Annotated in this window: 56 protein-coding genes (1 of these 56 only partly in view); 32 read left to right on the top strand and 24 right to left on the bottom strand. The window is 69.3% G+C overall.

From position 1 onward, the window contains the following. Positions 1-71: 71 nt before the first annotated feature. From BM013_RS23445 to BM013_RS41830, 11 genes are all read left to right on the top strand, one after another. Positions 72-332 carry a helix-turn-helix domain-containing protein gene (locus BM013_RS23445; RefSeq protein ID WP_093130057.1) on the top strand — a complete coding sequence of 87 codons (261 nt, stop codon included), beginning with the start codon at positions 72-74 and terminating at the stop codon, positions 330-332. Between the two features lie 285 nt (positions 333-617). Then, on the top strand, positions 618-1,481 hold the full coding sequence (locus BM013_RS23440) for an STAS domain-containing protein (RefSeq protein WP_093130056.1): 864 nt from the start codon (positions 618-620) through the stop codon (positions 1,479-1,481). Positions 1,482-1,491: 10 nt separating this feature from the next. Further along, the gene (locus BM013_RS23435; RefSeq protein ID WP_093130055.1) at positions 1,492-1,866 is read left to right on the top strand and encodes an STAS domain-containing protein; all 375 of its coding nucleotides are present in this window, start codon (positions 1,492-1,494) and stop codon (positions 1,864-1,866) included. Next, positions 1,856-2,260, top strand: a complete 405-nt coding sequence (locus BM013_RS23430; protein WP_093130054.1) for an anti-sigma regulatory factor — start codon at positions 1,856-1,858, stop codon at positions 2,258-2,260. The genes BM013_RS23435 and BM013_RS23430 overlap by 11 nt, the downstream gene beginning before the upstream one ends. Next, entirely contained in the window at positions 2,251-3,276 is a 1,026-nt protein-coding gene (locus tag BM013_RS23425; RefSeq protein ID WP_093130053.1) for an ATP-binding protein, read from the top strand. Before BM013_RS23430 ends, BM013_RS23425 begins: the two co-directional genes overlap by 10 nt. 3 nt (positions 3,277-3,279) lie before the next feature. Continuing rightward, entirely contained in the window at positions 3,280-4,170 is an 891-nt protein-coding gene (locus BM013_RS23420; RefSeq protein WP_256221623.1) for a sensor histidine kinase, read from the top strand. A gap of 2 nt (positions 4,171-4,172) precedes the next feature. Further along, a complete protein-coding gene (locus tag BM013_RS23415; protein ID WP_371270355.1) occupies positions 4,173-6,161 on the top strand; it encodes a hybrid sensor histidine kinase/response regulator in 1,989 nt (662 codons plus the stop codon). 124 nt (positions 6,162-6,285) lie between these two features. Beyond that, positions 6,286-6,735 (top strand): peptide-methionine (R)-S-oxide reductase MsrB, encoded by a 450-nt coding sequence (gene msrB, locus BM013_RS23410; protein ID WP_093130051.1) that lies wholly within the window; start codon positions 6,286-6,288, stop codon positions 6,733-6,735. Next, complete coding sequence (gene msrA / locus BM013_RS23405; RefSeq protein WP_093130050.1) at positions 6,732-7,244, top strand: peptide-methionine (S)-S-oxide reductase MsrA; 513 nt, start codon at positions 6,732-6,734, stop codon at positions 7,242-7,244. The genes msrB and msrA overlap by 4 nt, the downstream gene beginning before the upstream one ends. 61 nt (positions 7,245-7,305) lie before the next feature. Next, complete coding sequence (locus BM013_RS41835) at positions 7,306-7,506, top strand: nitronate monooxygenase (protein WP_256221622.1); 201 nt, start codon at positions 7,306-7,308, stop codon at positions 7,504-7,506. Positions 7,507-7,517: 11 nt separating this feature from the next. Further along, positions 7,518-7,688, top strand: coding sequence for a hypothetical protein (locus tag BM013_RS41830; RefSeq protein WP_256221621.1), 171 nt, complete (start codon positions 7,518-7,520; stop codon positions 7,686-7,688). A gap of 16 nt (positions 7,689-7,704) precedes the next feature. On the opposite strand, the gene BM013_RS23395 is transcribed toward BM013_RS41830, so the two are convergent. After that, on the bottom strand, positions 7,705-12,132 hold the full coding sequence (locus BM013_RS23395) for a DEAD/DEAH box helicase (RefSeq protein ID WP_371280680.1): 4,428 nt from the start codon (positions 12,130-12,132) through the stop codon (positions 7,705-7,707). Positions 12,133-12,337: 205 nt separating this feature from the next. Between BM013_RS23395 and BM013_RS23390 the strand changes: the two genes are divergently transcribed. From BM013_RS23390 to BM013_RS23350, 9 genes are all read left to right on the top strand, one after another. Next, entirely contained in the window at positions 12,338-12,658 is a 321-nt protein-coding gene (locus tag BM013_RS23390; protein ID WP_093217255.1) for a hypothetical protein, read from the top strand. Positions 12,659-12,684: 26 nt separating this feature from the next. Further along, entirely contained in the window at positions 12,685-13,155 is a 471-nt protein-coding gene (locus tag BM013_RS23385) for a hypothetical protein (protein ID WP_093130047.1), read from the top strand. Between the two features lie 4 nt (positions 13,156-13,159). Beyond that, positions 13,160-13,894 (top strand): extensin-like domain-containing protein, encoded by a 735-nt coding sequence (locus BM013_RS23380; protein ID WP_256221619.1) that lies wholly within the window; start codon positions 13,160-13,162, stop codon positions 13,892-13,894. Between the two features lie 166 nt (positions 13,895-14,060). Continuing rightward, entirely contained in the window at positions 14,061-14,399 is a 339-nt protein-coding gene (locus tag BM013_RS23375) for a four-helix bundle copper-binding protein (protein WP_093130046.1), read from the top strand. A gap of 18 nt (positions 14,400-14,417) precedes the next feature. Further along, on the top strand, positions 14,418-14,768 hold the full coding sequence (locus tag BM013_RS23370) for a hypothetical protein (RefSeq protein WP_093130045.1): 351 nt from the start codon (positions 14,418-14,420) through the stop codon (positions 14,766-14,768). A gap of 102 nt (positions 14,769-14,870) precedes the next feature. Beyond that, complete coding sequence (locus BM013_RS23365) at positions 14,871-15,815, top strand: non-homologous end joining protein Ku (protein ID WP_093130044.1); 945 nt, start codon at positions 14,871-14,873, stop codon at positions 15,813-15,815. A 334-nt stretch (positions 15,816-16,149) separates the two neighbouring features. Further along, positions 16,150-16,449: a hypothetical protein gene (locus BM013_RS23360; protein ID WP_093130043.1), complete on the top strand. Its 300-nt coding sequence runs from the start codon at positions 16,150-16,152 to the stop codon at positions 16,447-16,449. A gap of 16 nt (positions 16,450-16,465) precedes the next feature. Further along, positions 16,466-17,143, top strand: coding sequence for a phosphoribosyltransferase (locus tag BM013_RS23355; RefSeq protein WP_093130042.1), 678 nt, complete (start codon positions 16,466-16,468; stop codon positions 17,141-17,143). 100 nt (positions 17,144-17,243) lie between these two features. Next, the gene (locus BM013_RS23350) at positions 17,244-18,032 is read left to right on the top strand and encodes a YdcF family protein (RefSeq protein WP_093130041.1); all 789 of its coding nucleotides are present in this window, start codon (positions 17,244-17,246) and stop codon (positions 18,030-18,032) included. On the opposite strand, the gene BM013_RS23345 is transcribed toward BM013_RS23350, so the two are convergent. Beyond that, positions 18,033-18,425: a hypothetical protein gene (locus tag BM013_RS23345; RefSeq protein ID WP_093130040.1), complete on the bottom strand. Its 393-nt coding sequence runs from the start codon at positions 18,423-18,425 to the stop codon at positions 18,033-18,035. It abuts the gene before it with no gap. Positions 18,426-18,746: 321 nt separating this feature from the next. Further along, positions 18,747-19,646, bottom strand: coding sequence for a LysR family transcriptional regulator (locus BM013_RS23340; RefSeq protein WP_093130039.1), 900 nt, complete (start codon positions 19,644-19,646; stop codon positions 18,747-18,749). A gap of 146 nt (positions 19,647-19,792) precedes the next feature. Between BM013_RS23340 and BM013_RS23335 the strand changes: the two genes are divergently transcribed. Together BM013_RS23335 and BM013_RS23330 are read left to right on the top strand one after the other, a co-directional pair. Further along, positions 19,793-20,404: a glutathione S-transferase family protein gene (locus BM013_RS23335; protein WP_093130038.1), complete on the top strand. Its 612-nt coding sequence runs from the start codon at positions 19,793-19,795 to the stop codon at positions 20,402-20,404. Between the two features lie 39 nt (positions 20,405-20,443). Further along, positions 20,444-22,516 carry a 2Fe-2S iron-sulfur cluster-binding protein gene (locus BM013_RS23330; protein WP_093130037.1) on the top strand — a complete coding sequence of 691 codons (2,073 nt, stop codon included), beginning with the start codon at positions 20,444-20,446 and terminating at the stop codon, positions 22,514-22,516. A 45-nt stretch (positions 22,517-22,561) separates the two neighbouring features. Here the strand turns inward: BM013_RS23330 and BM013_RS23325 are convergent, their stop codons facing one another. Then, positions 22,562-23,719, bottom strand: coding sequence for a CaiB/BaiF CoA transferase family protein (locus BM013_RS23325; protein ID WP_093130036.1), 1,158 nt, complete (start codon positions 23,717-23,719; stop codon positions 22,562-22,564). Continuing rightward, the gene (locus tag BM013_RS23320) at positions 23,716-24,942 is read right to left on the bottom strand and encodes a pyridoxal-phosphate-dependent aminotransferase family protein (protein ID WP_177225544.1); all 1,227 of its coding nucleotides are present in this window, start codon (positions 24,940-24,942) and stop codon (positions 23,716-23,718) included. The genes BM013_RS23325 and BM013_RS23320 overlap by 4 nt, the downstream gene beginning before the upstream one ends. Before the next feature lie 271 nt (positions 24,943-25,213). On the opposite strand from BM013_RS23320, the gene BM013_RS23315 reads away from it, so the two are divergent. From BM013_RS23315 to BM013_RS23275, 9 genes are read left to right on the top strand one after another with little or no spacing between them, the layout of a single operon-like run. Next, on the top strand, positions 25,214-26,656 hold the full coding sequence (locus tag BM013_RS23315; protein ID WP_093130034.1) for an amidase: 1,443 nt from the start codon (positions 25,214-25,216) through the stop codon (positions 26,654-26,656). A 47-nt stretch (positions 26,657-26,703) separates the two neighbouring features. After that, complete coding sequence (locus BM013_RS23310) at positions 26,704-28,296, top strand: ABC transporter substrate-binding protein (protein WP_093130033.1); 1,593 nt, start codon at positions 26,704-26,706, stop codon at positions 28,294-28,296. Between the two features lies 1 nt (position 28,297). Then, a complete protein-coding gene (locus BM013_RS23305; protein ID WP_177206584.1) occupies positions 28,298-29,239 on the top strand; it encodes an ABC transporter permease in 942 nt (313 codons plus the stop codon). Positions 29,240-29,251: 12 nt separating this feature from the next. After that, on the top strand, positions 29,252-30,151 hold the full coding sequence (locus BM013_RS23300) for an ABC transporter permease (RefSeq protein WP_093130032.1): 900 nt from the start codon (positions 29,252-29,254) through the stop codon (positions 30,149-30,151). Then, positions 30,151-31,824: a dipeptide ABC transporter ATP-binding protein gene (locus BM013_RS23295; protein ID WP_093130031.1), complete on the top strand. Its 1,674-nt coding sequence runs from the start codon at positions 30,151-30,153 to the stop codon at positions 31,822-31,824. The genes BM013_RS23300 and BM013_RS23295 overlap by 1 nt, the downstream gene beginning before the upstream one ends. Continuing rightward, complete coding sequence (locus BM013_RS23290; RefSeq protein ID WP_093130030.1) at positions 31,821-32,747, top strand: 2-hydroxyacid dehydrogenase; 927 nt, start codon at positions 31,821-31,823, stop codon at positions 32,745-32,747. The genes BM013_RS23295 and BM013_RS23290 overlap by 4 nt, the downstream gene beginning before the upstream one ends. A gap of 38 nt (positions 32,748-32,785) precedes the next feature. Then, positions 32,786-33,781, top strand: a complete 996-nt coding sequence (locus BM013_RS23285) for an alpha/beta hydrolase fold domain-containing protein (protein WP_093130029.1) — start codon at positions 32,786-32,788, stop codon at positions 33,779-33,781. Between the two features lie 9 nt (positions 33,782-33,790). Then, positions 33,791-34,471: an FMN-binding negative transcriptional regulator gene (locus BM013_RS23280; protein WP_093130028.1), complete on the top strand. Its 681-nt coding sequence runs from the start codon at positions 33,791-33,793 to the stop codon at positions 34,469-34,471. Continuing rightward, the gene (locus BM013_RS23275) at positions 34,468-35,241 is read left to right on the top strand and encodes a class II aldolase/adducin family protein (protein ID WP_093130027.1); all 774 of its coding nucleotides are present in this window, start codon (positions 34,468-34,470) and stop codon (positions 35,239-35,241) included. The genes BM013_RS23280 and BM013_RS23275 overlap by 4 nt, the downstream gene beginning before the upstream one ends. A gap of 28 nt (positions 35,242-35,269) precedes the next feature. Here BM013_RS23275 and BM013_RS23270 read toward each other — a convergent pair whose 3' ends face one another. The 9 genes from BM013_RS23270 to BM013_RS23230 form a co-directional block, all read right to left on the bottom strand. After that, positions 35,270-36,046 (bottom strand): IclR family transcriptional regulator, encoded by a 777-nt coding sequence (locus BM013_RS23270; RefSeq protein ID WP_093130323.1) that lies wholly within the window; start codon positions 36,044-36,046, stop codon positions 35,270-35,272. A 155-nt stretch (positions 36,047-36,201) separates the two neighbouring features. After that, on the bottom strand, positions 36,202-37,053 hold the full coding sequence (locus BM013_RS23265) for an alpha/beta fold hydrolase (RefSeq protein ID WP_177206585.1): 852 nt from the start codon (positions 37,051-37,053) through the stop codon (positions 36,202-36,204). 47 nt (positions 37,054-37,100) lie between these two features. After that, positions 37,101-39,053 carry a TRAP transporter large permease gene (locus tag BM013_RS23260; RefSeq protein WP_093130025.1) on the bottom strand — a complete coding sequence of 651 codons (1,953 nt, stop codon included), beginning with the start codon at positions 39,051-39,053 and terminating at the stop codon, positions 37,101-37,103. Next, complete coding sequence (locus BM013_RS23255) at positions 39,050-40,063, bottom strand: TRAP transporter substrate-binding protein (RefSeq protein ID WP_093130024.1); 1,014 nt, start codon at positions 40,061-40,063, stop codon at positions 39,050-39,052. The genes BM013_RS23260 and BM013_RS23255 overlap by 4 nt, the downstream gene beginning before the upstream one ends. Before the next feature lie 60 nt (positions 40,064-40,123). Next, the gene (locus BM013_RS23250; protein ID WP_093130023.1) at positions 40,124-41,713 is read right to left on the bottom strand and encodes an acyl-CoA synthetase; all 1,590 of its coding nucleotides are present in this window, start codon (positions 41,711-41,713) and stop codon (positions 40,124-40,126) included. Continuing rightward, positions 41,710-42,879, bottom strand: coding sequence for an acetyl-CoA acetyltransferase (locus BM013_RS23245; RefSeq protein WP_093130022.1), 1,170 nt, complete (start codon positions 42,877-42,879; stop codon positions 41,710-41,712). The genes BM013_RS23250 and BM013_RS23245 overlap by 4 nt, the downstream gene beginning before the upstream one ends. A gap of 12 nt (positions 42,880-42,891) precedes the next feature. Continuing rightward, the gene (locus BM013_RS23240) at positions 42,892-43,749 is read right to left on the bottom strand and encodes an SDR family NAD(P)-dependent oxidoreductase (RefSeq protein ID WP_093130021.1); all 858 of its coding nucleotides are present in this window, start codon (positions 43,747-43,749) and stop codon (positions 42,892-42,894) included. 21 nt (positions 43,750-43,770) lie between these two features. After that, positions 43,771-44,169, bottom strand: coding sequence for a PPC domain-containing DNA-binding protein (locus tag BM013_RS23235; protein WP_093130020.1), 399 nt, complete (start codon positions 44,167-44,169; stop codon positions 43,771-43,773). Next, positions 44,162-44,716 carry a PCC domain-containing protein gene (locus BM013_RS23230; protein ID WP_093130019.1) on the bottom strand — a complete coding sequence of 185 codons (555 nt, stop codon included), beginning with the start codon at positions 44,714-44,716 and terminating at the stop codon, positions 44,162-44,164. Before BM013_RS23230 ends, BM013_RS23235 begins: the two co-directional genes overlap by 8 nt. A gap of 117 nt (positions 44,717-44,833) precedes the next feature. Between BM013_RS23230 and BM013_RS23225 the strand changes: the two genes are divergently transcribed. Next, entirely contained in the window at positions 44,834-45,754 is a 921-nt protein-coding gene (locus BM013_RS23225) for a LysR family transcriptional regulator (RefSeq protein WP_093130018.1), read from the top strand. Between the two features lie 18 nt (positions 45,755-45,772). Here the strand turns inward: BM013_RS23225 and BM013_RS23220 are convergent, their stop codons facing one another. The 10 genes from BM013_RS23220 to BM013_RS23175 form a co-directional block, all read right to left on the bottom strand. Further along, positions 45,773-46,414, bottom strand: coding sequence for a glutathione S-transferase family protein (locus tag BM013_RS23220; RefSeq protein ID WP_093130017.1), 642 nt, complete (start codon positions 46,412-46,414; stop codon positions 45,773-45,775). 126 nt (positions 46,415-46,540) lie between these two features. After that, entirely contained in the window at positions 46,541-47,290 is a 750-nt protein-coding gene (locus BM013_RS23215) for a class II aldolase/adducin family protein (RefSeq protein ID WP_093130016.1), read from the bottom strand. 18 nt (positions 47,291-47,308) lie between these two features. Further along, on the bottom strand, positions 47,309-47,968 hold the full coding sequence (locus tag BM013_RS23210; RefSeq protein WP_093130015.1) for an FMN-binding negative transcriptional regulator: 660 nt from the start codon (positions 47,966-47,968) through the stop codon (positions 47,309-47,311). A gap of 11 nt (positions 47,969-47,979) precedes the next feature. Continuing rightward, positions 47,980-48,966, bottom strand: a complete 987-nt coding sequence (locus tag BM013_RS23205) for an alpha/beta hydrolase fold domain-containing protein (protein ID WP_093130014.1) — start codon at positions 48,964-48,966, stop codon at positions 47,980-47,982. 58 nt (positions 48,967-49,024) lie between these two features. After that, positions 49,025-49,951 carry a 2-hydroxyacid dehydrogenase gene (locus BM013_RS23200; RefSeq protein WP_093130013.1) on the bottom strand — a complete coding sequence of 309 codons (927 nt, stop codon included), beginning with the start codon at positions 49,949-49,951 and terminating at the stop codon, positions 49,025-49,027. Then, the gene (locus BM013_RS23195) at positions 49,948-51,153 is read right to left on the bottom strand and encodes a serine hydrolase domain-containing protein (RefSeq protein WP_093130012.1); all 1,206 of its coding nucleotides are present in this window, start codon (positions 51,151-51,153) and stop codon (positions 49,948-49,950) included. The genes BM013_RS23200 and BM013_RS23195 overlap by 4 nt, the downstream gene beginning before the upstream one ends. Then, entirely contained in the window at positions 51,150-52,814 is a 1,665-nt protein-coding gene (locus BM013_RS23190) for an ABC transporter ATP-binding protein (RefSeq protein ID WP_093130322.1), read from the bottom strand. Before BM013_RS23190 ends, BM013_RS23195 begins: the two co-directional genes overlap by 4 nt. Positions 52,815-52,819: 5 nt before the next feature. After that, positions 52,820-53,650 (bottom strand): ABC transporter permease, encoded by an 831-nt coding sequence (locus tag BM013_RS23185; protein WP_093130011.1) that lies wholly within the window; start codon positions 53,648-53,650, stop codon positions 52,820-52,822. Between the two features lie 17 nt (positions 53,651-53,667). Next, positions 53,668-54,675, bottom strand: a complete 1,008-nt coding sequence (locus BM013_RS23180) for an ABC transporter permease (RefSeq protein ID WP_093130010.1) — start codon at positions 54,673-54,675, stop codon at positions 53,668-53,670. Between the two features lie 7 nt (positions 54,676-54,682). Then, a protein-coding gene (locus BM013_RS23175) for an ABC transporter substrate-binding protein (protein ID WP_093130009.1) crosses the window boundary here: on the bottom strand, positions 54,683-55,760 show its 3' portion. 512 nt of this gene lie beyond the right edge of the window; 1,078 of the gene's 1,590 nt are visible here — the last part of the coding sequence; its start codon lies off the right edge, out of view — the gene reads right to left on this strand; the stop codon is at positions 54,683-54,685.

The following is a 55,760-nucleotide window of genomic DNA, read 5'->3' as shown; positions in this document are numbered from 1 at the left end:
AGGCAGCGCTCAGGATCCTTGAGCGACGCGGGAGTGTAACAGACTGGCCGCATCTGGGCGAGAATTCCCGGATGGCTCAAGGCAAACGAATCTCCGTAGACATTGGCGACGACGCCATTCGCGCAATCAAGGACATGGGCGCCGCTGCGAAGCAGGCGCGCCTTGCCGCCGGCGAGGGCCAGGCCGCGGCCGCGGTGCGCCTGGGCGTCCACGTCCAGACGGTCGGGCGGATCGAGGCGGGCGAGCCCGGCGTGGCGATCGGCCATGTGATCGGCATGCTGGCGCTGTACGGCGTCACCACGGAATTGCGCCGAGCCGGCCCGGCGGCCTGAGGGGCCAGGCCGGGGCGCAGCCCGAGCGTCCCGCCGCGTTGGCTCTGCTGTGCATGCAGTGTCAAAAGACATTGCGCCCGCCCACCACCGCGGGCTATGAAGAGTCCGCCTGTGGGAGACGGCCTACGTCAAGACGCGCCGTCCGGCATTTGCGGCGGGCCTTTTGCGAGGGCTGGCGCAGATACGATCCTCAACGTGAAACGCCACGTCAGAGCAAGCCGCATTCGCTCGTTCACGCAGCCTCGTCGTTTCACATGAACGACTCCAGAACTACAGAGGAATCCAATGAACAACGAATACCAGGCTTTGCTGGCCACCCTGCGCGACGACGAGAGCACCGTGGTGGAAGGCTGGCTCGATGAAGCCCGCATCAGCGAACCGGGCGTGCGCCGCAGCGCGCAGGCCGAGGCCACCGACATCCTGCGCCTGTTGCGCGAGGCCCTGCAGGCCGACGGCGACCCGGCGCGCTTCGAGGCGCCCGTGTGGACGCCGCTGCGCGACATGCTCGCCAACCTCTCGCGCACCCGCGCCGCCAAGGGCCAGTCGGCCGGCGAGACGAGCCTGTTCGTCCTGTCGCTCAAGAAGCCGCTGTTCGAGGCCCTGCAGCGCCGCATGGCCGCCGACCCGGTTGCGATGAGCAGCGCGCTGTGGGCGCTGTCGACCACGGCCGACAAGCTCGCGCAGCACACGGTCGGCACCTTCCAGCTGGCGCGCGAGGAAATCATCCGCCGGCAGCAGGAAGAGCTGCTCGAACTCTCCACGCCCGTCGTCAAGCTGTGGGACGGCGTGCTGGCGGTGCCGATGATCGGCGTGCTCGACAGCAGCCGCACGCAGATGGTCATGGAAGCCCTGCTGCAGAAGATCGTCGAAACAGGCTCCGAGCTCGCCATCATCGACATCACCGGCGTGCCCACGGTCGACACGCTGGTGGCGCAGCACCTGCTGAAGACGGTCACGGCCATCCGGCTCATGGGCGCGGACTGCATCATCAGCGGCATCCGCCCGCAGATCGCGCAGACCATCGTGCACCTGGGCATCGACCTGCAGGGCGTGCAGACCAAGGCCACGCTGGCCGACGCGCTGTCGCTGGCGCTGAAGCAGACCGGCTGGCGCGTGTCGCGTTCGTCTGGCGTGTCGGCCGACGTCTGATCGGCGCGCCATGGACCGCATTCCCATTCTTCGCATGGGCGAAACCCTGCTGGTGACCATCCAGGTCGACATGCAGGACCAGACCGCCCTCACGCTGCAGGACGACCTGGCCAACCGCATCGCCGCGACGGGCGCCTCGGGCGTGATGATCGACATCTCGGCGCTGGAGATCGTCGACTCCTTCGTCGGGCGCATGCTCACCAGCATCTCGGGCATTGCACGCATCCTCTCCGCCACCACGGTGGTGGTGGGCATGCAGCCGGCCGTGGCCATCACGCTGGTCGAGCTCGGCCTGTCGCTCGACGGGGTGAAAACCGCCCTGAACGTCGAGCGCGGCATGGAGCTTCTCCGGCGCGCCCGGCTGGAGAACGCCCTTGGCCGCTGAACCCACCGGCACCCTGCCGCTGCTCAACGAGCAGAACATCGTCGCGAGCCGGCAGATGGTGCGCATGCTGTGCCAGGACCTGAAGCTCTCGCTGGTCGACCAGACCAAGATGATCACGGCCGCCAGCGAGCTGTCGCGCAACACGCTGATCCACGGCCGCGGCGGGCGCATGCACTGGGAGTTCGCCGAGCGCAACGGGCGGCGCGGCCTCGTCCTGCACTTCGAGGACGAAGGCCCCGGCATCGCGGACATCGCGCTGGCGCTCACCGACGGCTGGACCAGCGGCAACGGCATGGGCCTGGGCCTGCCGGGCAGCAAGCGCCTGGTGAACGACTTCGAGCTCTCGTCGACGCCGGGCAAGGGCACTCGCGTGAGCATCACCAAGTGGAAGTAGCCACCGTCAGGGGTTGGACCCACAAGGCCTTTGCGATCGACGACCCCAGCCGCGTGGGCGAGGCGCGCCGCCATGCGGCGCATGCCGTGGCGGACATGGGCTGGAGCGACGTCGACGCGGGCCGCCTGGCGCTGGTGGTGACCGAGCTGGGCACCAACCTGCAACGCCATGCGCAGGGCGGGCGCCTGCTGATCGCGGCGCGCCCGCAGCAAGGCGAGGTCGAGGTGATCGGCATCGACGACGGCCCCGGCATCCCGGACCTCGCGCTCGCCATGCAGGACGGCCACTCCTCCGGCAGCACGCCCGGCACCGGCCTGGGCGCGGTGAGCCGCCTGGCCGACGATTTCGACATCCACTCGTCCATGCCCGGCGGCACGGTCAGCGTGGCGCGGGTGCGGGCCAAAAGGCCCGCGAACGAAGTGCCACCGGCCGCGGCCGTGCAGATCGGTGCGATCTGCCTGCCGGCGCCCCACGAATCGGTGAGCGGCGACGGCTGGGCCTTCGCCGTGCACGGCGAGCAGGTGTCCGTGCTGCTGGCCGACGGCCTGGGCCACGGCCCGGAGGCCGCCAAGGCCTCGCAGGCCGCCATCGACGCGTTCGCGCTGGCGCCGCAGGGCGACCTGCGCGAAACGGTGCAGCGCCTGCACCGCGAGCTGCAGACCACGCGCGGCGCGGCCGTGTGCGCGTTGCGCGTCGACCTGGCCGCCTCGGCCGTCAGCTACACCGGCGCGGGCAACATCGTGGGCCGCGTGCTGTCCGGCGTGTTCGACAAGTCGCTCGTCACCCAGCACGGCACCGCGGGCATCCAGATCCGCAAGCCCGAAATTACCTCGCTCGACCTGCCGGAACACGCGCTGGTGATCCTGCACAGCGACGGCATCGAGACCCGATGGACGGTGGAGCGCATCCGACCGTTGCTGCAGCGGGATCCCACGCTGGTGGCGGCGGTGCTTTTGCGCGACCATACGCGCCACCGCGACGACGCGACCGTCGTGGTGATCCGCCGAAAGGAATAGCCGATGAACAGTCCCGTCGCCATGACCGACCATGAAGCCGCGCAGGCCGCGCTCGCTCAGAGCCAGCGCGAAGTGGAAGAACTGCGCGAGGAACTCGAGGAAACCAACCGCGGCGTGGTCGCGCTGTACGCCGAGCTCGACGCGCAGGCCGAGCAGCTCAAGAAGGCCACCGAGCTCAAGAGCCGCTTCCTGGCCTACATGAGCCATGAATTCCGCACGCCCATCAGCGCCATCCGCAGCATTGCGCGGCTGCTGAGCGACCGCATGGACGGGCCGCTCACGCCCGAGCAGGAAAAGCAGGTCGGCTTCATCGACACCACCGCGGCCGAGCTGGCCGACATGGTCGACGACCTGCTGGACCTGGCCAAGATCGAGGCGGGCCGGGTCGACATCTCGCCGGCCTGGTTCGAGATGGTCGACCTGTTCTCCGCGCTGCGCGGCATGTTCCGCCCCGTGCTGCACAACCCGGCCACCGCGCTGATCTTCGAGGAGCCCGAGGGGCTGCCGAAGCTCTACACCGACGACCGCAAGCTGTCGCAGATATTGCGCAACTTCATCTCCAACGCGCTCAAGTTCACGCCGCACGGCGAGGTGCGCGTGACCGCAATGCGCGTCGGCGAAGACGAGGTGAAATTCTCGGTGGCCGACACCGGCATCGGCATCGCACCCGAACACCACGCCGCGGTGTTCGACGACTTTTCGCAAGTCGATTCGCCGGTGCAGAAGCGCCTGCGCGGCACCGGGCTGGGCCTGTCGCTGAGCCGGCAACTGGCCGCGCTGCTCGGCGGCCACGTGGAAGTGGCGAGCGAACTGGGCAAGGGGTCGGTGTTCTCCGTGACCTTGCCCGTGCTGCTGCCGCGCGCGGAAACTGCCCAGCCGCTGCGGGCGGAATGACCATGCCACCCGAACCGCTGTTCAACACGACGATCGACCGCTCGCGCCACACGGTGCTGGTGGTGGACGACAACCCCACCACGCGCTACGCCACGGCGCGCGTCATTCGCGCGGCCGGCTTCGAAACCCTCGAGGCCAGCACCGGCGGCGAGGCGCTGGTGCTGGCCTCGCGCCACATCTCGGCGGTGGTGCTCGACGTGCACCTGCCCGACTTCAGCGGCTTCGAGGTGTGCCGCGAGCTGCGCATCAAGCCGATGACTGCCACGCTGCCGGTGGTGCACCTGTCGGCCACCTTCGTGCGCAACGAGGACAAGGTGGCCGGCCTGAACGCCGGTGCCGACGCCTACCTGGTGCACCCGGTCGAGCCGCCGGTGCTGATCGCCACGCTGCAGGCGCTGATCCGCGCGCGCATGGCCGAGGAAAAGCAGCGCAACAGCGAGGCGCGCTTTCGCGCCATCTACGACCACGCGCCCACCGGCATTGCGCTCATCGACGCCGAAGGCCGCTTCGCCGACGTGAACCCGGCCATGGTCGCGATGCTGGGGCAGTCGCGCGACGCGCTCATCGGCCAGCCGGTGAGCGCCTTCGCGCCCGACGAATGGACCCCCTTCGTCAAGGACCACACCGCCGGCACGCAGCCGCCGACCTCGAGCTGGAAGGGCGAGTTCCCGCTGCTGCGGCAGGACGGCTCGTGGATACGGCTCGAATGGACCATGTCGGCGCACATCGAGCCCGGCCTGCGCGTGGGCATTGCGCTGGACGTGTCCGAGCGCTTCGAGCTCGAGGCGCGCCGGCGCGAGGTGCTCGAGCGCGAGCAGGCGGCACGCGCCTCGGCCGAGCGCCTGAGCCGCACCAAGGACGACTTCGTCGCCGTGCTCTCGCACGAGCTGCGCAACCCGCTCAACGCCATCGGCGGCTGGGTGCATGTGCTCAAGGTGGGCAACCGCACGCCCGAGCAGATGGAAAAGGGCCTGAACGCCATCGACCGCAGCGTGAAGGCGCAGACCCGGCTGATCGCCGACATCCTGGACGTGTCGCGCATCAGTTCGGGCAAGCTGCGCCTGCACCGCGAATGGATCGAGCCGCGCGGGCTGGTGGGCGCCGCCATCGACGCGCTGGCCGCACCCGCGGCGGCCAAGCGGCTCGACATCGTGTTCGACCAGCGCAAGGCCGACCCGCCCGCCTGGCTCGACGCCACGCGCTTCCAGCAGATCGTGTGGAACCTGCTGTCGAACGCCATCAAGTTCTCGAGCGAAGCCGGCCGCATCGGCGTCGAACTGCAGCGCGAGGGCGACCTGCTGGAGCTCACGGTGCAGGACTTCGGGCGCGGCATCAGCCACGACTTCCTGGAGCACCTGTTCGACCGCTTCTCGCAGAGCGATTCGCCCGACAACCGCTTCCACGGCGGCCTGGGGCTGGGCCTGTCGATCGTCAAGAACCTGGCCGAGCTGCATGGCGGCAGCGTGTCGGCGTACAGCGAAGGCGAGGGCCGCGGCGCCACGCTGCGCGTGGTGCTCGGCGTGGTGCCCTCGGCCGACGCGCCGCTCGTTCTGCTCGAGGCGGACGATGCGCGCCCCGCCGCGTCGACCGACCGCGTGCTCGCGGGCCTCGACGTGCTGGTGGTCGAGGACAACGCCGACGCCAGCGAGATCATGGCGGTGGTGCTGTCCGACGCCGGCGCCACGGTGCGCCTGGGCACCGACTGCGACGGTGCGCTGCAGCTGTTCGAGCAGAAGTGGCCCGACGTGCTCATCAGCGACATCGGCCTGCCGGGGCGCGACGGCTACGACCTGATCCGCGAGGTGCGGCAACGCGAAAGCGCGCTGGGCAAGCCGCGGCTGTTCTGCGTGGCGCACACCGCCTTCACGCGACCGCAGGACCACGCCAAGGCGACCGAAGCCGGCTTCGACGCCCACCTGGGCAAGCCGCTGCAGCCGCACGCCTTGCTGGCGCTGATCAGCGGCCGCCCCGCGACGCGGCTGGAGGGCTGAGGGCGCCGCCGGCCGGCCGGCCGCGCGGACAATGGCCGATAGACCCTGCGGGCTTGTCTTTTTGCCGAAGATCCCTACCTTGTTGACTCCGCCGCCACCGGCATCCCTTCCTGGAGAACATTGCATGCCCGACTACCGCAAGACGCCAGAAGCCATTGCTGCACTGTCGCGAGAACAGTTCCTCGTGACGCAGGAGGGCGCCACCGAGCGCCCCGGAACCGGCCAGTACCTCGAGAACGAGGAGCCCGGCATCTACGTGGACATCGTCTCCGGCGAGCCGCTGTTCGCGTCGTCCGACAAGTTCGAGTCGGGCTGCGGCTGGCCGAGCTTCACCAAGCCCATCGAGCCCGCGCACGTCAGCGAGCTGCGCGACACCACGCACGGCATGGTCCGCACCGAGGTGCGCTCGACGCACGGCGACAGCCACCTGGGCCACGTGTTTCCCGACGGCCCTTCGGACCGGGGCGGCCTGCGCTACTGCATCAACTCGGCGTCGCTGCGCTTCATTCATCGCGACGACATGGCCGCACAAGGCTACGGCGCTTACATCGACCAAGTGGAGGACATCAAGTGAACCAAGAAACCGCAATCCTGGCCGGCGGCTGCTTCTGGGGCATGCAGGACCTGATCCGCAAGTACGACGGCGTGATCGCCACGCGCGTGGGCTACTCGGGCGGCGACGTGCCCAACGCCACCTACCGCAACCACGGCACGCACGCCGAAGCCATCGAGATCGTGTTCGACCCCGCGAAGATCAGCTACCGCAAGCTGCTCGAGTTCTTCTTCCAGATCCACGACCCGAGCACGCGCAACCGCCAGGGCAACGACGTGGGGCTGAGCTACCGCTCGGCCATCTTCTACGCGAGCGACGAGCAGAAGCGCGTGGCCGAAGACACCATCGCCGACGTGGATGCCTCGGGCATCTGGCCCGGCAAGGCCGTCACCGAGCTCGCGCCGGCGGGGCCTTTCTGGCAAGCCGAGCCGGAGCACCAGGACTACCTGGAGCGCATTCCGAACGGCTACACCTGCCACTTCATCCGGCCCGACTGGAAGTTGCCCGTTCGCGCGGGTTCGGCGCAGTAAGCCGGGGCCTGGCCGCTTCGGCCGCGGCATCCAGTCGGCGCTGGACCGGGGGGCGGCCTGCGTGCAGCCGGGCACGGCCTTCATCCTCTGCCCCGACTCGTCGGCCAAGGCGGCCTGCCGCGCGAACCTGAAGAGCGAGCGTGCCGCGGTCACCGCGGTCACCGCGGTCATCGCGCTCACGGCCGTGCGCTCGGGGCGACCGGCGCGAGGCATTGTCAACCGCCTCATTGCGCACGGCGAGGCCGAGGGAAGTCCGCCGTAGGCCGACTACCGGTGGCGTACGACGCCACCAGGCAGCTGAACGCGCTGGCGGCGAAGAAGGGCGTCGACGACTTTGCGGTGCATTGGGCCGGGCAGGCCGCGCCGCTGGCGCGCGAGATGCCGGCGGCCCGCCTGATGGAAACCTTGCTGCGGGAGTGGCGCGAAGTTCGCGAGCGCTGCTGAAGGCGCGGCTTCGGCCTCAAGAGGCCTGCTGCACGGCCAGGTCGAACAGCCGCAGCGGCGCCTCCAGCGAAAGCGCGCGCGTGGCGGCCTGCGTCTGCGCCGCGTCGAGCGGCGCGAGCATCGCGATGTCTCCCGCCACGCTGGTCGCGATCGGCATGCCGTCGCGGTACAGCACGCGCGAGCCCGCCACGCGCGGCACCTTGGGGCCGTGCACGATGGTGCCGAGCAGGTTGGCCGGGTCGCTGGCCGACAGCGCGACCAGTGCGCCGTCGCCCGGCTGCCTGCGCACTTGCCGCATCGACGTCACGGCCTCCGGCAGCGCGAACTGTTCGCCCGACACACCGGCGATGAAGCGGCCGCCGCGAATCTCGCCGCGCGCCTCCAGCCGCCGGCACACGCGCACCAGGTCGCGCCACGGCGGCAGCCAAGCGGCCTCGCGTTCGAGCAGGCGCCAGCAGATCACGCCGTAGCGGCGCAGCAGCACGTGGACCACCTGCTCGGCTGCGTCGGGCCCGCCCGTTCCTCTTGTCGAGGACGCTTGCGCTTGCGTGGGTGCCGGTGGCCGCACCAGCGTCCAGCGCCCCGCGTCCTCGATGCCGAACAGCGGCGTGCGCCGCCGGCGGCGCGTGTCGGCCGACGCGCGCTTCGAGGCCGGCACCAGCAGCGCGCGCAGGCCGGCATAGCTGTCGCAGCGGGCCCGTCCCTTCGCGACGAGTTCGGTCAGCGCCTCTTCGATCTCGACCGGCAGCAGCCGCGTGCCGTGCGCGATCTCGTCGAAGAAGCAGGCGCCGTGCTGTGTCAGGTGAGCTGCCACGCGGGTGGCGCGCGAGCCCAGGTTGTCATCGTCGACGGGTGCCGGCGCGAGGGTGGTCCACAGCGCGGCGCTGCGGCGCGGCAGCAGCACGACCGGCGTGGCGCGCAACGACAGGCTGCCCGCGCCCTTGCGGCCTTCCGTGGCGCTCGGCCGCAGCCGGGTCCACAGCACGCGCCCGGCGGTGCACAGGTCGTCGAGCCAGGCGCCGGCGTAGTCGGTCACGCGCGCAGGCAACAGCTCGGCCTCCCACAGCGGCGCGGGTGCCTCGTAGCCTTCGAGCTGCGACAGGATGCCCGCCAGCGCCTCCGGGCCGCTCACGCGCGCGGCCGCGCCGATGTGCTGCCACTCGAACAGGAAGCGCACGAAGTCGCGCGGCTCGACCGGCTCGATCTCGTGGCGCAGCCGCTTGAGCGTGTAGCGGTGGATGCGCGCCAGCAAGTGGCGCTCGCACCATTCGAGCTCCGCGGTGCCGGGCGTGAAGCGGCCCTGCAGCACGTTGCCTTCGGTCTGCAGCGCGAGCAATGCGCCTTCGACCGTGGTCGATGGCAGCATCAGCGGCGCGGCCAGTTGCGCCACCGTGACCGGGCCGAGACCGCCGAGCCGAGAGCGCAGCAGTTCGCGCAACGCGGTGTCGCGGTCGGGCGGCTGCTCGGCATCGGCGGGCGCCACGATGGCGGGGTGCATCGGCGCGTCGGGCGCGATGGCCTGCAGCAGCGGCAGGCGCTCGGCCGCGACCCACAGGCCGCGCGCATCACGTGCACTTTGGCCCTGGCCTTCGAGCGACAGCCGCGTCGCACGGCCGGCCTTGGCCAGCGCCGTGAGCCACTTCTTCCAGTCCGCCTGCAGCGCCACCTCGCCGTCGCCCAGGGCGCCGAGCATGCCCAGCGCCTCGTGCATTTCGTCGGCGCTGCGCGGTTGCGGCCAGGCTTCTTCGCGCACGCTGGCGATGGCGTCCGCATCGAGCTGGCCGACGTCGTCGGCGCTCTCGGGGTCGGTGTAGCGGCGGTTCTGCACGGCCTGCGTGCGGCGCTCCTCCAGCGGCGCGTCGTCCAGGAACGCGTAGGGGCGCGCGTTGAGCACCTCCATCGCAAGCGGCGAGGGCGCGGGCAGGTCGCGCGCGATCACCGTCACCTCGCCGGCCTCCATGCGGCGCAGCAGCGCGAGCCAGCCGTCGGCGTCCATCGCGTCGTGCAGGCAGTCGTCCAGCGTCTGCGCGACCAGCGGGTGTTCGGGCACCTCGCGCTCGCCGACGATGTTCTCCGCGCACGCCACCTGGTCGGGGAACACCGCCGCGAGCAGGTCTTCGGAGCGCATGCGCTGCAGCTGCGGCGCCACCTTGCGCCCGCCGCTGAAGCGCGGCAGCGCCAGCGCGGTGGTGGCGTTCCAGCGCCAGCGCACGCCGAACAGCGGCGCGTCGAGCAGCGCCTGCACCAGCACATGCAGCGCCGAGGCCGAATGCAGGTAGCGCGCCACCTCGTCGAGCGCGAAGCTGTGGCTGGTGGACAGCGACAGCACGATCGCGTCTTCGGTGGCCGCGGCCTGCAGCTCGAAGTTGAAGGTGCGGCAAAAGCGCTTGCGCAGCGCCAGGCCCCACGCGCGGTTGAGCCGGCTGCCGAAGGGCGAGTGAATCACCAGCTGCATGCCGCCGGAGGCGTCGAAGAAGCGCTCCATGACCAGCGTGCGCTGCGTCGGCAGCGCGCCGAGCACGGCGCGTGCATGCGCCAGGTGCTCGACGATCTGGCGCGCGGCGTCGTCGCCGAGGCCCAGCGTGTCCGTCAGCAGCTTCATCGCGGCGTCGCGGCCGCCGGCCTCCAGCGCCTGCGCCACTTCTTCGCGCAGCCGCGACACGCCGTGCGAGAGCTCGTCGCTGCGCCCCGGCGCCTCGCCGAGCCAGAACGGAATGTTGGGCGCGGCGCCGTGCGCGTCTTCCACCCGCACGCGGCCCGGCTCGATCTTCAGGATGCGGTAGCTGGTGTTGCCGAGCTGGAACACATCGCCCGCCAGGCTCTCCACCGCGAAGTCTTCGTTGACCGTGCCGATCTTGTCGGCCTGCGGCTCCAGCACCACGGTGTAGTCGCCGGTCTCGGGAATGGTGCCGCCGGAGGTCAGCGCCGTCATGCGCGCGCCCTTGCGTTCGCGCAGCAGGTGGTTCACGGCGTCGCGGTGCACGTAGCCGGCGCGCTGGCCTTGCCGCGTGGCGAAGCCTTCGGCCACCATGCGCACCACCTCCATGTAGCGCGCGTGCGTGAGCTGCGCATAGGGCCAGGCGCGGCGCACCAGCGCGAACAGCTCGTCTTCGTGCCACTCGCGGCAGGCCGTCTCGGCCACGATCTGCTGCGCCAGCACGTCCAGCGGCGCGGGCAGCACGCGCAGCGCGTCGAGCTCGCCGCGGCGGATGCAGTCGAGCAGGGCGGCGCACTCGACCAGCTCGTCGCGCGACTGCGCAAAGAGCCGCGCCTTCGGCACGCCGCCCACGGCGTGGCCCGAGCGCCCGGCGCGTTGCAGGAAGGTGGCAATGGCGCGCGGCGAGCCGAGCTGGCACACCAGGTCGACGTCGCCGATGTCCAGGCCCAACTCCAGCGAGGCCGTGGCCACCAGCACCTTCAGCTCGCCGCGCTTCAGGCGCTGCTCGGCGTCGAGCCGGGTCTCTTTCGACAGGCTGCCGTGGTGCGCGGCCACGGCCTCCTTGCCGAGGATGTCGCCCAGGTGCCGCGCCGCGCGCTCGGCCATGCGGCGCGTGTTGACGAACACCAGCGTGGTCTTGTGCAGCCACACCAGCTCGGCCACGCGCGCGTACACCTGCGTCCACTGGTCGTTGGACATCACGGCCTCGAGCGGCGTCGGCGGCAGTTCGAGCGCCAGGTCGCGCTGCTTGGCGTAGCCGATGTCGACAATGGCGCACTCGGCCGTGCCGTCGGGCCGCAGTGCGCCGGCGCCCACCAGGAAGCGTGCGACCTCGTCGATGGGCTTCTGCGTGGCCGACAGGCCGATGCGCACCGGCCGCACGCCCGAGTGCGCCATGCACAGCGCCTGCAGCCGCTCCAGCGACAGCGCCAGGTGGCTGCCGCGCTTGCTGGCGGCAATGGCGTGGATCTCGTCGACGATCACGCTGCGCACGCTCGAGAGCAGCTTGCGCCCCGACGCAGAGCCCAGCAGCACGTAGAGCGACTCCGGCGTGGTCACCAGGATGTGCGGCGGGCGCCGCAGGCTCTGCTGGCGGTCGCGCTGCGGCGTGTCGCCCGTGCGCACGGCGGTGCGCACGTCGACGTCGGGCATGTCCAGGGCCGCCAGCTCGGCGCGGATGCCGGCCAGCGGGGCGTCCAGGTTCAGCCGGATGTCGTTGGACAGCGCCTTCAGCGGCGACACATAGACAACGACGGTTTCATCCGGTAACCCGCCGGGTTCGAGGCCGCGGCGGTACAGGTCGTCCAGCGCGGCCAGGAAGGCGGTGAGCGTCTTGCCGGACCCGGTGGGCGCGGCCACCAGCGTGTCGCGGCCACGGCGGATCGCCGGCCAGGCTTCGGCCTGGGCGGAGGTGGGGCCCGGGAAGGTTCGGCTGAACCAGCGGGCCACGGCGGGGTGGAAGAGGCTGAGGGTCACGGGAGGTGTCGCTGGCGTCTGCGGTGCCACGCCCGGAAAGCTGGAAAGGCGTGGCGGCCAGCGTCCATCAGATCGGGGTTGGACGGGCAATGTCAAGTCTCGAGGGCGCGTGGCGCGGCCCGAAGTTGCCTTCGCCTACACAAGATGGCTGCGCCCCCCGACAGTGCGCGAGGCGCGGGTTTCCGCAAATGGAAGCTTCGCAACTTGTTGCTCCCATTTTTTTTGGAAGACCCTGATGGCAGACGAAGCAAAGACACCCTCTCAACTCGCCGATGCAGCGCGAGGCATTGCCTCCGATGCGCAGGACGTGGCCGCCGACGCCGTCGACACGGGCAAGGCCTACGCGGAGAACGCCGTCAACCAGGCCGGCAAGAAGATCATCAGCTTCGAGGAGCGCGCCGCGCAGTGGCATGCGTCCTGCACGAAGCGGATCTCGGCCGATCCGGTGAAGTCGGTGCTGCTGGCCGCGGCGGGCGGCGCCTTGCTGGCTGGCCTGCTGCTGGCATTCGATCGCTCCGACCGGCCCGACTGGCTCTACCGCGGCTGGCACCGCTGAACCCCCGCCATGCGAAAGACCAGGCAATGACGGACCTGCTCAGCCCGAAGGAAAAACTCGCGCTGTCCCGCGCCGCGCTGCTGGCCGCCATGGGCTACCGGACCATCGAGAGCGAGACCGGCCCGCAGGTGGTGCGCCTTGCAAGGGAGCGAGGCCGCAACGCGGTCGGGTCGGGCGCCGGCGTGGAGGAACGGGTCGAGCGAAGCGTGCTGGGGCGCTGGTGGCGCCGAAGCCACCTGAGCACCATCGCCGAACTGGGCACGCCGTTCCTGCAGGACTACGCCTCCAGACATCCGAAAAAGCTCATGGCGTATGCGGCGGGCACGGGCTCGCTGATCGTGCTGGTGAAGCCGTGGCGCCTGCTGTCGGTCGGCATGGTTGTCGGCTTGCTCGTGCGCAGCACGAACCTGGCCGGTGTGCTGACCGACTTTCTGGTCCCGCAACTGGGCGACACCGAGGGCCCGAGGGACGACTTTCTGGACCGGCCGCCCGGATAGGGTGTTGAACCGCCCGCTCGGCCTTGCGCTGTGCCTTGCCGCCGCCATGGCTGCGGCGGCCTGGGCCGTGTTCACCGATGCCGTCGAGATTCCGGACCGATGGAATCCGTGGGCGCCGCTTGACGTGCAGGCGCCGCCCGACTGGTTGACCGGCCACAAGCTGGCACGGGCTCGCCGGGAGCCCGCGCGTTGCCTGGCCGCGCTCGCGCAGACGGGCATGCGGTACGACCTGCTGCCCGACCGCACCACGGGCACGGGCTGCGGCCTCGAGAACGCCGTGAGGTTGCGGTCTGCCGGCGTTCGCCTGAGCCCGGCGGCGCCGTCGCTGAGTTGCCCGATGGCGCTGTCGTTCTTCATGTGGGAACGGCATGCGCTGCAGCCGGCCGCCGGCCAGCGCTTCGGCCAGCCCGTGGCCGCCGTCGATCATCTCGGCAGCCATGCCTGCCGCAACGTGAACCGCGGCGAGGGCGCCACGCCCGGCGCGGCGCGCAGCCGCCATGCAACGGCCGATGCTTTCGACGTGGCAGGCCTGACGCTGGCCGATGGCCGTCGCATCACGGTGGCACGCGACTGGCCGCATGCCGGTGCTGCGGACACGGACGATGCGACCGCCTTGCTGTTGCGCGACGCGCACGCCGGCGCATGCCGCTATTTCGATGGCGTGCTGGGCCCCGACTACAACGCCGTGCACCGTGATCATTTCCACCTGGAGACCGGCGGCTACAGCATGTGCCGTTAGCCAGCGCCCGGGCCACCCGTTTTCGCGCATGGCCGACCGGGGCCGCCGCATTCGTCCGACATGCGGTGTGCGTGGCGATGCGAATCTGTTTTCTTCCCCGGCCGTCGCTCTGCGTCGCTGCCTGCCTGCGCAATGGCCAGAACGCATCTTCTCGAAAGGATCCTCGATGACTTCCGACGTATTCGATCGCTGCATTGCCGCATGCAATGCGTGCGCCCAGGCTTGCGCGCATTGCGCCTCGTCCTGCCTGCGCGAGAAGGACGTGACGCCGATGGCCGCGTGCATCGCGCTCGACGCGGACTGCGAGGCCATGTGCCGGCTCGCGGCCTCGCTGATGGGCCGCCACAGCCCGCAGGCGCATGCGGTGTGCGCGTTGTGCGCCGACATGTGCAGCGCCTGCGCCGACGAATGCGGCAAGCATTCGCACGCGCATTGCCAGGCCTGCGCCACGGCCTGCAGGAACTGCGCGCAGGAATGCCGCGGCATGGCGGTGGCCACCGCCTGAGCACCGCTGGCCTTCGCCATGAAGCACGCCGATCGACTCCCGCTGCGCCGGATCGCCGTGCACGTCGACGAGCCGCGGCCCGGCAAGTTCGAATGGGTGCTGAACGAGGCATCGCCACCTTCATCGGAGATGTGGACCCTGCTGCAGAAGTCGGCACGGCCTGTGGCCAGTTACCAGCAGGCGATGGCGCAGGGCCTGCTGGCGCTGCAGGCGCTCGTCGAAGACCTCGAGACGGGGCCACGGGCGTCCGAGAGCGACCCGGGTTTGGCGAACGATGAGCCGCCGGCCGATCGAAGAGACAGGAAGGCGGCGGACCCGCCCGCGTCGCAGCGGCGGCGCACCGCATTCGGCTTCGGCCTGATCGGTTGAGCGGCCACGTCCCACAAGCGCTGGGTCGAGCGGGCGTAGGCTGCGGCCTTGCGCGATGCATGGCACTCGCTCACAGCAACGCCCACGACGCGGAGGACATTCATGGCTGCAGGCAGGACACTCTGGAAAGGCGCAATCACCTTCGGGCTGGTGCACATCCCGGTCGGGTTGCACACCGCGAGCACCGAGCAGGGCGTGGACTTCGACTGGCTCGACAAGCGCAGCATGGACCCGGTGGGCTACAAGCGCATCAACAAGCGCACCGGCAGGGAGATCGACAAGGACAACATCGTCAAGGGCTTCGAATACGAAGACGGCAAGTACGTCGTCATCTCCCCCGACGAGATCGAGGCCGCGTTTCCGCGCACCACGCAGACGATCGAGATCCAGCGCTTCATCGACGCCGACGAGATTCCCTTCGTCTACCTCGAGCGCCCCTACTACGTGGCGCCGATCAACAAGGGCCAGAAGGTCTACGCGCTGCTGCGCGAAGTGCTCATCAAGACCGCCAAGGTGGGGCTGGCCAAGGTGGTCATCGCCACGAAGCAGCACCTGGCGGTGCTGGTGCCCTCCGAGAAGGCACTGGTGCTGAACCTCATGCGCTGGGGCGACGAGGTGAAGTCGCTCGAGGGGCTCGACCTGCCCGCGGCCGGCGTGAAGGGCGCGCACATCACCGCGGCCGAGATGAAGATGGCCGAGCAACTGGTGAAGGACATGTCGGGCCAATGGGCGCCCGGCGACTTCAAGGACGAGTTCAAGCACGCCGTGATGAAGATCGTCGACAAGAAGGTGAAGGCGGGCGACACCGAGACCGTGATCGAGCCGGAGGAAGAAGCACCGAGCGAGGGCGCGGAGGTCATCGACCTCACCGAGCTGCTCAAGCGCAGCCTGAAGGGCGGCGGGGCTGCGCGGGCCAGGAGCGGGGCCAGCGCGTCGAAACCGGCGGCGAAGAAGCGCGCACCCGGCCGCAAGGCGGTGGCCAAGACCGCGACCAGGACCGCGAAGAAAGCTGCGAAGGCGCCAGCCCAGGCGCGAAAGGCCGCCTGAGAGCGACCGGCCGGAGAGCTGAATGCGCCGCGCCGGCCGTCACAGGATCACGAGCTGCATCGCTGCACGCCGGACGCGCACCAGAACGCCGCGCTGCTCCATGCCGACATCGGAGAGAAGCAACTGGCGATCAGGCATTTCAGTGCCTTCCGGCGGCTGCAGGCCCTGCGCCCGGACCCTTGAAGTGTTCGTGCGCCTTGGTAGGGTGCGCCCATGCTCGCTTCGCCTTGCCGGCGCCGTGGCTGTTCCTACAGAAGCTGTGTCGCCGTTCCCACAACGGGCGTAGGCTCCGAGTCCGACACATGGGTGATTCGTTCTGAAAGCAGAGGACACCATGACCAGCAAGCACACCCGCAAGCATCCGGACACCCGCGGCAACGAGGCCGTGCAGGACGCCATCGGCCCCCACGGCGACAACCCGCCCTCGCGCGGCAGGGTGGAGAGCGGCGGCACGCCCGACACCGCGCCGCTGAACTTCGACGACGACGAGATCTACTCGGGCCGCGGCAAGGTGCGCAGCGGCGGCACCTCGCAGGCCGAAGGCGGCGACAGCGGCTTGCTGGGCCCGCCCGGCGAACAGCTTTCGCCGACTAATTCGCCCAGCGATCCGGCCTTGCGGCGCGGCCGCTCCTGATGCGGCGGGCGCGGCCGTGTTCCAGGATCGCGCCGATGCGGGGCGTCGCCTTGCCGAATTTCTGACGCACTACCGCGGCGCGCCGCGCACGGTCGTCCTCGCGTTGCCGCGCGGCGGGGTGCCCGTCGGCGTGGAGGTGGCGCGTGCGCTGAACCTGCCGCTCGACGTGCTGGTGGTGCGCAAGCTGGGCTTTCCGGGCCACGAGGAATACGCGGCCGGGGCCATTGCGGCCGGCGGCGTGCGCGTGACCGGCGAGCCCGGGGTGGACCTGTCGCGCACCTGCGACCGCGAGCAGCGGGAACTGGCGCGGCGCGAGCGGGCGTATCGCGGCGACAGGGCGCCGCTCGTGCTGCAGGGCATGACGGCGATCCTTGTCGACGACGGGCTGGCGACCGGGTTGTCGATGCGCGCCGCGATCATCGCTGCGCGGTCGCTCGGTGCCTCGACGGTGGTCGCTGCGGTGCCGGTAGGCAACGCGCCTGCATGCCAGGCAATGAAGGAGGCCGTGGCCGCATCTGCGGTCGAGGACAGCGTGCGCTCTGCCATTGCCACGCATGCGGACGAGGTGGTCTGCATGCAGACGCCGCATCCCTTCCGTGCGGTCGGCGCGTGGTACCGCGTGTTCGATGCGCCGAGCGACGACGACGTGCGCGAGATGCTGGCGCCTTGGCGGGCTTTTTCTTCCGGCGCGTGATGCGGCGTGCATGGCCCCAAGCGGTGCCATCGCCATTGCCGCCGCACACTTCATCCGAACTTCACACATGGCGCGCGGCCGGACATTAGAGTCCGGCCCCATGAATTTGTTTGCGACATCGAGTGTGAAACGCGTGCTGGCCATCGCCACTGGACTGGTGCTGGCGGCCGACGGACTAATCCTGATTGGCCTCGGTTACTTCAACCTCGGCGTGGTCCTGCCGGTGGTGATGGGGCTCGGGCTGTGCGCGCTCGGCCTCCGCTGGCGGCAGATGCAACGCTGGCTCAGCGTCACGCCCCGACGCGCATGGCTGTGGCGCGGGTTCTGGTGGGCCGTGTGCTTCTGGCTGGCAACGCTGGCCGCCTTCTGGGTTTTCCTGGCAAGCAAGAAGCTGACGGATGTGCCGACAAACGCGCCGGCCGCCATCATCGTGCTCGGCTCGGGGTCGCCCGGCTCCACGCCGTCGCCCACGCTCATCGCGCGGCTGGACCTCGCGCTGCGCGATGCGGCGCGCCACCCGAAGGCCCTGGTGGTGGTGAGCGGCGGCATCAGCTTCAGAACCAGCAGCGAGGCCGAGGTGATGGCCGACTACCTGCAGCAGCACGGGCTGCCGGCCGGGCGCATCGTGAAGGAAGAGCGCAGCACCAGCACGGAAGAGAACCTGCTCTTCAGCCGCCGCGTGCTTGCCGCGGCGGGCGTGTCCAGCGATGCGCCCGTGCACATCGTGACGAGCGACTTCCACACGCTGCGCACGGGCCTGATCGCACGGCGCGCCGGCTATCCGGCGGCCACGGCCATCGGCGCGGACACGCCGCTCTACCTGCGCTACAACATCTGGCTGCGCGAGTACTTCGCGGTGATCAGCAGCTGGGCCCTGCGGGAGTACTAGCTAGGCCTGCCTTGCAGGCGCGGTCAGTTCGCCGTTCCACGCATTGAACAGGTAGCCATTCGTCTCGTCCTGCAACGCCGACTGCACCTCGATCAGCGTGTTCATCTCGTCCAGCACCTCGTCCAGGTCGTCGATGCCGATTTCGAACCTGGCGTTGCAGGCCGCCAGGCCGGCGACGTGTTCCGTGCCTTCGGCGATCTCGGCGGCTTCCACGGCCACATGCGCGGCGTTGGACAGGTGGACCCGAAGCGCCGGGCCGTCGTCCCACCGGACGGTGAGCGCATCGGCGCCGGTCATGACATCCAGCCCTTGCTCGGCCAGCCAGCGTGCGGCGTCATGCAGGTTCACGCTGGAGCTGCGCTGCTGGAAGAAGATCATGCATACGTCGGACATTTCCAGGCTCTCCTTTCGCTCGGCTGTTGCGGCGAGCGTGTTTCGACTTTGGTGCCATTGCATCGGAATCCGCAGGAATGAATTGCGCGGCAGACGGATTCACGCCGCGCAGCCGATCTCCCACAGTCGAGGCACCGAGACCCTCGACCGATTGCGGAGCCGACATGTTGCCATCACCTTTCTACGACGAAGTGCCCGCCGATCTCGGCGGCGACGAAGTGTGGGTCCGGGCCCAGGCCATCGGCGATGACGAAGCCGGCCCGCTCGCGGCAGGCAAGAGGCTGCTGCAGCGGCTGCTCTCGGTGCTTTGCGGACCGGGCGCTACTGCAGGTCCGGGTCGTTCCGCAATGCTTCGACAGCCATGTCGATGAACGCGCGAACCTTGTGCGTTGCGTGCCGCCCTTCGCGGTGAACCACGTGGATGGGCACCGCGGGCCGCTCGAAGTCCTCGAGCACCAGCGCGAGGGTGCCGTCCTTCACGGCCTGTGCAATCTGGTAGAGCGGCAGGCGCGTGATGCCGAAGCCCGCCGCGGCGGACTCGGCGGCCGCCTCGTTCATCGTGGTCGTGAGCCGGGGTTGCAGCCGAGTCGTCACGGGCTTGTTGCCGTCGCGAAAGCGCCATTCGGGCGTCGGCGTGATGCCGGTCGCGGCGATCACCACATGCTGCGACAGGTCCTCGGGCCGCTGCGGCGTGCCATGCGCGCGCAGGTAACCCGGTGAAGCGCACAGCACCTGGCGTACACGCCCGACCCTGATCGCCTGCAGCGACGAGTCGGGCAGTTCGCCGATGCGAACCGCGACGTCGACGCCTTCGTCCACCAGGTTGACCATCCTGTCCATGAACCAGCAGTTGATGTCCACCTGGGGAAACCGCGCCAGGTAGCTGCGCGCGATCGGCGACACGTACATGCGCCCGAAGTTCACCGAGGAGGTCACGGTGAGCTGGCCCCGCGGCGCGGCGTGCGCGCCCGCGGCGGTGCTGTCGGCTTCCTCGATGTCCGCCAGGATGCGGCGGCAGTTGTCCGCGTAGGTCGTTCCCGCCTCGGTGACGCGCACGAAGCGCGTGGTGCGCGTGAGCAGGCGAACGCCCAGGCGTTCCTCGAGTTCGCCGACGGCGCGCGTGACGACCGAGGGCGACACGTTCAAGCGGCGCGCGGCGGAGGCGAAGCCGCCGGTTTCCACCACCGCCAGGAACGCCGCCATGGCCTGTATCCGATCCATCGCTGTGCCTTGTGCCCGGTGGTTTATTGACGATTCGAGAAGGGTGACTTGCAGCCCGCAGGGATTCTAGAGGCGCGCGATAAGAAGGACCATCGGTTCCACGGACGGTGCTCCGCCTGTTCGACACCTCACACAAGGAACCTGCCATGAAGCTCTACTACCACCCCCTCTCCGGCCATTCGCATCGCGCACGCCTCTTCCTGAACCTGATCGGCGCGCAGCACGAGCTGGTCGAAGTCGACCTGATGGCCGGCGCGCACAAGAAGCCCGAGTTCCTCGCGCTGAACCCCTTCGGCCAGGTGCCGGTGCTCGACGACAACGGCACCGTCGTGACCGATTCGAACGCCATCCTGGTCTACGTCGCCAAGAAGCTGAAGCTCACCGACTGGCTGCCCGACGACCCCGTGGCGTCGGCGGCGGTGCAGAAGTGGTTGAGCGTGGCCGCGGGGCAGATCGCCTACGGACCGGCCGCCGCACGGCTCATCACGGTGTTCGGCGCGGGCTTCAAGCCCGAGGAAGTCATCACCCGCGCGCATGCGGTGCTCGCGGTGATCGAGGCGCAACTGTCCGGCGGCAGCTTCATGGTTGCCGCGTCGCCCACCGTGGCGGACGTGGCGCTGTACAGCTACATCGCCCGCGCGCCCGAAGGCAACGTCGACCTGCAGGCCTACCCGAACGTGCGGGCCTGGCTCGCGCGCATCGAGGCGCTGCCGGGCTTCGTCGAGTTCCGCAAGACACCGGTGGGCCTGGCGGCCTGATTTCCCGATGACCTGACAAACCCTGCGCACGGCACTTCCATGAACACCCAACCCCAGACCACCGCCGAATCGCCCTGGCACGCCGGCGAACTCGCCCTGCAGGAGAGCATCGGCGTGGTCCGGCTCATGGACCGGCCGGGCCGGCTGTACGTCAGGAACTTCCTGCTCGACCAGCACCGCGGCTTCTACCCGCTGCTGCACTTCGTGGTGCTCGGCGCGGTCGATCCGCAGGGTGACGCGTGGGCCACGGTGCGCGCGGGCGAGCCGGGCTTCCTGCAGTCGCCCGACCCCGCGACGCTGCGCATCGGCGCGCGGCGCGACCCGGGCGACCCGGCGGAGCGCGGCATGGAAGCGGGCGACGCGATCGGCCTGCTCGGCATCGACCTGATGACGCGCCGGCGCAACCGCATGAACGGGAACCTCAGGCGCACCGACGGCAACGCGTTCGACATCGCGGTCACGCAGAGCTTCGGCAACTGCCCGCGCTACATCCAGAACCGCAACTTCAGTTTCGCGCGCGATCCGGCGGTGCTGTCCGAACGCCCCGCGGTTGAACTCGGCGCCCTCGACGCGCGCGCACGCGAGATGATTGCGCGCGCCGACACCTTCTACGTCGCCTCCTACGTGGACCGCGACGACGGCACCCGCCAGGTCGACGTGTCCCATCGCGGCGGCAAGCCCGGCTTCGTGCGCATCGGCGACGACGGCGTGCTCACCATTCCCGACTTCTCGGGGAACCTGTTCTTCATGACGCTGGGAAATTTTCATCTCAACCCGAAGGCCGGCCTGCTGTTCATCGATTCGGAAACCGGCGACATGCTGCAGATGACCGGCGAGGCGAAGGTCGTGCTCGATTCGCCGGAGATCGCCGCGTTCGAGGGCGCCGAGCGGCTGTGGACCTTCACGCCGCGCCGCGTGGTGCACCGCCCCGAAGGCCTGCCGCTGCGCTGGCGCATGGAGCCCGAGGGCTGGTCGCCGAACCTGCTCATGACCGGCAGCTGGGCCGACGCCGACCAGCGACTGGCCGCGATGGCGCTGGCCCAGCGCTGGCGGCCGTTCCGGGTGACGCGCACGGTGGACGAAAGCGCGTCCGTCCGTTCGCTCTACCTGGCGCCGGCGGACGGCGTGGCCATGGTGCCGCCGCTGGCCGGCCAGCACCTGCCGGTGCGCATCGCGCTGCCGGACGGCGGCGAGGCGTTGACCCGCACGTATACGCTGTCGCTGGCGCCGTCGGACGGCCAGTACCGCATCAGCGTCAAGAAAGAGGGCAAGGCCTCGAGCAGACTGCATGCGCTTGGCGCCGAAGACATCCTCGAAGTGAAGGCGCCGGCTGGCGGTTTCACGGTGGACGCCGCGCAGCGCCGGCCGGTCGTGCTGCTCGCCGCCGGCATCGGGATCACGCCCATGCTCGCGATGCTGCGCCACCTCGTTCACGAGGGAAAGCGCACGCGAACCCTGCGGCCGACCTGGCTGTTCCACTCGGCGCGCACGCGCGAGGAGCGTCCGTTCGACGACGAGATCGCCGCGCTGGTCGAGGCGGGCAAGGGCGGCGTGCGCTGGGTTCGCACGCTCAGCCAACCCGGCAGCGCCGTGGTCGGCCGCGACTACGACAAGGAAGGCCGCATCGACATCGAACTGCTGAAGGCGACGCTGCCGTTCGGTGACTACGACTTCTACCTGTGCGGCCCGTCGGCCTTCATGCAGGCGACCTACGACGGCCTGCGCGAGCTGAACGTGGCCGACGATCGCATCCATGCCGAGGCCTTCGGGCCGTCGTCGTTGAAGCGTTCGGCCGGTGGCGATGAAGCACCGGCCATGCCGCCGCCGGCCACCGAATCGATTCGCATCGTCTTCGCGGAATCGGGGAAGGAAGGGCGCTGGAACCCGGGCGACGGTTCGTTGCTCGACGTGGCGGAGGCGCGCGGGCTTTCTCCCTCGTTCGGTTGCCGCGGCGGGAGCTGCGGCACCTGCAAGACGCGCGTGCTCGAAGGCGAGGTGACCTATGCGGAAAAGCCGTCGTTTCCGGTGGAAGCAGGCGAGGCCTTGGTCTGCTGCGCGGTGCCGTCGCAAGCCATGCAGGCATCGAAGGGCGCGTTGCAGCTGGCCCTGTAGCGCGGCGCAATGCCGGGAGCTCGAAAGCCGGTCATCGCCACCTGGCTACCCCGCGGCGGCGCTCCATTCGTTCGCGATGTCGTCGATGCGGTGCTGCCCCAGCGCCGGTGCGGGCGTGCGGATGCTGCCCGGCGTTCGCGAGAAGCCGGTCGGTATGCCCAGCATCTGCAGCGCCCCTTCGGTCGGGTGCGCGTGCGCTTGCACGAGCCCGCTTTCCCGCAGGTGCGGGTCGGCCATCACGGCCTCCATCGACAGCACTTCGGAGTGCGGGATGTCGGCGTCCGCCAGCAAGGCCAGCCATTGCGCGGTCGTGCGTTGCAGCACCAGGTCGGCCAGCATGCCGTACAGCGCGTGGATGTTGCGGCTGCGTTGCGCCGGCTCCATGTACTGCGGGTCTTCGGCCACCTCCGGCCGGCCCGCGAGGCGGAAGAAGCGCTGCCACTGCGCGGTGGTGTAGGGCAGCAGCGCGATGAAGCCGTCCTGCGTCCGGTACGGGCGGCGCGCGCTGGAAAGCAGGCGCTCGTAGCCCATCGGGCCTTCGGGCGGCGCGAAGGTGTGGCCCGCGAGGTGCTCGACCATGGTGAAGGCGGCCAGCGTCTCGAACATCGGCACCTCGATGGCCTGGCCCAGGCCCGAGCGCTCGCGCTCGTACAGCGCCATCGCCACCGCGTAGGCCACGGTGAGGCCGGCGGTCTTGTCGGCCACGATGGTGTTCACGTACGCCGGGTGGCCCGTCTGCGGGTTGGCCTGCACGGCCGCGAGGCCGCTCATGGCCTGGATGATGTCGTCGAACGCCGGCCGGCCCGCATAGCGCCCCTTCTCCGAGAAGCCGACCGCCGCGCAATAGATGAGCCGCGGGTTCAGCGCGCGCAGCGCGGCGTCGTCCAGGCCCAGGCGCGCCATCGGCTTCGGCCGCACGTTCGACACGAACACGTCGGCATGGCGCACCAGCTCGCGCAGCTGCGCGGCGTCGGGCGCCGACTTCAGGTCGAGCACCACGCTGCGCTTGTTGCGGTTGAGGTTCAGGAAGGGCGCCCCCATGCCCGCGTGCCGGGCCGGTGCCACATGGCGGAACACGTCGCCGTCCTTCGATTCGATCTTGATCACGTCGGCGCCCATGTCGCCCATGATCTGCGTCGCGTACGGGCCCATCGCGACGGAGGTCAGGTCGATCACGCGCACGCCGTGCAGCGGGCCGTTCATCGCGCGGCCTCTTTCGCGTCTTTCTCTTCGATGGGGGCCGAGAGCACGCGCACCGCGTGCGCCACGCCCGGCCCGTAGGCGATGCCGCTCGCGCTCATGGCGGCCTCCACGCCCGCCAGGCAGCCCAGCACCATCGGCGCGTTGAGGTCGCCCAGGTGGCCGATGCGGAAGATCCTGCCCGCGAGGCTGCCCAGCCCGCCCGCAATGCCGACCTGGAAGCGCTCGCGCGCCAGCGTGCGCAGCGCCTCCGGGTCGATGCCCGGGCGCACCGCGATGGTGGTGACCGACACCGAGCGCGACGCCGGGTTGCGCACGTGGAAGGCCAGGTCGCCGCGCTCGCTCCAGCCTTCCACCGCCGCCTGCACCGCGCCGGCCAGCAGGCGATGCCGCGCGATGACCTGCGCCAGCCCTTCCTCGAAGACCAGGCCCAGCGCCGCGTCGAGTCCCATCAGCAGGCTCTGCGGCGGCGTGCCGCAGAACTTGCGGTAGCTCAGCTCGCTCTTGCGGCGCAGCCAGTCCCAGTAGACGCGCGGCGCCTTGTTGTTGTCGGCGACGCGCATGGCCTTGCCGTTGACCGCCACGAAGCACAGGCCCGGCGGCACCATCAGCGCCTTCTGCGACGCGCCGATGGCCACGTCCACGCGCAGCGCATCCATGTCGAACGGCGCGGCGGCCAGCGAAGCCACCACGTCGACCACCAGCAGCGCGGGGTGCGAAGCGGCATCGATCGCGTCGCGAAACGCCTGCATGTCGCTGGTCACGCCGCTGCCGGTGTCGGTGTGCACCACGAACACCGCGGCGATCTCGCGCGCGGTGTCGGCGCGCAGCAGCTGCTCGACCGCGCCGGGGTCGGCCGCGTGGCCGTCTTCGCATGCGGTGCGTTGCACGCGCACGCCCAGCCCTTCGGCATGCGCGGCCCAGGCTTCCGAGAAGGTGCCGCTGCCCGCCACCACCACGCAGCCGCCCGGTGCCACGAGGTTGCAGACCGTGGCCTCCCACGCCCCATGGCCGTTCGCCGCATACAGGAAGACGTCGGACTCGCGCGTGCCGAACACGCGCCGCAGGCCGTCTTCGCAACGCGCGATGAGCGTGTCCAGCGCGGGGTCGCCGAGCTCCAGCGGCTGGGTGCCCATGGCGTTCACCACCTGCGCCGGCAGCCGCGTGGGGCCGGGTGCATGAAGGAAGGGCGTGCCCGGGATGCGGGATGAGGAAGAAGGGTTCAAGGCAATCGTCCTGGAAAGGTCGCGGCACCGCGCCGCGGAAAAAGAAGAACTTCACGCCAATCTGTGCACGAAGCTTGCTTAAATGAATCGTATAGCAATTTTCATGTATCGCTTAAAGATACTTATTGAGGATGATGCACCACGATGAGGCTTTCTGATGACGGGTTTGTACCGATGAGGTTCGGATTGCCCCGTTGCAGCAAACATGGGAATATATCTACATGCAATATTTAAAGATCGCAATGCAATACTTAATGAATGAGGTGCACGCATGAGTGCGTTCACGCCGAACGAATATGACGCGCTCGACGGCGTCGAGATGGCCCGGTTGCTGGCCGAAGGCGAAACCAGCTCGCAGGGCCTGATGGCCTGCGCCATCGACGCCGCGCGCCGCCACGCCGACCTGAACGCGCTGACCTATGAGCGCTTCGACGAATCGCTGGCGCTGGCGCGCGACTGGCAGCCGCGCGGCGTGTTCGGCGGCATTCCGTTTTTGCTGAAGGACTCGGGGCTCGCGTCCACGCGCTTTCCGTCGAGCATCGGTTCGCGCCTGCTCGACGACACCACCTACACGGTGAATGCCACGCTGACCGAGCGCTTCGAAAAGGCCGGCCTGATCTCCTTCGCGCGCTCCACCGTGTCCGAGCTCTGCATGGGCCCGTCGACCGAAGCCGTGCGCAACGGCGGCGCCACCTTCAACCCCTGGGACCGCAGCCGCTCGGTCGGCGGCTCCAGCGGCGGTGCGGCGGTGGCCGTGGCCGCGGGCATCGTGCCGGTTGCGCACGGCAGCGACGGCGGCGGCTCCATCCGCCTGCCCGCCGCCTGCTGCGGCGTGTACGGCCTGAAGCCGTCGCGCGGCCGCGTGCCCATGGGCCCGTTCCGCAACGAAGGCTGGGGCGGCATGGCGGTGGACGGCGTGCTCACGCGCACCGTGCGCGACAGCGCCGCCGCCATGGACGCCATCAGCGGCTACGAGCCGGGCGCACCGTACGGCGCGCCGCCCAAGGCCGGCAGCTACCTCGAGCTGATCGGCCGCGCGCCCGAGCGTGCGCTGCGCATCGGCGTGTGGCGTCATGCGTGGAACGGCATCGCCATCGCGCCCGAGTGCCTGGCCGCCGTGGAGCGCACCGTGGCGCTGTGCCGCGACATGGGCCACGAGATCGTCGAGGTGCCGCTGCCCGACATCGACTACGAAGCCTTCGTGCGCGCGCACGGGTCCGTGCTGGCGTCGAACATCGTGCTGGCGGTCGACACGCGCGTGAAGCTGCGGGGCAGGGCGCTGGCGGCCGACGACATCGAGGAGGTCATTCGCGACGGCTATGCGGTCGGCAAGGGCATTGCGGCCACGCAGTACGTGGAAGCCATCCAGCGCTTTCATGCCATCGGCCGCGCCTTCGAGGCGGCCATGCGCGGCTGCGACATCGTGATCAGCACCACGCTCACGCAGCTGCCCGTGAAGCTCGGCGAGCTCGCGCTCACCGGCGGCTTCTGGGACTTTCGCAGCAAGGTGTCGCGCTACGCCACCTTCCTGGCCGTGATCAATGCCTCGGGCCAGCCGGCGGCGACACTGCCGATGAACCGCACCGCCGAGGGCGTGCCCATCGGCACGCAGCTCATCGGGCACTTCGGCCGCGAAGACCAGGTGCTTGCGCTGTCCGCCCAGCTGGAACGCGCGGCGCCCTGGGCGTCGGTGCGTCCGGCCGCGCGCGGCTGAACCCCTCATCCCTCGATTCATTCACCTCCGCCCCCTCAAGGATCCACATGAAGAAGAACCTGTTCCTCGCCGCGATCGCCCTGTGCGCGGCCATGGCCCTGCCGGCCGTGCCGTCCTTCGCCAAGGACGCCAAGGACGCCAAGGACGACGTGACCGTGAAGGTCGTCATGCATGCGCCGCTGCGCGTGCTCGACCCCATCTTCACCAACGCCTACATCACGCGCAACCACGGCTACCTCGTGTTCGACACGCTGTTCTCGCTCGACAGCGAAGGCAAGCCGCAGCCGCAGATGGTCAACACCTTCAAGCTGTCGCCCGACAAGCTCACCTACACCTTCACGCTGCGCCCCGGCCTGAAGTTCCATGACGGCTCGCCCGTCACGTCGGACGACGTCATCGCCTCGCTGCAGCGCTGGGCCGCGCGCGACGCCCTGGGCACGCGCCTGATGGCCGTCACCGAGAAGATGGCCGCGGTCGACGCCAACACCTTCACGCTGCAGCTGAAGAAGCCGTACGGCCTGGTGCTGGACTCGCTCGCCAAGCCCGGCTCGCCGGTGCCTTTCATAATGCCCAAGCGCCTGGCCGCGACCTCGCCCAACGAAGCCGTCACCGAGATGGTCGGCTCCGGCCCCTACAAGTTCGTGCAGGCCGACTTCCAGCCGGGCGTGAAGGCCACCTACCTGAAGTTTGCCGACTACGTGCCGCGCAGCGAGCCGGCCAGCAACTTCGCGGGCGGCAAGGTGGTGAACATCGATCGCCTCGAGGTGGTCAACATCGCCGACGGCCAGACCGCGGTGAACGCCATGCGCAACGGCGAGATCGACTTCATCGAGAACGTCGCGCCCGACCTGCTGTCGCAGTTCGACGGCGTGAAGGGCGTCAGCACCGCGCCCAAGAGCCGCGAGACCAACATGTACACGCTGCGCATGAACTGGATGCAGCCCCCGTTCGACAACGTGAAGGTGCGCCGCGCCGCCATGGCCGCGCTCTACCAGCTCGACTACCTCGACGCCTCCATCGGCGACCCCAAGCGCTACCGCGTGTGCGGCGCGGTGCTCACCTGCTCCTCGCCCTACAAGTCGGAAGAGGGCGCCACGCAGATCCACAAGCCCGACCTGGCCAAGGCCAAGCAGATGCTGAAGGAGAGCGGCTACAAGGGCGAGAAGGTGGTGGTGCTGCACTCGACCGACGTGCGCAGCCTGGTCAACATCGCGCCCATCACCGCGCAGGCGCTGCGCAGCATCGGCATGAACGTCGACATGCAGGCCATGGACTTCACCACGCTGCTGGCGCGCCGCACCAAGAAGGACCCGGTCGACAAGGGCGGCTGGAGCATCTTCCAGTCGAGCATCGTCGTGCTCGACCTGATCAACCCGGTGGTCAACCCCAACCTGGACGGCCGCGGCGAAGTGGGCTACCCCGGCTGGACCAAGGACGACACCATGGAAGGCCTGCGCGACCAGTTCGCCAGCGAGCCCGACGCCGCCAAGCGCGCGCAGATCGCGCAGGCGATCCAGAAGCGTGCGTACGAGCAGGTGTTCTACGTGCCGCTGGGCGAAGTCATCGAGTACAAGGCCTTCGACGCGAAGATGGGCAAGCTCGTGGACGCGCAGCTGCCCCTGTTCTGGTCGAGCAAGTGACGTGCTGAGCCTCGTCTTCAAGCGCCTGCTCGCCGCCGTGCCGGTGGTGCTGATCGTGGCCACGGTGGTGTTCCTGCTGCTGCGCATGGCGCCCGGCGACCCGGCGCGGGTCATTGCCGGCGACATGGCCAGCGAGGAAACCATCGCGCAGATCCGCGCCAACCTCGGCCTCGACCGGCCGCTGCCCACGCAGTACGCGCTGGCCATGGGCGCCCTGGCCAAGGGCGACCTGGGCACCTCGATCGTGTCGAAGCAACCGGTGTCCGCGCTCATCGGCGCGCGCATCGGCCCCACGGCCGCGCTCGCGCTCACCTCGCTGCTGCTCACCGTGCTGCTGGCCATTCCGCTGGGCGTGCTGTCGGCCTGGTGGCACCGCCGCGCGTTCGACCGCGTCACCATGGCGCTGACCGTGCTCGCGTTTTCGGTGCCCGCCTTCGTGGTGGGCTACGTGCTGATCCTGGTGTTCTCGGTCACGCTCAACTGGTTTCCGGTGCAGGGCTATGCGCCGCTGGCCGACGGCGTGGGCGGCTTCCTGTACCGGCTGGTGCTGCCCAGCCTCACGCTGGCCACGGTGTTCGTCGCGCTCATCACGCGCATCACGCGCGCCAGCATGCTCGACGTGCTGGGCGAAGACTTCGTGCGCACCGCGCGCGCCAAGGGCGCGCCCGAGCGCTACGTGCTGTTCCGCCATGCGCTGCGCAACGCGGCGGCGCCCATCGTCACGGTGGTCGGCGTGGCCGTCACCACGCTCATCAGCGGCGTGGTGGTCACCGAGACCATCTTCAACATTCCCGGCGTGGGCAGCCTCATCGTCGACGCCGTGCTCGCGCGGGACTACCCGGTGGTGCAGGGAACGATCCTGTTCTTCTCCTTCATCTACGTGTTCGTGAACCTTGCCATCGACCTGATCTATGTGCTGCTCGATCCCCGCATCCGCTACTGACACGGAACGACCATGCCAGCCGCTGTGACGAATCCTCCTTCAACTTCATCCCCGACGCGCGCGCCTTCCCGGCTGCGTGCCGCGGCCTCCGTGCTGCTGCACGACCGCGTCATGCTGGTGTCGCTGCTCCTGCTGCTGGTGCTCATCGCGGTGTCGGTGTTCGCACCGCTGCTGGCCTCGCAGGACCCGGCGGCCATCGCGCCGCGCGAGCGGCTGCAGGGCGCATCGGCCGCGCACTGGCTCGGCACCGACTCGCTCGGGCGCGACCTGTTCTCGCGCATCCTCCACGGCGGCCGGCTGTCGATCTCGCTGGCCTTGCTGGTCAGCGTGAGCTCGGTGGTGGTGGGCCTGCTGTTCGGCATCGTGGCGGGCTACTTTCGCCGGCTCGACTCCTTCATCATGCGGCTCATGGACGGAATCATGGCCATTCCGGGCCTGCTGCTGGCCATTGCCATGGTGGCGCTGGGCGGCGCGCAGATCTCGACCATGGTGCTGGCCATCGCCATCCCCGAGGTGCCGCGCATCGCGCGCCTGGTGCGCAGCGTGGTGCTGTCGGTGCGTGAAGAGCCGTACGTCGAGGCCTCCTTCGGCATGGGCTCGTCGACCCTGCGCGTGCTCACCTGGCACATCCTGCCGAGCACCATCAACCCGCTGGTGGTGCAGGCCACCTTCGTGTGCGCCGCGGCCATCCTCACCGAGGCGGTGCTGGGCTTCCTGGGCCTGGGCTTCCCGCCCGAGGTGCCCAGCCTGGGCAGCATCATTGCCGAGGGCCGGCCGTACTTCCAGCGCGCGCCCTGGATCATCCTGTTTCCCGGCGCTTTTCTCGCGCTGCTGATCCTGGCCATCAACATGTTCGGCGACGCCCTGCGCGACCGGCTCGACCCGCGCCTCGCGCGCAAAGGCAGGAACTGATGCCGACCCACACCCCCCACCCTTCCGCGTCCCCGCTCGCGCCCATTCTCGAGGTGCGCAACCTGCACGTGCGCCTGCCCGGCACCAGCGACCGCGCCTATGCCGCGCAGGACATCAGCCTCACGGTGGCGCGCAAGGAAATCGTCTGCATCGTCGGCGAATCCGGTTCGGGCAAGTCGGTGACCGCGGGCGCCGTGATGGGCCTGCTGCCCAAGGACGTGCTTACGCTCGAGCGCGGGCAGATCCTGCTCGAAGGCAAGGACATCACGCACACCTCGCGCGCCGGCTTGCGCGCGCTGCGCGGCGACCGCATGGCCATGATCTTCCAGGAGCCCATGACCGCGCTGAACCCGCTGATGCGCGTGGGCGACCAGATTGCCGAGGTCTTCGAGTTCCACGACGCCTCGCTCAATGCGGCCGAGGTCGCCAGGCGCGTGCTCGCGCTGCTGGTCGACGTGAAGCTGCCCTCGCCCGAGACGCTGCGCAGCGCCTTTCCGCACCAGCTCTCCGGCGGCCAGCGCCAGCGCGTGATGATCGCGATGGCACTGGCTATGAAGCCCGCGCTGATCATTGCCGACGAGCCCACCACCGCGCTCGACGTGACCTCGCAGGCGCAGGTGCTGCGCCTGCTGAACGAGCTGCGCGACAAGCACGACAACGGCGTGCTCTTCATCACGCACGACTTCGACGTGGTCGCCGAGATTGCCGACCGCGTCATCGTCATGCAGCGCGGCCGAATCATCGAAAGCGGCACCGTCGAAGAGGTGCTGCGCAACCCGCAGCAGCCGTACACGCGCAAGCTGCTGGCGGCGGTGCCGCGCGGCGAGTTCGGCGCCGACGCGCATGAAAAAGGTGGCGACACCGTGCTCGAGGTGAAGAACCTCGCGCTGCGCTACGAAACCGCGAGCTTCTTCGCCTCGCGCCGGCGCGTGGTGAACGCGCTCGACGGCGTGTCGCTGTCGCTGGCGCGCGGCGAGACGCTGGGCGTGGTGGGCGAGTCGGGCTCCGGCAAGACCACGCTGGGCCGCTGCCTGGCGCACATGGCCGCGCCCACCGGCGGGCAGGTGCTGCTCGACGGCATCGACGTGACGCACCTGTCGCGCTCGCAGTGGCGTGCCCATTGCAAGCGCGTGCAGATGATCTTCCAGGACCCGTTCCGCTCGTTCAACCCACGCATGAAGATCGGCAGCTCGCTGGCCGAAGGCCCGATGAACTACGGCGAGACGCGCGCCGAGGTCGAGGCGCGCATGCTGCGCATGCTCGCGCTGGTGCAGCTCGACGCGAGCGCGCTGCAGCGTTTTCCGCACGAGTTCTCGGGCGGGCAGCGCCAGCGCCTGTCGATTGCGCGCGCGCTGATGATGGAGCCCGAGGTGCTGATCGCCGACGAGGCCGTGTCGGCGCTCGACGTGTCGGTGCAGGCGCAGATCCTCGACCTGCTGGAAGAGATCCGCGCGCGGCTCGGCCTGAGCATCGTCTTCATCACGCACGACCTGCGCGTGGCCGCGCGCCTGTGCCACCGCATCGCGGTGATGCAGCGCGGCAAGGTGGTCGAGCTGGGCACGGCCAGGCAGGTGTTCGAGCAGCCTTCGGCCGCCTACACGCGCGAACTGCTGTCGGCCATTCCGGGGCAGAAGCCGCAGGACCCTCGGATGGCCGAGGAGGCACTGGCATGACGCGCGTCGCATTGATCAGCCAGTCGGCCAACCTCGCCTACTTTGCGCCGCTGGTGCGGGCCGCCGCGCCCGAGCTCGACGTGGTGGTGTGGCCCGACCCGGCCTTTCGCGAGGCCGAAGTCGCCATGTGCTGGAACGCGCCGCCCGGCGTGTACGCGCAGATGCCCGGGCTGCGGCTGGTGCACAGCATCGCGGCCGGTGTCGACAACGTGGTGGCCGGGCAGGACCTGCGCGGCCTGCCCGTGTGCCGCGTGGTCGACCCCAAGCTGGCCGACGGCATGGTGCAGTACGTGCTGTGGTCGGTGCTGCACTTTCACCGCAGGCTCGACGTGGCCATGGCCAACCAGCGCAACCGCGTCTGGCAACGGCCGCTGCAGACGCCGGCCGGCGAATGCCGCGTCGGCCTCATGGGGCTCGGCAAGCTCGGCGGCGCCATTGCGCGCAGCCTGCTCGGCCTGGGCTACGCCGTGAACGGCTGGTCGCGCACCGCGCACGACATCGAGGGCCTCACGGTGTTCAGCGGCCCCGCCTCGTTCGACGCCTTCCTGGCCAGCACCGACGTGCTCGTGTGCGTGCTGCCGCTGACCGACGCCACGCGCGGCATTCTCGGCAAGCGCACCTTCGACGCCTTGCCGCGCGGCGCGGCCATCGTCAACTGCGGCCGCGGCGAGCACCTGGTGGCGCCCGACCTGCTGGCCGCGCTCGACAGCGGCCAGCTGCGCGGCGCCGTGCTCGACGTGTTCGCGAGCGAGCCGCTGCCGCAGGACGACCCGCTGTGGCAGGCGCCTGGCGTCATCGTCACGCCGCACATGGCGACCATGGCCTCGTCCGCCGTGGTGGCGCAGCAGGTGGCCGACAACGTGCGCCGGCTTGAAGCCGGCCAGCCTCTTCACAACGTGGTCGACATGAGCCGCGGCTACTGAACCCCTTCATCTTTCCCCCTGATTCCGCTGGAGAACCCATGAGTTTCGAAGACCCCGCCATTTCCGTTCCCATTCCGACCCGGTCCGCGCTGGACCCGCAGGTCGAGCAGTTCGTGCGCGCCATGGACGCCGACGCGGGCAAGTTCGGCCGCCGCGAGACGCTGTCGATCGCGCAGGCGCGCGACATTGCCGAGACCGTGCGCAAGCGCTGGGTCGTCGGCGGCCCCGAGATGGCCCGCAGCGTGGAGCACACCGTGCCCACGCGCCACGGCGACGTGCGCGTGCGCGCCCATTACCCGGTGCAGCGTGCCTTGCCCGGCGTGTTCGTCTACCTGCACGGCGGCGGTTTCGTGCTCGGCAGCCTCGACACGCACGACCGCGTGATGCGCGAGTACGCGCAGCGCGCGGGCATCGTGGTCATCGGCGTGCACTACACGCGCGCGCCCGACGCCAAGTTCCCGCGCCCCATGCAGGAGTGCGCCGACGTGCTGCGCTGGGTGGCCGCCAACGGCGCGCTGCTCGAGGTCGATGCGGCGCAGCTCTTCGTGGGCGGCGACTCGGCCGGCGCCAACTTCTCGATGGGCGCGAGCCTCGAGCTGCGCGACCGCGGCGAGAAGATATTGCAAGGCATCGTGCTGAACTACGGCAGCGTCAGCAGCAACCTGTACCGCAACTCGGTCATCCAGTACGGCGGCGGCGACTACGGCCTCTCGCTCATGAGCATGATGTGGTTCCGCGCCATGCACGTGGCCACCGGCGCCGACCTGACCGACCCGCGCGTGGACATCCTGCGCGCCGACCTGCGCAGCCTGCCGCCCACGTGGATGGTGGTGGCCGAATGCGACCCGGTGCACGACGACATGGTCGAGCTCGGCGAGATGATGCGCGCGGCGGGCAATGACGTGCGCATGAAGGTCTACCCCGGCGCCGCCCACAGCTTCCTGGAGGCCGTGTCCATCTCCGACCTGGCGGTCGAGGCCTTCGAGGACACGGCACGCTGGCTGCGCGAGCGCTCGGCCGCCGCCACGCACTGAGGCCGCGCCATGTTCGTACAACCGGCCTACGCCGAGAAAGACATCGCCGCGCTGCATGCGGGCATGCGCGCCTGGAGCTTCGCCACGCTGGTCACGCAGGGCCCGAGCGGCATCCAGTCGTCGCTGCTGCCCTTCCTGGTCGACACCGAGACCACGGCGGCCGCCCCGTTCGGCACGCTCGTCACGCACCTGCCGCGCCACGACCCGCTGTACCAGGACCTGCTGGTGGCCGCCGAGGTGCTGGTGATCTTCCAGGGCCCGCATGCCTTCATTTCACCGAGCTGGTACCGCAACCAGATGACCTTTCCGACCTGGAACTACACGCTGGTGCAGGCGCGCGGCAAGCCGATCGTGAGCGAGGACGAAGACAAGGTCATGCAGGTGCTGCGCCGCACCGTGGCGCACTACGACACGCCGCTGGGCGGCAGCTGGGACTTCGGGGAGATTCCCATGTCGCATACCGGCTCGCGGCTGCGGGTCATTGCCACGCTGGAGATTCCGATCGTTTCGCTCACCGGGAAAATGAAGCTCAACCAGGACAAGTCGGTCGAAGACCGACTCGGCGTCATTGCCGCGCTCGAAGCGCGGGGCGATGCGCGGAGCCTGGAAATGGCCGGCCTGATTCGCGCGCAGAGCGACATGCGCGAAGCGCTCGCAGCCCCCTCGTTGTCTTTGGAAAGCACGTCATGAACCTTGCCGACATTCCCCTTCAGGGCGCCACCGATGCCGCGGCCCCGGCCGGGGCCGAACCCACCGAAGCCCAGGTGCGCGAAGACCTTGCCGCGCTCTACCGGCTCATCGCGCATTTCAGGATGACCGACCTGATCGACACGCACATCAGCGCGCGCGTGCCGGGGCCGGAGAACCACTTTCTCATCAACCGCTACGGCGTGCTCTTTCACGAGATGCGCCCGCAGGACCTGGTGAAGATCGACATGGACGGCAAGCCCGTGGACCCCGGCGACCCCGAGACCACCAACCGCGTGAACGCGGCCGGCTTCACCATCCATTCGGCCGTGCACATGGCGCGCCACGACCTGGCCTGCGTGATCCACACGCACACGGCCGACGGTATCGCGGTGGCCTGCCGCGCCAAGGGGCTGCTGCCGATCACGCAGCATGCGCTGCGCTTCCACAACCGGCTCGGCTATCACGACTACGAAGGCATTGCCGTCGACCTGCAGGAGCGCGAGCGGCTGGTGGCCGACCTGGGCCCGCACAAGGCGATGATCCTGCGCAACCACGGCCTGCTGGCCGCGGGCACGACCATTGCCGAAGCCTTCGTGAACATCTACTTCCTGGAGCGTGCGTGCCAGGCGCAGATCAAGGCGACCTCGGGCGGGGAGGAACTGGTCTATCCGTCGGCAGAGGTGTGCGAACGCACCGCGCGCCAGTTCGAGCGGCCGACCGCCATGGCGTACTGCAACCGCGTGTGGGCGGCCGCGCTGCGCCTGCTGTAACGCAAGCATTCGCGCAAGCGCGGAAGTCTCAGGACAACCCGGCCTTGCCGCCGAGCGCCTTGGTGGCGCTCATCAGCATCGGCGCGAAGCGCTTGGCGAAGGCGTCGGCGCTCCAGTCGGCCAGCGAGCCCGAAATGTCGATGGCGGCGATCGGGCGGTTCTCGTTGTCGAGCACCGCGCTGGCCAGGCTGATCTCGCCGAGCATGCTTTCCTCCGACGCAATGGCGTAGCCGTCGGCCGCGCTCTGCGCGATCATTTCGCGGATCTGCGCGTGGTCCGTCACGGTGCGCGAGGTGAGCGGCGTGGCGCTCGAGCGCGCGAGGATGCCGTCGACTTCTTCCGAGGGCAGGTGCGACATGATCGAACGGCCGCTGGCCGTGTGGATGGTCGCGAGCCGCCGGCCGATGAGCGTGGTGGTGTAGGTCTGGCGCTTGGTCTGGCGGCGCAGCGCAAAGATGATCGTGAGGTCGTCGAACAGGCTCAGCTCCACGCGCTCGCCCGACTCGCGCTGCACGTCGACGATGAGCGGCGTGGCGCGCTCCAGCAGCGGCACGCTGCGCAGGTAGTCGAAGGTGCGCTCCAGAATCTTCTTGCCCAGCACGAAGCCGCGGCCGTTGATGCCGCGCTCCAGGTAGCCCAGCGTCACCAGCGTGTAGGCCATGCGCTGGGCGGCGCTGCGGTCCATCTCGCAGTACTCGGCAATGTCGTTGAGGCTGAGCGGCGCCGGATGGTCGGCGAAGCATTCGAGCACCTTCATGCCCTTGGCCAGGGACTGGATGTAGAGCGTGTCGGGGCGAGCGGTCATGCGGTGGAAATGCGCCGGGGCGCTGTAGGGCGGAGCGAAGGCCAGAGGATAGCGCATGGGTATCGCATGGCAATGCTTTGAGCGCGATTAACGATATGCACCCGCGTCGACTTTCCGGCTCGCCCACCCCTGAGGCTTCGCGCCTGTGTGCGGTCCTACCCGGCAAACCCCGCCAGCAGCGCATTGAACTTCGCGGGGTTCTCGATGAACATGAAGTGCGAGCCCGCCTCCGCGTCGTCGAAGATCTCGACCCGCGCCCCCGGCACCTGCGTGGCCTCCCACCGCATGCAGCTGTGCGGCACCAGGCTGCCCTTGCCGCCGATGAACAGCGTGGGCCGGTCGATGCGCGGCAGCACCTCGCGCCAGTCCTGGTGGCAGTGGTTGTAGAGCATGTCGGCCGCCGCGGCGCGCGGCATCTTCATGTTCATGTCGACGATCCACTGGAACAGGTCGGCGGAAATGCCGGGCGTGACCATGGCGCGCAGAAAGCCCACGGTGGCCTCGGTCCCGCCAGGGCCGCGCAGCGCGTTGGCGGTTTCGCTCACGCTGTCGGCCGTGAAGATGGGGCCGTAGTCCGCAACCTGCTGCTCGCTCCAGTCGGGGTTGCGGGTGAGGCAGGTTGCCTGGTCGCAGAAAACATAGCGGCCGATGCGCCCCGCACCGAAGAGGTCGAAGTGGCACCACAGCACCGAGCAACCCATGGAGTGGCCGACGATGGTCACCTGGTTCAGGTCGAGGGCAACCAGCGCGTTCTGCAGGTCGGTGGCCAGGCGCGCAATGCGGTAGCCGTGACCCGGCTTGTCGGCGTCGCCATGGCCGCGCAAATCGAACGCGATCACGCGGTGCCTGGCGGCCAGCCCTTCGAGCTGGTGGCGGTATTGCGCGGCCGTTTGCGACCAGCCCGGTAGCAGCACCAGGGTCGGGCCGCTGCCCGCCTCCAGGTAGCTCAGCCTGATGTCGCCATCCACTGCGACGGTCTTGCGCACGATGCCTGTCGTTGCTTCCATGTTTGTCTCCATGTCTGTCTGCTTTTATGAAATGAATTGGCCCAAGCTCAAAGGAACCCGATGGACAGCCACGGAATGGCCGCCACGGCAACGGTGCCCACCAGCAGGGCCAGCATGTAGCCGACGATCGGCTTGATGCCCTTGTCGGGCGACACCCTGCCGATGGCGCACGCCGCGTAGTAGCCCACCCCCAGCGGCGGCGCGAACAGCCCCAGGCCCATGGACAGCACCACGACCATGGCGTAGTGCACCTCGTGGATGCCCAGCTGCCGCGCAATCGGAAACAGCAGCGGCCCGAACAGCACGATGGCCGGAATGCCCTCCAGCACCGACCCCAGCACCACGAAGGCGACCAGCGACACCGCCAGGAACATCGGCGCGCCGCCGGGCAGGCTGCCCATCACCTCGGCCAGCCAGCGCGAGAAGCCCGATTGCGTCAGCCCCCATGCCATGGCCGTGGCCGTGCCGATGATCAGCAGAATGGCGCCCGACAGCGACGCGGTGGCCACCAGCATCGGCCCCAGCCTTCGCCAGTCGAACTGCCGGTACACCAGCAGCCCGGCCGCTACCGCATAGACGATGCCGATGGTCGACACCTCGGTTGCCGTGGCCACGCCTTCGACCACGGCCGCGCGAATCACAAAGGGCAACGCCAGCGCCGGCAGCGCCACGCCGGCCAGCTTGAGCACCTGGCGCATGGGCGGCCGCGCAACCTGGCTCAGGTCTTCATGCCGGTTGCGAACGCACACGACCACGCACAGCATCAGCCCCAGCACCACGGCCGGCAACAGGCCGCCGGTGAAGAGCGCGGCAATCGACACGCCCGTGACCGAGCCGATGGTGATGAGCACCAGGCTCGGCGGCACGGTTTCGGTCTGCGCGCCGGTGGCGGCCAGCAGGGCCACGAGTTCGCCCTCGGCCGCGCCGCGCTTCTTCATCTCCGGGAACAGCGCGGGCGCAATGGCGGCCATGTCCGCCGCCTTGGAGCCCGAGATGCCCGACACCAGGTACATCGCACCCACCAGCACGTAGGAAAGCCCGCCCTTCACATGTCCCAGCAGGCTTGCGAGGAAAGCGACCATCGCCTTGGCCATGCCCGTCATCTCTATCAGCAGGCCCAGGAACACGAACAGCGGCACTGCCAGCAGGATGAGGTGCGACATGCCTTCGTCCATGCGCCCGACGATCACGGGCAGGGCGGTGTCGGTGGTCAGCGCCAGGTAGCCCAGGGTGCCCAGGCCGAATGCGAACGCGATCGGAATGCCGCTGAGCACGCAGGCCAGCACCACGCCCACGAAGAACACCAGCAGGTTGAGCCGGCCCAGGTCTTCGAACACCGCGCGCCCCAGCGTGAAGGCCGCAATGAGCGTGAAAACCACCGCGAAGGCCTGGGTCGAGGTCTTCCAGTCGAAGTCGCGCAACAGCCGCAGCACCGCGAACATGCCCATCAGCGCCACGCCCACCGGCAGGGCGGCGGCGCGCCATGCATTGGAAATGTCGAGCGCGGGCGTGGTGATGAAGCGCTCTTCGCTGGCGTATTCCCACGCAGGCCATGCCACCAGCGCCAGGAAGGCGAGGGCGGCGTAGAGCGACACGGCCTCGGCAAAGCGGCGGCGCGGCCCCGTCAGCCTGGACACCATCGCCGTCATGCGCATGTGCTCGCCGCGCCGCAGCGCCACCACCGCGCCCAGCATCGCGAGCCAGATGAAGATCATCGACGCGAGCTCGTCCGACCAGATCAGCGGCTTGTGCAGCACGAACCGCGCGACCACGCCGGCCAGCAGCACCGCCACGTCGGCCAGCACCAGCGCGCCCGCGGCCGTGTCGACCAGCGTACCCAGCACGCGCTCGGTGCGCGCCACGAACGAGGCCGGGCTGGCCTCGTTGGCCGCGTCGCCATGGCCTTGCCCGTGCCCACCCGCCGTGGTGTCTTCGTCGTCGATTCCTGCAGGCCCTTCGTGGTGCTCTGGCGGCCGCGCCGCCGGGCGCGGCGTGTTCATGCGAGCTTGCCCGTGTTGCGCTCCAGCAGGGCCCAGGCTTCGTCGCCGTACTTGCCCTTCCACTCGGCGTAGAAGCCGGCCTTGCGCAACTGGTCGCGAAACGCGGCGGGGTCGGGCTGGTTGACCTGCATGCCCTTGGCCGCGAGCTCTTTCCGCAGGTTGGCATTGAGCTCGGCCACGTCGGTGCGCTCCTTCATGGCCGCGGCGTTGATGTGCTTTGCAACGACGGTCTGCAGCTCGGGCGGCAGCCTGTCCCACGCGCGCTTGTTGGCCAGGAACCAGAAGCCGTCCCACATGTGGTTGCTCATGGAGCAGAACTTCTGCACTTCGTAGAGCTTGGCGGTCGAGATGATGGCGAGCGGGTTCTCCTGCCCGTCGACAATCTTGGTCTGCAGCGCGGAGTACACCTCGGCGAAGTTGATCGAGGTGGGCGCGGCGTCCAGCGCCTTGAACATGGAGGTCCAGAGCGGCGACACCGGCACGCGGATCTTGAAGCCCTTCAGGTCCGCCGGCGTTGCAATGGCCTTGTTCGACGAGGTGATCTGGCGAAAGCCGTTGTCCCAGATCTTTTCCATGGCCACGATGTTGGCCTTGGCAATCTGCGTGCGAATATGGCTGCCCAGGTCGCCGTCCATGGCCTTCCACACGCTCGCGTAGTCGGGGAAGGCAAAGCCCACGCCGCTGATGGAAGCCGACGGCACCAGCGTCGACAGAATGAGCCCCGACAGCGTGAAGAACTCCACACCGCCCGAGCGCAGCTGGCTCAGCACGTCGGTGTCGGAGCCCAGCTGGTTGTTGGGAAAGATCTGAATGTCTACCTGCCCGTTGGTCTCTGCGCGAATGGCGTCGGCCATCTCCTTGGCCCGCAGGTTCATCGGGTGCGACACGGGCAGGTTGTTGGCGTACTTGTAGTTGAAGACGTTCTTCTGCGCGAGGGCGTGGCGCAAAGGGAGCGCAAGGCTAGAGGCGGCGACGGCGGTGCGCAGCACGGTGCGGCGTTGGATGTTCATTCTTTGTCTCGGTGTCTTGGTTTGTTTTGAATGCGATCGTCCGGGGGGCAGAGTGCAGGCTCAGTTCGTGGCGGCCTCCCCGATGTCTCCACGCTCGGCCAGCAGCCGGCGTATGTCGTTCTTGGTCACCTTGCCGTAGCCCGACCGGGGCAGCGACTCCCAGAAGAAAACGTGGCGCGGCCAGCGGTATTTGGCGCAGCGGCCGTCCAGGTGGCCCAGGATGTCCTCGGGCGTCACACCGTCGCGGTTGCACACCAGAACGGCCACGCCCACCTCGCCCCATTTGGGGTCGGGCATGCCCAGCACGGCGGCCTCGCGCACCGCGGGGTGGGTCAGCAGAATTTCTTCGACCTCGCGCGGGTAGACGTTGGAGCCACCCGAGATGTACATGTCCGACTCACGGCCCGTGATGTAGAGCAGCCCTTGCGCGTCCACGCGGCCCAGGTCGCCGGTGTGGAACCAGCCGCCGCGCAGCGCCTTGGCTGTGGCCCCCGGGTTGTTGAAATAGCCCGCGAACACGGCGGGGCCGCGGCAGCAGATTTCACCGACCGCGCCTGCGGGCAGGCGTTGCATCTGCTCGTCGAGGATGGCCACCTCCATGCCGGTGCGCGGCCGTCCGCACGAGCCGATGTGCGCGTTGGCATCGGCGTCGTCGGCCGAGTGCATCGACGGCGGCAGCACCGTGATGCAGCCCGTGACCTCGCCAAGCCCGAAGTACTGCACCAGCACCGGCCCGAGCTTTTGCAGCGCGCGCTTCTGGTCGGCCCGGTACATGGGTGCGCCGGCATACACCACGTAGCGCAGCGAGCCGTGGTCGAACTCGTCGACCGACGGGTCTTCCACCAGCATCTTGACGATGGTCGGCACCGTGAACACGTTGCTCACCTTGTGGCGTTCCACCAGCGACCAGAAACTGCGTGGCGCCAGCCTGTCGGAAGGCGGCAGCACCGTGGCCGCGCCGCGCGCCACGTTCAGCAGCGCATGAATGCCCGCGCCGTGCGACAGCGGCGCGACGGCAATGGAGCAGTCTTGCTCGGTGGTGCCGGGAATCAGGTCGGCGAGGTGGTTGGTCACCACGAACGCGAGCTGGCCGTGCGTGAGCACCGCCGCCTTGGGCTTGCCGGTGGTGCCCGAGGTGTAGAAGTACCAGAGCGGCGTGTCGGCCTGCACATCGGCAATGGATTTTTCGGCGCTGGAGTTTGCGGCAAGCATCGGCTCGTAGCCGTGCTCCCCCTGGCGCGGCACGCCGGCAGCGACCACGTGGCGCAGGTGCGTGCTGGCCGCGCGCACCGCGTCCACGTGTGCGGCAAAACAGTCTTCGGCCAGCATCACCGTGGCTTCGCTCGAACTGCCCAGGTACGCCACCTCCGGCGGCGTGAGCCTGAAGTTGACGGGCACCCACACCGCGCCCATGCGAAACGCGGCCCAGCAGCTTTCGAACAGCGCCAGGTTGTTGCGCGACTGCACCAGCAGCTTGTCGCCGGCCCGCATGCCCAGCGCGCGCAGGCCCTGCACGAGCGCGTCGACGCGCTCGTCTATCTCGCGCCAAGTCCACTCGCGCTCTTCCAGGATCAGGCCGGCGCGTTGGGGAAACAGCGCCGCCGTCTGCGCAAGCAGCACCGACAGGTTGGCCGCCTGGGCTGCGCTCACGCCGCCTCCAGCACGCTGAGGTAGTTGGCGACGGCCGCGCCGCCCATGTTGAACACGGCACCCGGCTTGCCCGTGCCCACCTGCATGTCGCCGGCCGTGCCGCTCAGTTGCATCGCGGCCATCACGTGCTGCGACACACCCGTGGCGCCGATGGGGTGGCCGCGCGACTTCAGGCCGCCCGACGGGTTCACTGGCAGCCTGCCGTCCTTGTGCGTCACGCCGTCCAGAATCACGCGCGCGCCCTGGCCGTGCGGCGCCAGGCCCATGGCCTCGTACTCCAGCAGCTCTGCGATGGTGAAGCAGTCGTGCGTCTCCACGAAGTCCAGGTCGTCGAGCGTGAGCTGCGCCGCTGCCAGCCCGCGGTGCCACGCCAGCGCCGCGCCTTCGAAGCGCGTGGGGTCGCGCCGCGACAGCGGCAGGTAGTCGTTGACCTGCGTGCGCGAGCGCCAGCGCACCGCGCGTACCGTCGCCGAGCCCACGGGTGCGGCCGAGATCACCAGCGCCGCGGCGCCGTCGGACACCAGCGAACAGTCGGAGCGCTTGAGCGGACCTGCAACGAATGGGTTCTTGTCCGACGGATTGCGGCAGAAGTCGAAACCCAGGTCGCGCCGCATGTGCGCAAACGGGTTGTGCGTGCCGTTGGCATGGTTCTTGGCCGCAATGGCCGCCAGCGCGTCGCTCTGGTCGCCGAAGCGCTCGAAGTAGCCGCCCGCGATCTGGCCGAACACGCCGGCAAAGCCCGCGGGCGTGTCGCCTTCTTCCTTCACGTAGGAGCAGCGCAGCAGCGTTTGCGCAATGACCGGGCCGGGCACCGCGTTCATGATCTCGAAGCCCACCACCAAGGCGTGGCGCACGCGCCCGCTGGCCACCGCGTCCAGCGCGGCCCAGATCGCGGCCGACCCGGTGGCGCAGGCGTTTTCCAGCCGCACGGCCGGTACGTGGCGCAGGCCGGGCACCGCCATGGCCACCAGCGAGGCGCTGAAATCCTGCGGCAGGAAGCCGCTGTTGAAGTGGCCGACGAAGATGCCGTCGATGTCGCCGGCCTCCAGACCTGCGGTGCGCAGCGCGGGCTCGACCGCGTCACGGATCAGTTGCTCGCTGTCCGCCGCGTCGAGCTTGCAGAAGGGCGTGTGGCCCCAGCCGACGATGTAGCTGTTGGTGTGCATGGGCTTTGCTCCTCAGGCGGGGTTGGCTTGGCTGGCGTGGCCAGCCGTGGCGGTGGTCGTGGCCGTGGCCGTGGGCAGGCCGCGTCGCAGCGTCGGCAGGCCGACGCCGGCCGCGTCGAAGCCGCCGTCCACCGCAATCACCTGGCCGTTGATGAAGCTCGCCGCGTCGCTGCACAGAAAGCCGACCGTGTGGGCCATTTCCTCCACGCTGCCATAGCGGCCCAGCGGAATGGCGTCGCAGTAGTCGGAGCGAATCGCCACGCTGTGGACCAGCTTGGCCATTTCGGTTTCCACAGGGCCGGGCGCGATCACGTTCACGCGCACGCCCGCATTGCCCAGCTCGACCGCGTACTGCTTGGTGAGGTGGATGAGCGCCGCCTTGCTGGTGCCGTAGGCCACGCGCAGCGTGCTGGCGCGCAGGCCCGAGATGGACGCCACGTTCACCACCGCGCCGCGGCCGGCCTCGGCCATCCATGCGCCGAAGGCCTGCGTGCAGAGAAACGCGCCGTCCAGGTTGGTGCCCAGCACCGTGCGCCAGTCCGCGAAGGTGGTTTCCGCGATGCGCTTGAACACCGCCACGCCGGCGTTGTTGACCAGCGCATCGACGCGCCCGAAGCGGCCCAGCACGGCCCTGGCCGCGGCGTCGACCTGCGCGGGGTCGGACACGTCGCAGCGCACGCCCAGCACTCGCTCTGGCAGGGCCAGGTCGCGCACGGCGTTGTCGAGTGTGGCGTGGTCGTTGTCGAGCAGCGCGACCTGGTAGCCGTGCGCCAGGAACCACTGTCCGATGGCCAGGCCGATGCCGCGCGCGCCTCCGGTGACGACGGCGACGCGGGGGGAAGAAGGTGTAGCGGAGGGTGTGTCTGTCATGGTTTTCTTGGGTTTGCGGAATCAGGATTCATCGGAAGGCAGCCACTCTTCGAGCGTGATCTCGAAGGTGACGCACACGGCGTTGGCGCCCGCCACGAAAGGGCCGCCGTAGACCTGGCCCTGCGTGTCGGCGACCACACCGGTCAGTGCCGCGCGCAGCGTGCCGTCGGGCTGGCGGCGCACTTCGCCGGCCAGGCTCACAATTTCCACGGCCGGCCCGCGAATCACCTGGCAGGTGCCGTCGGGCCGCTCCAGGCAGGCGTCGACGAGGCTGCCCAGCGCGCCGCGTACAAAGGCGTTGCCGAAGCCCTGGGCCACGCAGAGCTTTTCAACGCTCTGCATCAGGTCTTCGTTGGGGCCGATGCGTGCGTAGGCCACGCGGCCCATGCGGCCGCGCTCGATCAGGCGCACATCAGACATGGGTCACTGCCCTGGCTTCGGGGCGCATCAGCGGCATGCGGGTTTCTTCGTCGTAGGACACGCGCAGCTCGAAGCTGTCGAGCGCGGTGACCACCACCGTGACGGGAATGCGGCCGACCACCGCGCGCTCGGTCAGGATGTGTCCGCCGCGCACGCGCCCGTCGGCTTCGCGGAACGCGCCGTGGCAGTGCACCACCGGGCTGCCGCTGGCCGTGCGGCCCAGCGTGGCGTTGCCGAAGATGAGCCGCGCGCCGCGCAGCGTCTCGGGTGCGCCGTAGGTGGCAAGCACGCGGCCGGTGGGGTCGGGCAGCGCCATGCAGAAGCTCATGGCGTCGAGTTCGCCGTCGATGAGCGTCATCGATGCGCTGGCCACGTCTTCGCTGTACAGCGCCCGCACGAGGCTGTCGTACAGCGTGGCGCCCGGGGGAAGCGACAGGCGAAAGTGCCGACCCTTGTCGGCGTGCATGTGGGCGATCCGCACAGGCCCGCTAGGGCCGGGGTGAACCACGGTGCGTGCTCGTGGCAGGCCCGTCGTTTTCTCGATCATTTCTTTGTCTCCTTGGCGCGCGGCAGGGGTAGAGCCGGCGTCTGGCACAAAGTCTAGGATCGGACATCCATAGCAACAAATCTACAATTCAGATAGATCAATACAGGATTCAGATCGATGGAACTGCGCCACCTTCGCTGCCTGGTCGCCGTGGCCGAAGAGCTTCACTTCGGCCGCGCCGCGCAACGCCTGCACTTGTCGCAGCCCCCTGTGAGCCTGGCCATCAAGGAGCTGGAAGACGAACTGGGCGTGGCCCTGTTCGAGCGCACCTCGCGGCGCATTGCCATCACGCGCGCGGGCGAAGACGCGCTGCACGACGCGCGCGCCGTGCTCGCCGGCATGGAAACCATGCGCCGGCGCGCGCACGACGGCGCGGCCGGCATCATGGGCTCGATTGCGGTCGGCTTCATCAGCCTGCCCGCCTATTCGTTCCTGCCGCAGACGCTGCGCTGCTTCAACGAAGCGCATCCGCGCGCGCGGGTTGCGCTGCGCGAGGGCATCACCGAGCAGATCGTTGCCGACGTCGAGGCCGGCCACCTCGACGTGGGCATGGTGCTGCAGCCGTCCGACATGCCGGCCACGCTCGGCTCGCGGCTGGTGCAGAAAGACACGCTGATCCTTGCGCTGCCCGAGGCGCATCCGCTGGCCGGTGCCGGGCCGGTGGCGCTGGAGAAGTTCTCGGGCGAGCGCTTTCTGGGCTTCGAGCGCCACATCGGCCCGCAGATGTTCGACGCCATCGTCACCACCTGCATGCGCCGCGGTTTCAGCCCGCTGATGTTTCCGGCGCGGCAGATGAACACCATCGTGAGCCTGGTGTCGGGCGGCGTGGGCATTGCGCTGGTGCCGGCGTGCGTGAAGGCGCTGCACCGCGAAGGCGTGGTGTACCGCTCGCTGAAGGGCGAGAAGACCTACGTCGACACGCTGGTGGTGTGGCGCAAGTCGGACGAGTCGCCGTTGGTGAAGGCCTTGTTGGCGTTGCTGCCCGATGCGGCACCGAGGGCGGGAAGAAAAACAGCGATGGGCGGGGCGCGCGGCTGAGCGCCGGGCGGGCGGCTTTCAGCCGAGCATCGGCGTCAGGTCCGGGTCGCCCTTGGCCATGGCGCGGCGGTACGCCGGCCGCTCGCCGATGCGCTGCAGGTAGGCGCGAATGTTCGGCCAAGGTGCCAGGTCGAGCGGCTGGAACAGCCGCATCGTGGTGAGCGAGAACACGCTCATGATGTCGGCCGCCGTGAACTCGTCGCCCGCCAGGTAGGTCGCTTCGCCCAGCCGTTTTTCCAGCAGCGTCAGCACCAGGTCGAGCCGGCCCTGAACGGCCTTGAGCACCGGGTGGTCTGCAGCCAGCTTGGCGCGGCTCATCATCATCAGGCGGCCCATCGACGGTTGCAGGTTGCCGTTGGCAAAGTGAAACCAGTACAGAAAGGCGGCGTAGTCCGCATGCTCCTGGCCGGGCTTCAGGCGGCCGCCGCCGTGCTTCACGATGATGTATTCGACGATGGCAGCCGACTCGGCCATCAGCAGATCGCCGTCTTCGATGACCGGCGCCGCGCCCAGCGGGTGCAGCGCCTTGAGTTCGGGCGGCGAGAGCACGGTGACCGCGTCGCGCGTGTGGTGCTGAAGCTCGTAAGGAATCTCCAGCTCTTCGCAGAGCCAGACGATGCGTTCGGATTGGGAATGGCCGAGGTGATGGATTTTGAGCATGGGGTGTGGGGGGGAGTGGGGGAGTGCTTGCGGGTGTCGGGGTGCGCCGCCGGCCAATGCAGAAAGCACGCTGGCGCGGTGGCACGAGATGGTCGCACGGAACCCGACGCCTTCCCCGTCAGCCGATCAGCCTATCAGCCGCAACGCCGACTCCCACGCCATCTGCGAATGCGCCAGCCCCTCCTCGCGGTTGAACTGCGCCGCCGTGCGCTCGCACACGGCCGCCGGCGGCAGGCTCAGCTTGCGCCCGCCGCTCAGCGCCTTCACCTGCGCCTGGCAGGCGCGCTCCAGGAAGTAGATGTTCAGGAACGCCTCGGCGATGGTGCGGCCCGCGGCCAGCAGGCCGTGGTTGCGCAGGATCATCGCGCGGTGCGTGCCCAGGCTCTTCACCAGCCGCTCGCGCTCGTCGAGGTCCAGCGCAATGCCTTCGTAGTCGTGGTAGCCCAGGTGGCCGTAGAACTTCAGCGCGTGCTGGCTGATGGGCAGCAGCCCTTCTTCCTGGCACGACACCGCGATGCCGTCGGCCGTGTGCGTATGGATGACGCAGGCCAGGTCGTGCCGCGCCATGTGCACGGCCGAGTGGATGGTGAAGCCCGCCGCGTTCACGCGCTGCGAGGCGTCGGCGGCGTTCACGGCCTTGCCGCTCGGGTCGATCTTCACCAGGTCCTGCGGCTGCATCTCGTGGAACAGCACGCCGTAGCGGTTGATGAGGAAGTGGTCGGGCGTGCCCGGCAGGCGCGCGCTGATGTGCGTGTCGACCAGGTCCGTCATGCGGAAGTGGGCGACCAGGCGGTACAGCGAAGCCAGGTCGTGCCGCGTGCGGGCCTCGGCTTCGGCGATGGCTTCGGGGGAAAGTGTCTCTTCGTTGGTGGTCATGCGGGGGTCATGCGGTGGTCATGCGTTGGGTGCGGCCGCAAGGCCGGGTTGTTGCCGGATCAGCTCGGCCACCGCCAGGCTCTGCGCGTCGCCCTGGCGCTCCAGCGCCGCGATCACGCCCAGGCGGTCGGCCACGGACTTGTCCTGGTTGAGCTTCATCTTTCCTTCGATGCGCGCAATGGGAATGCGCACCGCGGCAATCGCCTTCAGGCGCAGCGCCGTGTAGTCGGCCGGCACGCCGGGAAACGACCAGTCGCCGCCCAGCGGCGTGTCGTAGGTGGCCACGGTGCGCTGCAGCACCGCGTGAATGGCGTCGGTGCCCTCCACGACCTCGGGCGCGCCGTGCACGTGGATGGCGGTGTAGTTCCAGGTCGGGAAGGTCAGGCGGTGTTCGTACCAGCTCGGCGAGATGAAGGCATGCGGCCCCTGGAAGATCACCAGCGCCGGGGCGCCGGCCTTCAGGTCGCGGTACTGGGCGTTGCCGCGCGCGAGGTGCGTGGTCAGAAGGCCGTGCGCGCTGTGCGAGCCGCCCGGGCCCTCCTCGTCGACCAGAAAGGGCAGGTGCGTGGCGTTCAGCCCGTTCTCGCCGTGCGTCACGAGCGTGGCAAAGCTCCACTCGCGCATGCGCGCGCGCAGCAGCACCTCGTCGGTCTCGGCGTAGGCCGGTGGCGTGTACATCGGCGCGGTCCTCAGGCGTGGCGCTGCAGCCAGCCCACCGTGTCGTCGAAGGCCACGCCGGCCACCTCGGCCACCGACACCGCTTCGAGGAAGCTGTGCACCGTGCCCTTGTAGATCTTCGACTCGACGTCGACGCCCTCTTTCTTCATCTTCGCGACCATGTCGATGTTGCCGTCGTACAGCGGATCGCATTCGGTGATGACGAGGTACGCCGGCGGAATGCCGCGCAGGTCGGCGTCGAGCAGGTTCATGCGCGGGTCGGTGTAGTCCTCCTTGCGGCCGAGGTAGTTCCGGTAGAACCACACCATCATGTGCAGCGACAGGCCGAAGTCGCCCGCGCCGTAGCGCACCACCGAGTCCTGGTACAGGTCGGTGCTGAAGCCCGTGTAGTTGAGCACCATGCCGCGAATGGGGCTCTCGCCGATGTCGCGAAAGTGCAGGCAGGTGCCCAGCGACAGGTTGCCGCCGGCCGAGTCGCCGCCGATGAAGAGCTGCGCCGCGTCGAACTCCAGCGCGCCGGCGTTGGCCTTCAGCCAGTTCACGGTGTCGATGCACTCCTCGATCGGCTGCGGGAACTTCGCTTCGGGCGCGCGTGTGTAGTTGATGCCCACCACCACGATGCCCGCTCGCTGTGCGTACTCGCGCATCACGCGGTCGTGCGTGTTCACGCTGAACAGCACGAAGCCGCCGCCGTGGATGTAGAAGAACGCGCCCGGCATGCGGCGCTCGCTCGGGTAGTACACGCGCACCATCACCTCGCCGTGGCGCGTGGGCACCTGGTGTTCGACGGTGCGCGCCATCTGCGGGCCGCCCTCGGTCCAGGGGGCGCGCACCTGTTCCGCGATCTCGCGGCCTTCGTCGATGGAGACGGTGTCGCGGCGCGGAAACTTCGAGGCGTCGGCCGCCATCTTCTGCACGAAGAGCTGGACTTGCGGGTCGAGCGGCGCGGGCTTGGCGCCCTGGGTCGAAGCGGCGAATGCGGGGTCGAGTTGGGTCATGGTTTGCGTTGCCAGAGGAAAAATGTCGAAAGGAGTAGGAAGCGTGAACAGGGCGCGCTCAGTAGCCGCGCGCCGTGTCCACCTGGTTGAAGAACGGCGCGCCTTCGCGCAGCTGCGCCACGTTGCGTGCGATCTGCGCGGCGACCACGTCGAAGGCCGCCATGGTCGCCATGTGCGGCGTGACCACCACGCCCGGCGCCTGCCACAGCGGGTTCTCGGGCGGCAGCGGCTCCTGCTCGAACACGTCGACCACCGCGCCGCGCAGTTGGCCGCTGTCGAGCGCGGCCAGCAGGTCGGCCTCGACCAGGTGCTCGCCGCGGCCGCAATGAATCAGCGTGCTGCCCTTGGGCATGGCCGCGAAGGTGCGCGCGTTCAGGATGCCGCGCGTCTGCGGCGTGAGCGGCAGCAGGCACACCAGCACGTCGGTTTGCGCCAGGAAGGGCTCGAAGCCCTCCTCGCCGCTGAACACCGCAACGCCCGGGATCTCGCGCGCCGAGCGCGCCCAGCCGCTCACCGTGTAGCCCAGCCGGGGCAGGAAGGAGGCGATGTGCCCGCCCAGCTCGCCCAGGCCCATGAGCCCCACGCGGCAGGAAGAGGCGGGCGTCTGCAGCGGGCGCTTCCATTGCTGCACGCGCTGGCTTGCCATGGCCTGGTCGAGCTTGCGGTGGAAGTGCAGCACGCCCCACAGCACGAACTGCAGCATGCCGTCGGCCAGCAGCGGGTCGACCACGCGGCACACCGGCAGGCCGCGCAGGTCCTGCTCGGCCACCACGTTGTCGACGCCGGCCGCGATGCTGTGCACCAGCTTCAGGTTGGGCATGCGCGCATACACGCCGGGCGGCGATTGCCAGCAGGCGGCCACCTCGGCGTCGAGGCAGCGCGGGTCGGGCCAGGTGACGATGTCGAGCGTCGGGTCCGCGGCCAGCAGCAGCGGGCGCAGGAAGTCCATGTCGACGGAACGGCTCAGAAGGGCGACAGTGGTCATGGGTTCGAAAGCAGGTGCAGCGCCAGCGCGTGGTACGCGGGGAGGGTGGTGGGGTCGAGGCCGGCGTTGCCGGCCTTGGGGTGGGAGGCGAAGCGCGCGATGGTCATTTCGGCCACGGGGTCGATGTAGACGCCCTGGCCGTGGATGCCGCGCGCGCAGTACGCGCCGTGGGCGTTGTGCGTGACCCACCACATGTGGCGGTAGCTCCAGCCCGGCAGCAGCGCATAGCCCGCGCGCGCGAAGTGCGCGGGGTCGGCGCCGCGGCGTATGTCTTCCACGGCCGCTGCGGGCACGATCTGGCGGCCGTTGAAGAAACCGTTGCCGCGCATCACCTCGCCGAAGCGGGCCATGTCGCGCAGCGTGCCGTTGAAGGCACCGCCCGCGCCCGCCAGGCGCTTGCCGTCGACGCCGAAGTAGGCGTCGTGCTCCGCGCCCATCGGCTGCCACAGGCGCTCCTGCACCAGCTGCTGCAGCGGTTGGCCGGTGACGTTGCACAAGATCCAGGCCAGCACCTCGGTGTTGACGGTCTTGTAGGCGAAGGCTTCGCCGTGCCAGTCGTTGCGCTGCACCGTGCAGACGAACGCGCGAATACCGCAGGGGTCGATCACGCCCGGCTCGCGCGGCAGCTGGCCGGCGGCACGCAGGTACGACCACACCTCGGCGCCGGGGCGCGTGTAGTCCTCGTCGTATTCGAGCGCGGTCGTCATGTCCATGGTCTGGCGCAAGGTGGCGTTGCCCCAGGCGCTGGCTTCCAGCTCGGGCACGTAGGCCGTCACCAGCGCATCGGGGTCGATGCGCCCGGCCACCATCTCCGCCGCGGCCAGCGTGCCGACCAGCGACTTGGTGACCGACATGCACACATGCGGCGTGTGCGCCCGCAACGGGCCGTCGTAGTGCTCGTAGACGATGCGGCCTTGGTGCAGCACCACGATGCCGTCGGTGTGGTTGGCCGCGAGCGACTGGCGCCAGCTCATGGGCGCGGCGCCGCCCAGCGGCGTGAACGCCAGGCCGTCGATGTCGTCGCGCAGCGCGTACGGCAGCGTGCTCGCCGGTCCTTCGCCGCGCCACACCTGCGTGGTGGGCACGCCCTCGCGCAAGGCGCTGAAGCGTTCGCGCACGCGCGGTGCCGACCATGCCGCGGGGTCTTCGCTGGGGCGGGGCGCACCCATGCGCCAACCGAGTTCGGGGTGGCTTGCCGTCATGCCGCGAGCTTGTGTTCGAAGAAGTCGAGGCCCGGCATCGCGCCGAGCAGCTGGCGCGTGTAGTCGTGCTGCGGTGCGCTGAAGAGCTGGCCCGGCGCGCCGCGCTCCACGATCTGGCCCTTGCGCATCACCACCACCGAGTTGGAGATCTCCGCGGCCACGCGCAGGTCGTGCGTGATGAACATCATCGTCAGGCCCAGCTCGGCCTTGAGCTCGGCCAGCAGCGCGAGCACCTGCGCCTGGATCGACACGTCGAGCGCGGACACCGCCTCGTCGGCAATCAGCAGGCGCGGCTTGAGCGCCAGCGCGCGCGCGATGGAAATGCGCTGGCGCTGCCCGCCCGAGAACTCGTGCGGAAAGCGGTTGACGGCCGAGGCGCCCAGGCCCACGCGGTCGAGCAGCGCGGCCGCCGCCTTCAGCGCTTCGGCACGCGGCGTGCCGAAGATCATCGGGCCGCGCGCAATCGCGTCGCCCACCTTCTGGCGCGGGTTGAGCGAGGCGAACGGGTCCTGGAAGATGATCTGCACCTGGCGGCGGTACTCGCGCAAGGCCGCGGCGTTCTGCGTGAGCACCGGCTGGCCGGCGAAGGTGATGGCGCCGCTGTCGGGTTCGATCAGCCGCATCACCATGCGCCCGAGCGTCGACTTGCCCGAGCCCGATTCGCCCACCACCGACACGGTTTCGCCTTCCTCGATGGCCAGGTCGATGCCGTCGGCCGCCACCACCGTGCGCGGCGGCGCGAACAGGCCCGACTTCGACACGAAGGTCTTGCGCAGCTGCTCGATCTTCAGCAGCGGCGCGCTCTTCGCGGCGCTGCGCGGCGTGCTGCGGGCATGGCGGCCCGGCACCGCGTTGATGAGCGCGCGCGTGTAGTCGTGCTGCGGGTTGCGCAGCACCTCGTCGCGCGTGCCTTGCTCCACCACGCGGCCATGGCGCATCACCACCACGCGGTCGGCAATGTCGGCGACCACGCCGAAGTCGTGCGTGATGAACAGCACGCCCATGCGGCGCTCGGCCTGCAGCGACTGCATCAGGTCGAGGATCTGGCGCTGCGTGGTCACGTCCAGCGCGGTGGTGGGCTCGTCGGCCAGCAGCAGGCGCGGGTTGTTCAGCAGCGCCATGGCGATCATCACGCGCTGGCGCTGGCCGCCCGACAGCTGGAACGGATAGCTGCGCACGATCTGCCTTGGCGCCGGCAGGCCGACCGCCTCGATGATCGCGATGCAGCGCTCCTCGATGGCCGAGGCCGACAGGCCCGCCGCGTTGTGCAGCTGCAGCGCCTCGGCCACCTGCGCGCCGATGCGCTGCAGCGGGTTGAGCGCGCTCATCGGCTCCTGGAACACCATGGCGATGCGCTCGCCGCGCAGCTTGCGCATGGCGGCGGCGTCGAGCCGGGTGAGGTCGGTGCCTTCGAGCAGCACGCGGCTCTTGCTGTCGAGCTTCACGCGCGGGGGCAGCAGCCCGAGGATGGCGTGCGCCGTCATCGACTTGCCCGAGCCGGACTCGCCGACCAGGCAGACGATTTCGTTCTCGGCGATGTCCAGCGTGAGCCGGTCGACCGCGTAGCTGCGGTCGCCCGAGCTCGGCAGGACGATCGACAGGTCCTGGATCGACAGCAGCGGGCCACCGGCGCCCGACGGGCTGGACTGGGAAGGAGGCATCTTCGTCATTGGCGCGAGATCCGTGGGTTGAGCACGTCGTTCAGGCCTTCGCCCACGAGGTTGATGGCCAGCACCGTCAGCAGGATGGCCAGGCCGGGAAAGAAGCTCATCCACCAGGCCTGGCGCAGCATGGTGCGCGCCGCGCCGATCATGAAACCCCAGCTCATGAGGTTGGGGTCGCCCAGGCCCATGAAGCTCAGGGCGCTTTCGATGAGGATGGCGCTGGCGATGCTCAGCGAGCCCGCCACGATGATGGGCGACAGCGCGTTCGGCAGGATGTAGCGCACGATCAGCGACAGCGGCGACTCGCCCTGGCAGCGCGCGGCCTGCACGAACTCGCGCTCCTTCAGGCTCAGGAACTCGCCGCGCGTGAGGCGTGCCACCTGCGGCCAGCTGACCAGCGCGATGGCCACCACCACGGTGCGGATGGAGGGCTCCAGGATGGCCACCAGCAGGATGCACAGCATGAACGCCGGAATGGTCTGGAACAGCTCGGTGAAGCGCATCAGCGCCTCGCCGATGCGCCCGCCCAGGTAGCCCGAGAGGGCGCCCACCACGATGCCGATGACGAGCGCCACCAGCGTGGAGGCCAGCCCGATCATCAGCGACACGCGCGTGCCGTGTGCGATGCCCGAGGCGATGTCGCGCCCCAGGCTGTCGCTGCCCAGCAGCATGCCGTCGGTGCCCGGCGGGGTGAACGGCGCCGCGATGGTGTCCCACGGGTCGCCGGGAAAGAAGAAAGGCGCGGTGACGGCCAGCGCGATGACCGCCAGCAATATCACCAGCCCGAGCATGCCGCTCGGGTGGCGCAGGAAGGAACGAAGGGTGGCTTTCATGGGGGCTTGTGTGGCGCTCAGGCGGCCTTGATTCGGGGGTCGATCACGCGGTAGAGCAGATCGGTCAGCCAGTTGAAGGCGATGACGAGCACGGAGAGCACCAGGAAGATGCCCAGCATCACCTGGTAGTCGCGCTGCAGCACGGCGTCGTAGGTGAGGCGGCCCAGGCCGGGCCAGGCGAACACCGTCTCGATGACCACCGAGCCGCCGATCAGCGTGCCGGCCTGCACGCCCGCCATGGTCACCACCGGCAGCAGCGCATTGCGCAGCATGTGGCGCCAGAGAATGCGGCTTTCCGAGGCGCCCTTGGCGCGCGCGGTCTTCACGTAGTCCTGGTGGCTCACCTCGATGATCGACGAGCGCATCAGCCGCGCGTAGATGGCCAGGTACAGCATGCCCAGCGTGAACGCCGGCAGCGCCAGGTGCTTGAGCTTGTCGAGCATGGCGGCCCAGCCGCTCATCGGCACGCCGATGGTTTCGTAGCCGAAGGCCGGCAGCCAGCCGAGCTGCACCGAGAACAGCAGCACCAGCATCAGCCCCAGCCAGAACACCGGCGTGGCGTAGATCACCAGCGCCACCAGGCTGATGAGCGTGTCCGACGCCTTGCCCGCGCGCACGCCCGCCAGGCTGCCGAGCACCACGCCGCCCACCAGCGAGATGGCGAAGGCCGACAGCGTGAGCAGCAGCGTGGCCGGCAGCCGCTCGCCGATGGCGCTGGCCACCGTGCGCTGCTGGCGGTACGAATACCCCAGGTCGAGCGTGACCACCTTGCCCAGGTACGTGGCGAGCTGCGTGGTCACGGGCTTGTCCAGCCCGTAGTCCTTGCGCACGCGCGCCAGGAACGCCTCGTCGGTGGCGCCCGACTGCCCGGCGATCACCAGCGCCGGGTCGCCCGGCGCGGCGCGCACCAGCATGAAGTTGAAGATGGCGATCAGCAGCACCACCGCCACCATCTTCGCGAACCGCGCACCCAGCGCGCCCAGTGCGCCCAGAGCTCCCGCTGCGCCCAGCCATTGCTGCTTCATGGATGCGTCAGGCCTTGAACGACACGGTGTCGAAGCTCTCGTGCACGCCGATGGCCGTGGTCACGAGGTTCTGGATGCGCTTGTCGTAGATGGTCGGGAACTCCATCTCCACCAGCCAGGCGATGGGCACGTCCTCGACGATGAGCTTCTGCATCTGGCTGTACAGCGCGCCGCGCTTGGCCTCGTCGACCTCGGTGGCAGCCGCGTCCGCGATCTTGTCGACCTCGGGGTTGGAGTAGCCCACCGTGTTGGTGAACAGGATCTTGCGGATGTTCGAGGTCACGTAGTTGCGGGTCACGCCCAGTGCCGGGTCCCCGAACTGGTAGAGCCACGAGAGGTTCAGGTCGTAGTCCCAGTTGCTGATGCGCTGCGTGTAGCTGCCCGGGTCGGTCGACTCCAGCACCACCGCGATGCCCACCTTGGCCAGGCACTGGCGGATGTACTCGCAGGTGCGCTGCACCATCTCGCCGTAGGGCGACACCGGGAACTTGACCGTCACGCGCGTGCCCTTGGCGTCGGGTTTCAGGCCCATCTCGTCGAGCAGCGCCTTGGCCTTCTCGATGGAGAAGTCGTACTTGCGCACGTTGGGCTCGTAGAACTTGGTCTTCGAGTTCACCGGGCCGGTGGCGACCTTGCCGAAGCCGTACAGGATCTTGTCCTTGATGAAGTTGCGGTCGATCGCATGCATCACCGCCTGGCGGAAGCGCTTGTCGTTCAGCGGCGCCGTGCGGTTGTTGATCTCCAGCCACATGATGGGCGCGAAGTACTCGTAGCCCTTGGTGGTCACGGCCAGGTTCGACTTCTTGCCCAGGCGCTGCGCGTCGAAGAGCTCCAGGTCGGTCCACTGCGTGAGCTGCACCGTGCCGTTCTCGAGCGCCAGCGCGCGCGAGGCGCCGTCGGGCACCACGCGGTAGATGATGGCGTCCAGGTAGGGCAGGCCGGGCTTGAAGTAGTTTTCGTTGCGCACCAGGTGGATGTGCGAGCCGCGCACCCATTCCTTCAGCTTGAACGGGCCCGAGCCCACCGGGTTCAGGTTGGCCGGGTTCTTCACCACGTCGGTGCCTGCGTAGATGTGCTTGGGCATC

The sequence above is a fragment of the Variovorax sp. OK605 genome (assembly GCF_900115445.1).
Classification (GTDB): domain Bacteria; phylum Pseudomonadota; class Gammaproteobacteria; order Burkholderiales; family Burkholderiaceae_C; genus Variovorax.
This window is presented reverse-complemented; position numbering and strand designations above follow the sequence as displayed.

Bases quoted from the DNA above. Each gene is read 5' to 3' on its own strand.
- BM013_RS23445 (WP_093130057.1), top strand. From the start codon at position 72: ATGGCTCAAGGCAAACGAATCTCCGTAGACATTGGCGACGACGCCATT.
- BM013_RS23440 (WP_093130056.1), top strand. From the start codon at position 618: ATGAACAACGAATACCAGGCTTTGCTGGCCACCCTGCGCGACGACGAG.
- BM013_RS23435 (WP_093130055.1), top strand. From the start codon at position 1,492: ATGGACCGCATTCCCATTCTTCGCATGGGCGAAACCCTGCTGGTGACC.
- BM013_RS23420 (WP_256221623.1), top strand. From the start codon at position 3,280: ATGAACAGTCCCGTCGCCATGACCGACCATGAAGCCGCGCAGGCCGCG.
- BM013_RS23415 (WP_371270355.1), top strand. From the start codon at position 4,173: ATGCCACCCGAACCGCTGTTCAACACGACGATCGACCGCTCGCGCCAC.
- msrB (WP_093130051.1), top strand. From the start codon at position 6,286: ATGCCCGACTACCGCAAGACGCCAGAAGCCATTGCTGCACTGTCGCGA.
- BM013_RS23390 (WP_093217255.1), top strand. From the start codon at position 12,338: ATGGCAGACGAAGCAAAGACACCCTCTCAACTCGCCGATGCAGCGCGA.
- BM013_RS23385 (WP_093130047.1), top strand. From the start codon at position 12,685: ATGACGGACCTGCTCAGCCCGAAGGAAAAACTCGCGCTGTCCCGCGCC.
- BM013_RS23375 (WP_093130046.1), top strand. From the start codon at position 14,061: ATGACTTCCGACGTATTCGATCGCTGCATTGCCGCATGCAATGCGTGC.
- BM013_RS23370 (WP_093130045.1), top strand. From the start codon at position 14,418: ATGAAGCACGCCGATCGACTCCCGCTGCGCCGGATCGCCGTGCACGTC.
- BM013_RS23365 (WP_093130044.1), top strand. From the start codon at position 14,871: ATGGCTGCAGGCAGGACACTCTGGAAAGGCGCAATCACCTTCGGGCTG.
- BM013_RS23360 (WP_093130043.1), top strand. From the start codon at position 16,150: ATGACCAGCAAGCACACCCGCAAGCATCCGGACACCCGCGGCAACGAG.
- BM013_RS23350 (WP_093130041.1), top strand. From the start codon at position 17,244: ATGAATTTGTTTGCGACATCGAGTGTGAAACGCGTGCTGGCCATCGCC.
- BM013_RS23345 (WP_093130040.1), bottom strand. From the start codon at position 18,425: ATGTCCGACGTATGCATGATCTTCTTCCAGCAGCGCAGCTCCAGCGTG.
- BM013_RS23340 (WP_093130039.1), bottom strand. From the start codon at position 19,646: ATGGATCGGATACAGGCCATGGCGGCGTTCCTGGCGGTGGTGGAAACC.
- BM013_RS23335 (WP_093130038.1), top strand. From the start codon at position 19,793: ATGAAGCTCTACTACCACCCCCTCTCCGGCCATTCGCATCGCGCACGC.
- BM013_RS23330 (WP_093130037.1), top strand. From the start codon at position 20,444: ATGAACACCCAACCCCAGACCACCGCCGAATCGCCCTGGCACGCCGGC.
- BM013_RS23325 (WP_093130036.1), bottom strand. From the start codon at position 23,719: ATGAACGGCCCGCTGCACGGCGTGCGCGTGATCGACCTGACCTCCGTC.
- BM013_RS23315 (WP_093130034.1), top strand. From the start codon at position 25,214: ATGAGTGCGTTCACGCCGAACGAATATGACGCGCTCGACGGCGTCGAG.
- BM013_RS23310 (WP_093130033.1), top strand. From the start codon at position 26,704: ATGAAGAAGAACCTGTTCCTCGCCGCGATCGCCCTGTGCGCGGCCATG.
- BM013_RS23300 (WP_093130032.1), top strand. From the start codon at position 29,252: ATGCCAGCCGCTGTGACGAATCCTCCTTCAACTTCATCCCCGACGCGC.
- BM013_RS23295 (WP_093130031.1), top strand. From the start codon at position 30,151: ATGCCGACCCACACCCCCCACCCTTCCGCGTCCCCGCTCGCGCCCATT.
- BM013_RS23290 (WP_093130030.1), top strand. From the start codon at position 31,821: ATGACGCGCGTCGCATTGATCAGCCAGTCGGCCAACCTCGCCTACTTT.
- BM013_RS23285 (WP_093130029.1), top strand. From the start codon at position 32,786: ATGAGTTTCGAAGACCCCGCCATTTCCGTTCCCATTCCGACCCGGTCC.
- BM013_RS23280 (WP_093130028.1), top strand. From the start codon at position 33,791: ATGTTCGTACAACCGGCCTACGCCGAGAAAGACATCGCCGCGCTGCAT.
- BM013_RS23275 (WP_093130027.1), top strand. From the start codon at position 34,468: ATGAACCTTGCCGACATTCCCCTTCAGGGCGCCACCGATGCCGCGGCC.
- BM013_RS23270 (WP_093130323.1), bottom strand. From the start codon at position 36,046: ATGACCGCTCGCCCCGACACGCTCTACATCCAGTCCCTGGCCAAGGGC.
- BM013_RS23265 (WP_177206585.1), bottom strand. From the start codon at position 37,053: ATGGAAGCAACGACAGGCATCGTGCGCAAGACCGTCGCAGTGGATGGC.
- BM013_RS23260 (WP_093130025.1), bottom strand. From the start codon at position 39,053: ATGAACACGCCGCGCCCGGCGGCGCGGCCGCCAGAGCACCACGAAGGG.
- BM013_RS23255 (WP_093130024.1), bottom strand. From the start codon at position 40,063: ATGAACATCCAACGCCGCACCGTGCTGCGCACCGCCGTCGCCGCCTCT.
- BM013_RS23245 (WP_093130022.1), bottom strand. From the start codon at position 42,879: ATGCACACCAACAGCTACATCGTCGGCTGGGGCCACACGCCCTTCTGC.
- BM013_RS23240 (WP_093130021.1), bottom strand. From the start codon at position 43,749: ATGACAGACACACCCTCCGCTACACCTTCTTCCCCCCGCGTCGCCGTC.
- BM013_RS23235 (WP_093130020.1), bottom strand. From the start codon at position 44,169: ATGTCTGATGTGCGCCTGATCGAGCGCGGCCGCATGGGCCGCGTGGCC.
- BM013_RS23230 (WP_093130019.1), bottom strand. From the start codon at position 44,716: ATGATCGAGAAAACGACGGGCCTGCCACGAGCACGCACCGTGGTTCAC.
- BM013_RS23225 (WP_093130018.1), top strand. From the start codon at position 44,834: ATGGAACTGCGCCACCTTCGCTGCCTGGTCGCCGTGGCCGAAGAGCTT.
- BM013_RS23220 (WP_093130017.1), bottom strand. From the start codon at position 46,414: ATGCTCAAAATCCATCACCTCGGCCATTCCCAATCCGAACGCATCGTC.
- BM013_RS23215 (WP_093130016.1), bottom strand. From the start codon at position 47,290: ATGACCACCAACGAAGAGACACTTTCCCCCGAAGCCATCGCCGAAGCC.
- BM013_RS23210 (WP_093130015.1), bottom strand. From the start codon at position 47,968: ATGTACACGCCACCGGCCTACGCCGAGACCGACGAGGTGCTGCTGCGC.
- BM013_RS23205 (WP_093130014.1), bottom strand. From the start codon at position 48,966: ATGACCCAACTCGACCCCGCATTCGCCGCTTCGACCCAGGGCGCCAAG.
- BM013_RS23200 (WP_093130013.1), bottom strand. From the start codon at position 49,951: ATGACCACTGTCGCCCTTCTGAGCCGTTCCGTCGACATGGACTTCCTG.
- BM013_RS23195 (WP_093130012.1), bottom strand. From the start codon at position 51,153: ATGACGGCAAGCCACCCCGAACTCGGTTGGCGCATGGGTGCGCCCCGC.
- BM013_RS23190 (WP_093130322.1), bottom strand. From the start codon at position 52,814: ATGCCTCCTTCCCAGTCCAGCCCGTCGGGCGCCGGTGGCCCGCTGCTG.
- BM013_RS23185 (WP_093130011.1), bottom strand. From the start codon at position 53,650: ATGAAAGCCACCCTTCGTTCCTTCCTGCGCCACCCGAGCGGCATGCTC.
- BM013_RS23180 (WP_093130010.1), bottom strand. From the start codon at position 54,675: ATGAAGCAGCAATGGCTGGGCGCAGCGGGAGCTCTGGGCGCACTGGGC.